This window comes from Carnimonas nigrificans ATCC BAA-78 (genome assembly GCF_000526695.1).
GTDB lineage: Bacteria > Pseudomonadota > Gammaproteobacteria > Pseudomonadales > Halomonadaceae > Carnimonas > Carnimonas nigrificans.
Genome location: NZ_JAGO01000003.1, coordinates 1 through 51,558 on the forward strand (window position 1 = coordinate 1; position 51,558 = coordinate 51,558).

48 protein-coding genes, 2 tRNA genes and 1 other RNA gene are annotated in these 51,558 nt (G+C 55.5%); 19 read left to right on the forward strand and 32 right to left on the reverse strand.

Annotated elements, in window-relative coordinates:
* Positions 1–446 precede the first annotated feature (446 nt).
* Positions 447–1,655: a tyrosine--tRNA ligase gene (tyrS, locus tag L881_RS0100580; RefSeq protein WP_025731789.1), complete on the reverse strand. Its 1,209-nt coding sequence runs from the start codon at positions 1,653–1,655 to the stop codon at positions 447–449.
* Between the two features lie 207 nt (positions 1,656–1,862).
* On the opposite strand from tyrS, the gene L881_RS0100585 reads away from it, so the two are divergent.
* From L881_RS0100585 to L881_RS0100610, 6 genes are all read left to right on the forward strand, one after another.
* Positions 1,863–2,582, forward strand: a complete 720-nt coding sequence (locus tag L881_RS0100585; RefSeq protein ID WP_025731790.1) for a YggS family pyridoxal phosphate-dependent enzyme — start codon at positions 1,863–1,865, stop codon at positions 2,580–2,582.
* Between the two features lie 59 nt (positions 2,583–2,641).
* A complete protein-coding gene (gene proC / locus L881_RS0100590; protein ID WP_025731791.1) occupies positions 2,642–3,466 on the forward strand; it encodes a pyrroline-5-carboxylate reductase in 825 nt (274 codons plus the stop codon).
* A gap of 127 nt (positions 3,467–3,593) precedes the next feature.
* Positions 3,594–4,163: a YggT family protein gene (locus L881_RS0100595; RefSeq protein ID WP_025731792.1), complete on the forward strand. Its 570-nt coding sequence runs from the start codon at positions 3,594–3,596 to the stop codon at positions 4,161–4,163.
* A complete protein-coding gene (gene metX, locus L881_RS0100600) occupies positions 4,160–5,332 on the forward strand; it encodes a homoserine O-succinyltransferase MetX (protein WP_025731793.1) in 1,173 nt (390 codons plus the stop codon). Before L881_RS0100595 ends, metX begins: the two co-directional genes overlap by 4 nt.
* Before the next feature lie 5 nt (positions 5,333–5,337).
* Positions 5,338–5,922, forward strand: a complete 585-nt coding sequence (gene metW / locus L881_RS0100605; protein ID WP_025731794.1) for a methionine biosynthesis protein MetW — start codon at positions 5,338–5,340, stop codon at positions 5,920–5,922.
* 54 nt (positions 5,923–5,976) lie between these two features.
* On the forward strand, positions 5,977–6,381 hold the full coding sequence (locus tag L881_RS0100610) for an acyl-CoA thioesterase (RefSeq protein ID WP_025731795.1): 405 nt from the start codon (positions 5,977–5,979) through the stop codon (positions 6,379–6,381).
* 139 nt (positions 6,382–6,520) lie between these two features.
* Here L881_RS0100610 and sfsA read toward each other — a convergent pair whose 3' ends face one another.
* Positions 6,521–7,243, reverse strand: coding sequence for a DNA/RNA nuclease SfsA (gene sfsA / locus L881_RS0100615; RefSeq protein ID WP_025731796.1), 723 nt, complete (start codon positions 7,241–7,243; stop codon positions 6,521–6,523).
* Between the two features lie 181 nt (positions 7,244–7,424).
* Here sfsA and dksA point away from each other — a divergent pair, with 181 nt between their 5' ends.
* Positions 7,425–7,874, forward strand: a complete 450-nt coding sequence (dksA, locus tag L881_RS0100620; protein ID WP_025731797.1) for an RNA polymerase-binding protein DksA — start codon at positions 7,425–7,427, stop codon at positions 7,872–7,874.
* Between the two features lie 95 nt (positions 7,875–7,969).
* Here the strand turns inward: dksA and L881_RS14015 are convergent, their stop codons facing one another.
* The gene (locus L881_RS14015) at positions 7,970–8,101 is read right to left on the reverse strand and encodes a hypothetical protein (RefSeq protein ID WP_281172162.1); all 132 of its coding nucleotides are present in this window, start codon (positions 8,099–8,101) and stop codon (positions 7,970–7,972) included.
* Here L881_RS14015 and L881_RS0100625 point away from each other — a divergent pair.
* From L881_RS0100625 to panC, 6 genes are all read left to right on the forward strand, one after another.
* Entirely contained in the window at positions 8,100–8,804 is a 705-nt protein-coding gene (locus tag L881_RS0100625; protein WP_025731798.1) for a phosphoribosyltransferase, read from the forward strand. The two genes, L881_RS14015 and L881_RS0100625, sit on opposite strands and share 2 nt — an antisense overlap.
* Complete coding sequence (gluQRS, locus tag L881_RS0100630; RefSeq protein ID WP_025731799.1) at positions 8,801–9,700, forward strand: tRNA glutamyl-Q(34) synthetase GluQRS; 900 nt, start codon at positions 8,801–8,803, stop codon at positions 9,698–9,700. The genes L881_RS0100625 and gluQRS overlap by 4 nt, the downstream gene beginning before the upstream one ends.
* A gap of 636 nt (positions 9,701–10,336) precedes the next feature.
* The gene (pcnB, locus tag L881_RS0100635; RefSeq protein WP_051464753.1) at positions 10,337–11,692 is read left to right on the forward strand and encodes a polynucleotide adenylyltransferase PcnB; all 1,356 of its coding nucleotides are present in this window, start codon (positions 10,337–10,339) and stop codon (positions 11,690–11,692) included.
* Positions 11,693–11,699: 7 nt separating this feature from the next.
* Positions 11,700–12,212, forward strand: a complete 513-nt coding sequence (gene folK / locus L881_RS0100640) for a 2-amino-4-hydroxy-6-hydroxymethyldihydropteridine diphosphokinase (RefSeq protein ID WP_025731801.1) — start codon at positions 11,700–11,702, stop codon at positions 12,210–12,212.
* Positions 12,213–12,283: 71 nt separating this feature from the next.
* Positions 12,284–13,075, forward strand: a complete 792-nt coding sequence (gene panB / locus L881_RS0100645) for a 3-methyl-2-oxobutanoate hydroxymethyltransferase (RefSeq protein ID WP_025731802.1) — start codon at positions 12,284–12,286, stop codon at positions 13,073–13,075.
* A gap of 20 nt (positions 13,076–13,095) precedes the next feature.
* The gene (gene panC / locus L881_RS0100650; RefSeq protein ID WP_025731803.1) at positions 13,096–13,953 is read left to right on the forward strand and encodes a pantoate--beta-alanine ligase; all 858 of its coding nucleotides are present in this window, start codon (positions 13,096–13,098) and stop codon (positions 13,951–13,953) included.
* 174 nt (positions 13,954–14,127) lie between these two features.
* On the opposite strand, the gene L881_RS0100655 is transcribed toward panC, so the two are convergent.
* From L881_RS0100655 to rlmE, 16 genes are all read right to left on the reverse strand, one after another.
* The gene (locus L881_RS0100655) at positions 14,128–15,462 is read right to left on the reverse strand and encodes an amino acid permease (protein WP_025731804.1); all 1,335 of its coding nucleotides are present in this window, start codon (positions 15,460–15,462) and stop codon (positions 14,128–14,130) included.
* Between the two features lie 262 nt (positions 15,463–15,724).
* Positions 15,725–17,854 (reverse strand): polyribonucleotide nucleotidyltransferase, encoded by a 2,130-nt coding sequence (gene pnp, locus L881_RS0100660; protein ID WP_025731805.1) that lies wholly within the window; start codon positions 17,852–17,854, stop codon positions 15,725–15,727.
* 299 nt (positions 17,855–18,153) lie between these two features.
* Positions 18,154–18,423, reverse strand: coding sequence for a 30S ribosomal protein S15 (gene rpsO, locus L881_RS0100665; protein WP_025731806.1), 270 nt, complete (start codon positions 18,421–18,423; stop codon positions 18,154–18,156).
* Positions 18,424–18,528: 105 nt separating this feature from the next.
* Positions 18,529–19,452, reverse strand: coding sequence for a tRNA pseudouridine(55) synthase TruB (gene truB / locus L881_RS0100670; RefSeq protein ID WP_025731807.1), 924 nt, complete (start codon positions 19,450–19,452; stop codon positions 18,529–18,531).
* Positions 19,452–19,871, reverse strand: coding sequence for a 30S ribosome-binding factor RbfA (gene rbfA / locus L881_RS0100675; RefSeq protein WP_025731809.1), 420 nt, complete (start codon positions 19,869–19,871; stop codon positions 19,452–19,454). Before rbfA ends, truB begins: the two co-directional genes overlap by 1 nt.
* Before the next feature lie 83 nt (positions 19,872–19,954).
* Positions 19,955–22,441 carry a translation initiation factor IF-2 gene (gene infB, locus L881_RS0100680; RefSeq protein WP_025731810.1) on the reverse strand — a complete coding sequence of 829 codons (2,487 nt, stop codon included), beginning with the start codon at positions 22,439–22,441 and terminating at the stop codon, positions 19,955–19,957.
* 82 nt (positions 22,442–22,523) lie between these two features.
* A complete protein-coding gene (gene nusA, locus L881_RS0100685; protein ID WP_025731811.1) occupies positions 22,524–24,020 on the reverse strand; it encodes a transcription termination factor NusA in 1,497 nt (498 codons plus the stop codon).
* Between the two features lie 86 nt (positions 24,021–24,106).
* Positions 24,107–24,592, reverse strand: coding sequence for a ribosome maturation factor RimP (rimP, locus tag L881_RS0100690; RefSeq protein WP_025731812.1), 486 nt, complete (start codon positions 24,590–24,592; stop codon positions 24,107–24,109).
* A 245-nt stretch (positions 24,593–24,837) separates the two neighbouring features.
* Positions 24,838–24,914, reverse strand: a tRNA-Met gene (locus L881_RS0100695).
* Between the two features lie 93 nt (positions 24,915–25,007).
* Positions 25,008–25,094: transfer RNA gene (locus L881_RS0100700), tRNA-Leu, on the reverse strand.
* 205 nt (positions 25,095–25,299) lie between these two features.
* Positions 25,300–25,761 carry a preprotein translocase subunit SecG gene (secG, locus tag L881_RS12565; RefSeq protein ID WP_025731813.1) on the reverse strand — a complete coding sequence of 154 codons (462 nt, stop codon included), beginning with the start codon at positions 25,759–25,761 and terminating at the stop codon, positions 25,300–25,302.
* Positions 25,762–25,765: 4 nt separating this feature from the next.
* Complete coding sequence (gene tpiA, locus L881_RS0100710) at positions 25,766–26,515, reverse strand: triose-phosphate isomerase (protein WP_025731814.1); 750 nt, start codon at positions 26,513–26,515, stop codon at positions 25,766–25,768.
* An 81-nt stretch (positions 26,516–26,596) separates the two neighbouring features.
* The gene (glmM, locus tag L881_RS12570; protein ID WP_051464755.1) at positions 26,597–27,979 is read right to left on the reverse strand and encodes a phosphoglucosamine mutase; all 1,383 of its coding nucleotides are present in this window, start codon (positions 27,977–27,979) and stop codon (positions 26,597–26,599) included.
* Entirely contained in the window at positions 27,976–28,869 is an 894-nt protein-coding gene (folP, locus tag L881_RS0100720; protein ID WP_245587906.1) for a dihydropteroate synthase, read from the reverse strand. The genes glmM and folP overlap by 4 nt, the downstream gene beginning before the upstream one ends.
* A 105-nt stretch (positions 28,870–28,974) precedes the next feature.
* Positions 28,975–30,951, reverse strand: a complete 1,977-nt coding sequence (gene ftsH, locus L881_RS0100725; RefSeq protein WP_025731816.1) for an ATP-dependent zinc metalloprotease FtsH — start codon at positions 30,949–30,951, stop codon at positions 28,975–28,977.
* A 241-nt stretch (positions 30,952–31,192) separates the two neighbouring features.
* The gene (rlmE, locus tag L881_RS0100730; RefSeq protein ID WP_025731817.1) at positions 31,193–31,885 is read right to left on the reverse strand and encodes a 23S rRNA (uridine(2552)-2'-O)-methyltransferase RlmE; all 693 of its coding nucleotides are present in this window, start codon (positions 31,883–31,885) and stop codon (positions 31,193–31,195) included.
* Between the two features lie 150 nt (positions 31,886–32,035).
* Between rlmE and yhbY the strand changes: the two genes are divergently transcribed.
* Complete coding sequence (yhbY, locus tag L881_RS0100735; protein ID WP_034578046.1) at positions 32,036–32,362, forward strand: ribosome assembly RNA-binding protein YhbY; 327 nt, start codon at positions 32,036–32,038, stop codon at positions 32,360–32,362.
* A gap of 60 nt (positions 32,363–32,422) precedes the next feature.
* On the opposite strand, the gene L881_RS0100740 is transcribed toward yhbY, so the two are convergent.
* The 10 genes from L881_RS0100740 to grpE all read right to left on the reverse strand — a co-directional run bounded on the left by L881_RS0100740 (position 32,423) and on the right by grpE (position 45,519).
* Positions 32,423–33,223, reverse strand: a complete 801-nt coding sequence (locus tag L881_RS0100740) for a sulfite exporter TauE/SafE family protein (RefSeq protein WP_025731819.1) — start codon at positions 33,221–33,223, stop codon at positions 32,423–32,425.
* 130 nt (positions 33,224–33,353) lie between these two features.
* A complete protein-coding gene (greA, locus tag L881_RS0100745) occupies positions 33,354–33,830 on the reverse strand; it encodes a transcription elongation factor GreA (protein WP_025731820.1) in 477 nt (158 codons plus the stop codon).
* Positions 33,827–37,063 carry a carbamoyl-phosphate synthase large subunit gene (gene carB, locus L881_RS0100750; RefSeq protein ID WP_025731821.1) on the reverse strand — a complete coding sequence of 1,079 codons (3,237 nt, stop codon included), beginning with the start codon at positions 37,061–37,063 and terminating at the stop codon, positions 33,827–33,829. The genes greA and carB overlap by 4 nt, the downstream gene beginning before the upstream one ends.
* Before the next feature lie 93 nt (positions 37,064–37,156).
* Complete coding sequence (carA, locus tag L881_RS0100755) at positions 37,157–38,308, reverse strand: glutamine-hydrolyzing carbamoyl-phosphate synthase small subunit (RefSeq protein ID WP_025731822.1); 1,152 nt, start codon at positions 38,306–38,308, stop codon at positions 37,157–37,159.
* 370 nt (positions 38,309–38,678) lie between these two features.
* Complete coding sequence (locus L881_RS0100760) at positions 38,679–39,314, reverse strand: LysE family transporter (RefSeq protein ID WP_025731823.1); 636 nt, start codon at positions 39,312–39,314, stop codon at positions 38,679–38,681.
* Positions 39,315–39,380: 66 nt separating this feature from the next.
* Positions 39,381–40,415 (reverse strand): MBL fold metallo-hydrolase, encoded by a 1,035-nt coding sequence (locus tag L881_RS0100765; RefSeq protein WP_025731824.1) that lies wholly within the window; start codon positions 40,413–40,415, stop codon positions 39,381–39,383.
* 59 nt (positions 40,416–40,474) lie between these two features.
* Entirely contained in the window at positions 40,475–41,290 is an 816-nt protein-coding gene (dapB, locus tag L881_RS0100770) for a 4-hydroxy-tetrahydrodipicolinate reductase (RefSeq protein WP_025731825.1), read from the reverse strand.
* 174 nt (positions 41,291–41,464) lie between these two features.
* A complete protein-coding gene (gene dnaJ, locus L881_RS0100775; protein ID WP_025731826.1) occupies positions 41,465–42,610 on the reverse strand; it encodes a molecular chaperone DnaJ in 1,146 nt (381 codons plus the stop codon).
* A gap of 205 nt (positions 42,611–42,815) precedes the next feature.
* Positions 42,816–44,750, reverse strand: coding sequence for a molecular chaperone DnaK (gene dnaK / locus L881_RS0100780; RefSeq protein WP_025731827.1), 1,935 nt, complete (start codon positions 44,748–44,750; stop codon positions 42,816–42,818).
* Positions 44,751–44,925: 175 nt separating this feature from the next.
* The gene (grpE, locus tag L881_RS0100785) at positions 44,926–45,519 is read right to left on the reverse strand and encodes a nucleotide exchange factor GrpE (RefSeq protein ID WP_156926461.1); all 594 of its coding nucleotides are present in this window, start codon (positions 45,517–45,519) and stop codon (positions 44,926–44,928) included.
* 277 nt (positions 45,520–45,796) lie between these two features.
* Here grpE and recN point away from each other — a divergent pair, with 277 nt between their 5' ends.
* Complete coding sequence (gene recN / locus L881_RS0100790; protein WP_025731830.1) at positions 45,797–47,476, forward strand: DNA repair protein RecN; 1,680 nt, start codon at positions 45,797–45,799, stop codon at positions 47,474–47,476.
* A 95-nt stretch (positions 47,477–47,571) separates the two neighbouring features.
* On the opposite strand, the gene fur is transcribed toward recN, so the two are convergent.
* Complete coding sequence (gene fur / locus L881_RS0100795) at positions 47,572–48,027, reverse strand: ferric iron uptake transcriptional regulator (RefSeq protein WP_025731831.1); 456 nt, start codon at positions 48,025–48,027, stop codon at positions 47,572–47,574.
* Between the two features lie 74 nt (positions 48,028–48,101).
* Between fur and L881_RS0100800 the strand changes: the two genes are divergently transcribed.
* Entirely contained in the window at positions 48,102–48,515 is a 414-nt protein-coding gene (locus tag L881_RS0100800; RefSeq protein ID WP_025731832.1) for an outer membrane protein assembly factor BamE, read from the forward strand.
* A 92-nt stretch (positions 48,516–48,607) separates the two neighbouring features.
* Here the strand turns inward: L881_RS0100800 and L881_RS0100805 are convergent, their stop codons facing one another.
* Complete coding sequence (locus tag L881_RS0100805) at positions 48,608–48,946, reverse strand: RnfH family protein (RefSeq protein WP_342664089.1); 339 nt, start codon at positions 48,944–48,946, stop codon at positions 48,608–48,610.
* The gene (locus L881_RS0100810; RefSeq protein ID WP_025731834.1) at positions 48,903–49,340 is read right to left on the reverse strand and encodes a type II toxin-antitoxin system RatA family toxin; all 438 of its coding nucleotides are present in this window, start codon (positions 49,338–49,340) and stop codon (positions 48,903–48,905) included. Before L881_RS0100810 ends, L881_RS0100805 begins: the two co-directional genes overlap by 44 nt.
* Before the next feature lie 188 nt (positions 49,341–49,528).
* On the opposite strand from L881_RS0100810, the gene smpB reads away from it, so the two are divergent.
* From smpB to L881_RS0100820, 3 genes are all read left to right on the forward strand, one after another.
* Positions 49,529–50,008: an SsrA-binding protein SmpB gene (smpB, locus tag L881_RS0100815; protein ID WP_025731835.1), complete on the forward strand. Its 480-nt coding sequence runs from the start codon at positions 49,529–49,531 to the stop codon at positions 50,006–50,008.
* A 102-nt stretch (positions 50,009–50,110) separates the two neighbouring features.
* Positions 50,111–50,489, forward strand: a transfer-messenger RNA (tmRNA) gene (ssrA, locus tag L881_RS13505).
* A gap of 807 nt (positions 50,490–51,296) precedes the next feature.
* Positions 51,297–51,558, forward strand: a 262-nt coding sequence (locus L881_RS0100820; protein WP_025731836.1) for an IS3 family transposase, incomplete at its 3' end; no start/stop codon positions are given.

Sequence of the window (51,558 nt, forward strand, 5' to 3'; positions counted from 1 at the left end):
CTTAATCTCACCCGCCTGATACAGAATAAAAGGCGTTGCTCGTAAGAGCAGTGGTGAGTGACGTTGCCGTCCGAATCGAAACGAGCGCCCACACAAATTGTCTGATCGATTTTTTAAAGAGCGTTGAAAGAAGCGGTGAACTGCTCCGTTCAAGTGGATGCGTATTCTACGCAATCCTGAGTGGAAGTCAACTGCTTTTTTGTTTTCGTTAACGTTTCCGTTAATTCAACAACTCAGCGATTTTCTTCCGGAAATCAACAACTTGAAAACCTTGCTGACTTCCTCGTTGAGGCCCTGCCCCAGCGATGGAGGCGTACTTTACGCACCACACCGCCTCTTGGCAAGGGCTTTTGGAAAAGAATTTAAACAAAAGTGAAACAAGCCGAAAAAAGAGAACCGCTCTCCCACGGGAAGAGCGGTTCTGCACCATCTGCATATGGCTATATTCAGGCGCCGGAAACGACTGTCACCTTAGCAAAGTTGCGTTTGCCTGCCTGAATGACATAAGCGCGATCAAAGGCCAGCAGCGCATCCTTGGCGATGACTTCTCCATCCACCTTAACGCGCTGGTTGCCCAGCAGATCCTTGGCCTGGGCACTGTTTTTCACCAATCCGGCACGGTTGAGCACATAGGCGATTGGCGCTCCGCCATTGCCGTCGAAGGAGACCTCGACTTCTGCGATATCCTCAGGTACCTCACCATCACCCAAAACATTACCGTTAGCCTTGTGAGCATTGGTCGCTGCTTCGGCACCGTGATAGCGGGTAATGATCTCGCGCGCGAACTCCATTTTGATATCACGCGGGTTAGCACCCTCTTCTACCTGTTGCTTCAACGCATCCAGCTCTTCGTTGGACTTCAGGGAGAGCAGATCAAAATACTTCCAGATCAGGGCATCCGGCATAGATACCAGCTTGTTGAACATCACCCCAGGGGAGTCTTCAAGGCCCACATAGTTATTCAGCGACTTGGACATCTTTTGCACACCATCTAGCCCTTCGAGCAGCGGCATGGTGATGACCACCTGAGGTGGTTGCCCAAAATGCTTCTGCAACTCGCGCCCCATCAGCAAGTTGAATTTTTGATCGGTACCGCCCAGCTCGACATCCGCCTCTAGCGCTACCGAGTCGTACCCCTGTACCAGCGGATACAGGAATTCATGAATGGCGATCGACTGATTAGCGTTATAGCGCTTTTCAAAATCGTCACGTTCAAGCATGCGCGCCACTGTGCTTTGTGACGCCAGCTTGATCATGTCGCCTGCCGACATCGCACCGAACCACTCCGAATTGAAGCGCAGCTCGGTCTTGTCGGCGTCGAGAATCTTGAACACCTGCTCTTTATAGGTTTCAGCGTTGGTCTTGACCTGCTCTGTAGTAAGCGGCGGCCGTGTCGCGCTCTTCCCAGTAGGATCACCGATCATGCCGGTAAAGTCGCCAATCAGGAAAATCACCGTATGCCCCAGGTCCTGGAACTGGCGCAGCTTGGTCAACAGCACGCTGTGCCCAAGGTGCAGGTCAGGAGCGGTCGGATCAAATCCAGCCTTGATGCGCAGTTTTTTGCCGGACTGAAGTTTATCCAACAGGGTTTGTTCGAGGAGAATCTCGTCAGTTCCGCGCTTGATCAACTCAAACGCTTGGGCAACATCACTCATTGCGCATCTCTCAGGCCGTCTACAGATGTAAGAAAAGAAGAATACTCGCGGAGGCCGCGCCTACTATTGCGCCTCGCCATTAAAGATACGAAGTGTACCACGCTCACCAGGGACATTTCTTCGCAGGCACCTTTGGCGTCATGCACGCCAGTTGGGTAATATCCAACTTCTGACCAAGACGTGCAACGCAGCCCTTCAGGAACCCTCATGTCTGCCCAGGATATCTCTGCTTCACTTGCGCAGCAGCGCTTCAGCGCGGTGAATACCCGTTTACATAATGCAGTGGCGCATTCCCAACGCGAGCCAGGTAGTGTCAAGCTGCTCGCGGTCAGCAAAATGCAGACGCCGCAGCAAGTTGCCGAACTATATGATCTGGGCCAGCGTGCGTTCGGTGAAAATTACCTTCAGCAAGCCCTGGAAAAGCAGCAGGCACTGCCATCACTCGATATAGAGTGGCATTTCATCGGCCCTATTCAATCGAACAAGACCCGCGATATCGCCCATCACTTTGCTTGGGTACACAGCGTTGATCGTGAGAAGGTAGCGAAACGTTTAAGCGACCAGCGGCCCAGCAATCTCCCCCCGCTTCAGGTATGTATTCAAGTGAATGTGAGCGGGGAAGAGAGCAAATCAGGCGTTACCCCGGAAACGCTGCCCGCACTGGCTGCCAGTGTCGCCGAATTACCGGGGCTGCAATTGCGTGGTCTGATGGCACTGCCTGCCCCCACATCCGACGTATCAGCGCAGCACCTCTCCTTTAAAAAGCTGCGCGAGCTGATGGCGCAGCTGAACGAGCAACTGTCCACTCTCAAACTGGATACCCTCTCGATGGGAATGAGTGGTGATATGGAAGCCGCCATTGATGAAGGCACAACTATGGTACGAGTGGGCACAGCACTGTTTGGCCCTCGCCCGCCCATCGCTTGATTCCAGACATTCACGACAGCCCTTCGACTGTCGTTCTTACTCTCTATTCAGGAGGCACGATGCCAAGTCACATTACGTTTATTGGCGCGGGACACATGGCCCAGGCCATCATCCGCGGATTGATTCACAACGGCCATCCCGCCACCGAAATTACCGCTACCGCCACGCGCGATGAAACCCTGGCACCATTGGCACAGCAGTTGGGAATTAATACCACCACTGACAATAATGCTGCGGTAGCTCGCGCCGACGTTGTTATTCTTTCGGTCAAACCGCAAGGGCTTGCCGCTGTGTGTGCCTCGATCAAGGACGATATTCAGCAGAAGCAGCCATTGGTGATGTCCGTGGCCGCCGGCATTCGCTGCGAAGCCATCGAACGCTGGCTGGGTGACGGCATCAGCGTTATTCGCACCATGCCCAATACTCCTTCCCTACTCGGACGCGGAGCCGCGGGCCTTTATGCCAACGACAAGGTGGATGAAAAACAGCGTAGTATTGCCGCCGAAATCATGCAGGCGGTGGGAATCATTGAGTGGGTAGAGGAAGAATCCCTGCTAAGTGCCATAACGGCGATCGCTGGCAGCGCTCCCGCCTACTTTTACTATATGGTGGAATCCCTTGAGAACGCAGGTGTCGATCAAGGGCTACCGCGTGAAAGTGCTCGCCGTCTGGCCATTCAAACGGCGCTGGGTGCCGCAGAGATGTGTACATTGGGCGAAGATGATCCGGCTACCCTGAAACGCAAGGTCATGTCACCGAAAGGCACCACCGAGCAAGCCATTTTTGCCCTTGAGCGCGGCGGCTTCGAAGCGCTGGTGAAAACAGCATGTGACGCGTGCGCACAGCGGGCAGAGGAGTTGGCCGAGCAGCTCGACACCCCCTGAAATATCCCTGACGAAGTTACGGCGCACTGAAACGCGCCCTATAAAGCTGATCGAATCAGCCTCAGCGGCCCGGTGTTCAACGACAGGCTTTTTACCGGGCCGACACAGCAAGTGACGGAGTAGCACCATGGGTCAGTCCCTTCTTTCAGGCCCCGGCTTGATCAATTTTATTTTCAGCTTCTTTATTTTCGTCCTGATGGCACGATTCGCCATGCACGCTTCGAGAGTAGATGGCTACAATCCGATTGCGCATGGCGTTATCAGGGCAACCAATTGGCTCATCAAACCCATTCAGAAGGTTATTCGTCCTATCGCCGGACGCTTTGATCTCGCTACGGTTATCGCCGCACTCGTCGTCAAGGTGATTGCGTTGGTACTAACAGGGAATCAGGTATATGGCGTCGGCCCGCTACTGATTGCGGCAGTCGCTGGCGTGATACTGATGCTGCTTCAGGTCTATTGGTATGCGCTCATTCTGATGGTTGTGATGAGCTGGATTGCGCCCCAGGACAATCACCCGGCCCCCATGCTTATCCGCCAGCTGACCGAGCCGGTCATGGCGCCCTTGCGCAAGGTTATTCCGCCGCTGGGAATGCTGGACCTCTCCCCTATCATTGCGTTTCTACTGATCAATTTTCTGGAATACGGCGTCAGCGCGCTGGCTAACCGGCTTGTGATGGCGGTAATTCTCTCGTGAATACGTTGCCTGCCGATTCCATCGGTATTGTCGAAACAAAAACAGCGCACTTTGATACGCCGCTGCAACTGGCCTGCGGGCGCTCTCTGGAGCGTTATGAGCTGGTGTATGAAACCTACGGCACGCTGAATGAGCAGCGTACCAATGCGGTACTGATCTGCCATGCGCTCACGGGCAACCATCATGCTGCGGGCTGGCATGAGGGCGACAAGAAGCCAGGCTGGTGGGATGCCTATATCGGCCCCGGAAAAAGTATTGATACCAACCGGTTCTTTGTCATTTCCCTTAACAACCTTGGAGGTTGTGACGGCAGTACCGGGCCAACGTCGATCAACCCTGATACAGGGCGCATCTGGGGGCCTGACTTCCCGCTAATGACCGTACACGATTGGGTCGAGAGTCAGGCGCGACTGGCCGACCATCTGGGCATCACACACTTCGCCGCAGTGGTAGGCGGCAGCCTGGGAGGCATGCAGGCGATCCAATGGTCGCTCAGCTACCCTGAACGTGTCAGCCATACGGCCGCTATCGCCACCACCCCCAAACTGACCGCACAAAATATCGCCTTCAATGAAGTGGCCCGACAGGCGATTCGCTCTGACCCCGATTTTCGTGATGGCTGGTATAGCGAGCATCAAACCCTGCCCAGACGTGGATTACGCCTGGCACGCATGGTGGGCCATATTACCTATCTGTCAGAACTGGCGATGGGCAACAAGTTTGGGCGCGATGTACGTAACGAACTGAATTTTGGCTACGGTATCGAGTTCGAAGTGGAATCGTATCTGCGTTATCAGGGCAAGAACTTTTCTGATCGCTTTGATGCCAACACCTACCTGCTCATGACCAAAGCGCTGGATTACTTCGATCCAGCAGGTGAAGCCGATGGCGATCTGGCTCAAGCACTCACCCCTGCTCAAAGTCGCTTCCTGGTCGTCAGCTTTACCACTGACTGGCGCTTCGCTCCCTCGCGCTCACGGGAGCTGGTAGATGCATTGGTATTGGCCGGCAAGCGGGTAAGCTACGCCAATATCGACTCCTCCTACGGGCATGATGCGTTCCTGCTGCCCCACCCCCGCTATGAAGCGGTGCTGGGAGGATTTCTGAGGCAGGCAGGGGATACGCTCGGCCTTGCTGCCAGCACCACGGCCGAGGAGGCTTCATCATGACCACACTGCGCCGCGACCTGGCCCTTATCTACGACTGGGTTCCCCCGCATTCACGCATTCTTGACCTGGCGTGCGGCGAAGGTGATCTGCTCGATCATTTGGCGCGCCACAAGGATGTGACCGGCTATGGGCTGGAGATTGACCATCAGGGCATTAACGCCTGCATTGCGCGAGGCGTAGATGTTATTGAGCAAAATATCGACGATGGCCTGAGCAACTTTCCCGCCGACTCATTCGATCTGGTCGTGATGACGGAAGCACTGCAAGCGCTGGAACGCCCCGATTTCGCGCTCAATGAAATGCTGCGCGTTGCCCGCGAATGCATTATTACCTTCCCCAACTTCGCGTACTGGCGGCACCGCCTGCACCTGGGGCTGAAGGGCCGAATGCCCGTATCATCGTCGCTGCCTCACGCATGGTACGACACGCCCAATATTCACCTATCGACCTTCAAGGATTTTGCGCGCTTGTGCGAGGACAACGGGTATACCATTGTGGACCAGGTCATTGGTCGCGGTGACTCATGGCGTGGCGTAGGGCGCTGGCGCAATCTGCTCGGCGAAACTGCCATATTCCGCGTCAAGCGCTAGTATCTCCATGACTGACCAACGCCCCTTTTCCATAGATACAGGGAGGCACTTCACATGAACTTTCATACCCGCAAGTGGATAAAACCGGCTGATCTTAACCCCAATGGCACGCTGTTTGGCGGCAGCCTTTTGCGCTGGATCGACGAAGAAGCCGCCATTTACAGCATTATTCAGCTGGATAATCCCAAGGTAGTTACCAAGTTCGTATCGGAAATCAACTTCCTCTCAAGCGCAACGGAAGGCGACATTATCGAGCTAGGGTTAACCGCCACGCACTTTGGTAAAACCTCGATCACCCTGAAGTGCCATGTGCGTAACAAGATTACGCGCAAGAGCATTCTCACCATCGAAAAACTGGTCTTTGTCAATATGGGGGAGGATGGTCAGCCCGCGCCTCATGGCAAGACGAAAATCACCTATATCGAAGATCGCTTCAATGACAGTGAAGAGAAGCATTAATCTCGCCACCAGCAACGGCCCTGCTCAGGGCCGTTGTTATGTGCAGAACAGCTCAATAACATCCGCCGTGCATGGGGCACAGCAGCGCTGCAAAAAGCCAGAAGCCCGCTGCGTGTGAGACGCCTTCCCTCAGAAAAAGCTACTCCACCACTACCTTGAGCGCAGAGGCGAGCGCTATCTCCGCTTGCTTTTCTCGGGCATCAATACGACAACGGTAGGCCAGCACCTCCACACCAGACTGGATAGCGTCCTTCAGGCCCTTGGCATAGGCAGGATCAATATGCGCTGCTGGGCGAACTTCGTTGATCCCCGTGTGAGCCACACAGAACAGCAGCACCGCTCGTTTGCCGTGACGTGCCAGCGTCGCTAACGTGTTGAGGTGCTTAAGCCCCCTCACGCTCACGGCATCGGGGAAATAGCCAATACCGTTCTCTTCAAGCAGCGTCACCTGTTTGACTTCCACGAAACAGTGGCAGTGATCTACTTGCAGTTCGAAATCCAGGCGAGCATCGCCCACCTTTACTTCCGGCCGGATATGGCTACCACCCGCCAACTCGCTAATCACGCCAGCCTCGAGTGCTTCACGCACCAACGCGTTTGCGCGCGCAGTGTTGATACTCGCCATTGCCACGCCACCCGTTGCGGTAGGCAGCTCAATAAGCTCCCAGCTCCACGCCAGCTTGCGTTTGGGATTGTTGTGATATGACAGCCATACGGTAGCGCCGGGCTGGTTGAGGCCACGCATTGCGCCAGTATTGGCACAGTGCGCCGTCACCGTTTCTCCGGTGGCAAAAGTGATATCGGCCAGAAAGCGCTTATAGCGCTTTACCAGCGTTCCAGTGCGAAGGAAGCTGATTTTCAAGAGAAAGAAGCCTTAAGCCAAAGGAAGGGATAATGCGCCATTTACTGAAAGAGGGCCTGCTCGGGTTGCATTGTGGCGCATTTTTCTATAAAAGACTGGCCCTTCGGTAGAACATGAGTACCCGCGAGGGTATACAACGGCGGCCCTTGAGCCAAGACACACTGCGTAATGAGGCATCCCCATGGCAGTAGCCGAAAAGCAACCGGATGCGCTGAAAGAAGCGCTCTCTAAGTTCACCCCGTACCAGGCGGAACCGGGTGAAGAGTACATGAACGACAAGCAGCTTCAGCACTTTCGCGGCATCCTGCTGGAGTGGAAAAGCGATCTGATGCAGGAAGTGGATCGCACTGTTCGTCATCTTCAGGAAGAAGCCAACAACTTCGCTGATCCTTCCGACCGCGCAACTCAGGAAGAGGGCTTTAGCCTCGAACTGCGTACCCGCGATCGCGAGCGCAAGCTGCTGAAGAAGATCAACGAAACCATGGAGCGCATCGACGAAGATGACTACGGTTTCTGTGAAGCATGCGGCGTCGAAATCGGCATTCGCCGTCTCGAAGCACGCCCCACTGCTACCCTGTGCGTCGATTGCAAAACGCTTGCGGAGCTGAAGGAAAAGCAGCTCGGCAATTAGTCGAGTTGCGCTGTCATCCGCCACAAGCAGCTCCGGCATTCGCCGGGGCCTGCTTCTCTTCTATTGTTCGCACTCGCGCAACGTGATGTGCATCGTCACGCTCCTTCCCGCATGATACCGACCATGATTTCGTTATACTGCACCTGACGATAATGACCAGCAGTTGACCGGAAACAGCCACACGCCGCTTTACGCTTCACCTCACCAGCAAGGGTAACAAGGCTCATGGGCAGTAATGCACCTCACGGAAACAATGTCTGTTTTTTTGCCAGCGCCAGCGATGCACCACCTGTAGAAGATGGCATGTTTCGAGTCACGCTGGATGACGATAGCGTTCTCGATCTGCCGATCAAACCGCTTCCCAACAAGAGAGCCGCCATCGCTCTACTGATGTCGAATCAGGTAAGTTTCAGCGTCGATGAGCAGTTGATTGGGCGCCTGCTTCCCAAAATAGTGCCACTTGCACCTGACGTTATCGTCGGGGTTCCTACCTCTGGCCTTCACTATGCGCGCGTCATCGCCGAGCATCTGGGGCATCATCACTATGTGGCATTAGGGCAGTCGCGCAAGTTCTGGTTCGATGATCGCTACAGTGAGCCAGCCTCGTCGATTACCTCGTTAGGCACCAACCGCCATCTCTATCTTGATCCTAATCTGGCCGAGCGGGTGGCAGGCAAAAGGGTGCTGCTCATCGACGATGCGATTTCTACGGCAGGTACTGCACAGGCGGCATTACGTCTGCTCAAGCGTCTGGAAGCTGATACGGTGGCGCTCGCCGTTGCGCTCACGGAAGGGGATCGCTGGGTACATACGCTCAATGAATTCGAGCCGGGCTGGGCAGACAACGTCATCAGCCTGGGACATATTCCTGCGCTAAAACGCAGTGGCAAGGGCTGGCAGGCCGTGCCTGACGCCATTCAGAAGCAATGAGTGATTCGCCCTTATACTGCGGACGCTTCGCCCCTACCCCGTCAGGGCCGCTGCATTTCGGCTCTTTAATAGCGGCACTGGCGAGCTGGCTGGATGCACGGGCGAGCGGTGGGCAGTGGCGGGTACGTATAGAAGATGTTGACGTGCCTCGCTGTCCTGCGGGTGCCAGCAGCATCATTCTTGGGCAACTGGATAACTTCGGGCTGGAATGGGATGGCGAGGTGATCTATCAGCACCAGCGCAGCGATCTCTATCAGGCAGCGCTTGATCTGCTCAAACACGATGGATGCGCCTATCCTTGCGGATGCTCGCGTAAAGAGTGGCAGGCGTTCGCTCTCTACCCCGGCTGGTGCCGCGATGGCAATCGCCACCCTGATCGAGCGCCGGCATGGCGTCTGCGCATCGCTCACTCGGCTCCAACTGCTGAAGTGAGCTGGCAGGATCGGCGCATGGGAAGGCAGAAATGGCCGCTTGCCGATCTAAGCGATGTGGTGATTAAGCGCAGAGACGGCTGGTGGGCCTATCAGCTTGCGGTCGTCGTTGACGATAACGCTCAGGGCATCACCGACGTGGTACGCGGCGCGGATCTGCTCGATAACACGCCATGGCAGCTGTTATTGCAACAGCACCTTCACTACCCCACGCCTCATTACCTTCACTTGCCATTGGCTACCGCGTCCAACGGCCAGAAGCTATCAAAACAGAACCTCGCCCCCGCCCTGCCTGACAACGGCGATAAAATACGCGCCTGCCTTTTCGATGCCATCAACACTCTAGGCCAGCAGCCCCCAGCGGAACTGCGCCATGCCCCTGTTACAGAGCAGCTTCATTGGGCACGGCACAACTGGCAGGTAGAGCAACTGCCCTCCGCCGACGTAGTTCATAAAGACAGCTAATCGTCCCAATACTTCACGCCTGTCTCAGTGTTGAAAAAATGTGCACCAAAAAAGAGTGCCCGCACCCCTTTGGATCAAAAAGCTCTGTCGAATCAATGCTTAGCGCCGCCTGCTCCAATAACCCAACAGCCCTTCTCCAGTTAACCTAATGATTATTAAATGAAAATTAAAAACTGGCACGAGTCACGCATAATACGAAGCAAGAAAAAGAACAGCAGCGACTGCCGCAACAATAACAACAGCAGGTATCGCTGGGTGTCGGAAGAGCAATAACAACAATATCTCTTCCAGAGCATGAAGAGCACCGCCAACGAAAGGGTGTTCCGCAACGAGCGGTGAAAGCAGCATCGAGACATTGCTATCGGACAAGGGTCACGAACAACAACAATAGACCCATCACCCGATGCCAAGAACAACAATAATGGCGACGGCACTGTTTCTCGATTCATACCGCCCAGTGACAATGCACATGGCACTTTGCTCAGCGTGGGTATGAAGGAGGCGCAAGCCTCCTTTTTATTATCCATGACAGACATGCCCCCTGCTGTGACTTTGCAACCCCCGACGCCTTGGTTAAACTGAGCCTATCTAATCACGTGCCAACGGCACCCCGATCACTTCAGGCATCGTAAAGGTTTGAAAAACCAAGCTGGCTCACAGCCCTCCCAACCGGCACCCCGAATACTTTCCCGCGAAGAGCACTCCCTTTCGAGGAGCATGCTCAGCGAAAACGCGATCAAGGTTCTTCAGCGTCTTAACAGTTCCGGTTATGAATCGTATCTGGTAGGCGGCTGCGTGCGCGACGGTCTTTTGGGCGCACATCCCAAGGACTTTGACGTCGCCACCAATGCAACACCTGACCAGGTGAAATCCCTGTTCCGCAACGCGGTCATCATTGGTCGTCGTTTCCGTATCGTGCACGTCCGCTTCGGTCGTGAAATCATCGAGGTCACCACCTTCCGTGGTACCCATGATGACGAAGATGATGATCATCGCTCGCAGCGCTCTGCCGCGGGCATGCTGCTGCGCGATAACGTTTGGGGCAGCATCGACCAGGATGCGTTGCGCCGCGACTTCACCATCAATGCGCTCTATTACGACGTATCGGATCGTTCCATTCACGACTGGGCCAATGGCATCAACGATCTCGAACAGCGCCGTGTTCGCCTGATTGGCGATCCTGAGCGGCGCTATCGTGAAGACCCCGTGCGTATGCTGCGCGCGATTCGCTTTGCGGCCAAACTGGGCTTCGAGATCGAGCCACGTACAGCGGAGCCGATCAGCGAACTGGCGCCCTTGCTGCTGTCGATTCCGGCTGCGCGCATGTTTGACGAGGTGCTCAAGCTGTTCCTCAATGGCGCGGCCCTGGCCACCTATCGCGCCCTGCGTGAGCGCGGCGTCTTCGCCATGCTGTTCCCGGCCACTTTCGACGCCTTCAGCGTATTATCCTGGGCCGAACGCTTTGTAGAGCAAGCGCTGATCAATACCGATGAGCGAGTTCAGCAAGGCAAGACGGTAACACCTGCATTTCTGTACGGTGCATTGCTATGGCCGGGTGTGGTCATGGACACCATTGCGGCCATGCATGAAGGAGCGCCGCACGCACAGGCACAGCAGCAAGCATCCCAGCAGGTAATTGGCCGGCAGATTCAGCATACGGCCATTCCCAAGCGGTTCAGCTTCCCGATGCGTGATATCTGGGAATTACAGCTACGCCTGCCGCGTCGCAAGGGCAAGCGGGCCGAACAGACGCTCAATCATCCGCGTTTTCGCGCAGCCTTCGATTTCCTTCTGTTGCGCGAACAGGCGGGTGAAATAGCCCCAGGGCTGGGCGATTGGTGGGAGCATTATCAGACTGCCGAGGTCAGCGAACGCGAAGCAATGATCAGGGAAGTATCCCACTCTCCGCGTGATGCGGAAGACATTCCTCCTATGCCGACGCCGCCCCCTCCGCGCAAGCGCCGTCCGCGCCGCCGCACTCCCAAGGCGTAGCCGTGCCATGACCGCTTCGTTATTGAAACATCGGGCATTTATCGGGCTGGGCAGTAATCTGGATCAGCCCTCCACCCGAGTGATCGAGGCCATCAAGGCACTCGATCAGCTGCCATTGTGCCGAGTTGCCCAACAATCGCCGCTGTATCTGAGCACTCCAGTCGGCCCTCAGGATCAGGACGATTTCGTGAATGCGGTGGTTGAGCTGCATACGGCCTATACGCCGCTCGCTCTGCTTGACCAGCTTCAGCGGTTGGAACAGACCCAGCGCCGAGTACGGCTTCGCCATTGGGGGCCGCGCACACTGGATCTTGACCTGCTGCTGTACGACACGCTCGCGTTGTTATCTCCCCGGCTGGAAGTGCCTCACCGCGAGATGCTGAACCGCGTCTTTGTCTGGGCACCTCTGCTGGATATAGCACCGGAAGCAACGCTACCCGATGGGCAAGCCATCAAAACACGGGTGCCTCTCCATGACCGCGCACAGCTGAAGAGAATTCCACTTCAGGACAACGACTGAACGTTTAAGCTATTCTCCCTCCCCCTCAAGCGTTCTACACTAGCCTTTTCTGTTGTCATGAGAGAGTGACCATGCCTGCCATTACGCTGTCGACCCTTAATGGACTTCGCGAATCGAACCGTTCGTTCAGCTGTTTGACAGCCTACGATGCTACCTTTGCCCGCCTTGCCAGTGATGCTGGCATCGAAGTGCTGCTCGTCGGCGACTCCCTGGGAATGGTGCTGCAAGGCCACTCCACCACTCTTCCGGTCACGGTAGAAGACATTGCCTACCACACACGCTGCGTGGCGCGCGCCAATGTTGACAGCCTGATTATGGCCGATCTTCCTTTTATGGCGGATGCCAGCCTGTCCGAGCTGCTTAACAACGCCGCAATGCTGGTACGAGCGGGGGCACAGGTAGTCAAAATGGAAGGCAATGGCTGGATGGCGGAAGGTGTTGAGGCGCTGTCGCAGCGTGGTGTGCCGGTGTGCGCTCATATGGGGCTGACACCGCAGCACGTTAACGCGTTTGGCGGCTATCGCGTGCAGGGGCGTGATCCCGATGATGCTCAGCGCATTATCGACGATGCGCTGGCTCTCGAAGAAGCTGGAGCAGCACTGGTGCTGCTGGAGTGTGTGCCGCGAGATTTGGCTCAGGAAGTGCGGGATGCCCTGGCGATTCCCGTGATTGGGATTGGCGCTGGCCCTGACGTCGATGGCCAGATTCTGGTGATGCACGACGTACTGGGCGCTACCCAGGGCCGCGTCCCTCGCTTCGTGAAAAACTTCCTGTTTGGTGAAGCCTCCATTGCCGATGCGTTCGCAGCCTATCGTGAAGCGGTCATCAGTCATGAGTTTCCCGCCGAAGAGCACTGTTTCTAACCTTCCATGGACACTGTCCCATGCAATTAATCACCACCATCAGCGATATTCGCGAGCAGGTCGCCAAAGCACGTCAGCAACACCAACGCATTGCGTTGGTGCCCACCATGGGCAACCTTCATGAAGGGCATTTGACGCTCGTGCGCGAAGCCCGCCGCCACGCTGATGTGGTAGTGGCATCAATCTTCGTCAATCCCACCCAGTTTGGCCCCAACGAAGATTACGACCGCTATCCGCGCACTCTGGAAAGTGATCGTCAACAGCTCGCCGACAGCGGCTGTGATCTGCTGTTTGCTCCCTCCGCGCAGGAGATCTACCCCAACGGCCTTGAGAATCTTACTCGAGTGCACGTTCCTGCTGTTTCAGAAGGCTTGTGTGCGGGGTCACGCCCGAGCCATTTTGATGGTGTAGCCTCGGTAGTCTCGATTCTGTTCCATAGCGTCTGGCCCGATGTCGCGCTTTTCGGCAAGAAGGATTATCAGCAGCTTGGCGTCATCCGCAAAATGGTGCGCGACCTGCATATGCCGATCGAGATCGTTGGCGTCGATACCGTGCGCGACAACAGCGGCCTGGCGCTCTCTTCCCGCAACGGCTATCTCTCCAGCGAGGAGCATCAGCAGGCGGCCTTGATACGCCAGCGCTTAAGCGATATTGCGCTCAACATTCGTGATTCAGGAGATATTGAGCGTGCGCTCACAGAGGGGCGCCAACAGCTCGAAAGAGACGGCTTCACGCTGGATTACCTGGAGTGCCGAGATATTCATCTGACGCCCGTTACCAGCGAGACGCAGGCGGTAGTAGTGCTGGTGGCCGTCTGGTTGGGAACAACGCGGCTGATCGACAATATTGAAGTGACTCTCAACACTGCTGTCGCTTGAAGTTCCTGAGAGCATAAAAGCGCCTGAAGCCCATACAGGGGAAAGCTCACGCCGCTCGGCGACTTCTTCCCCAACACGCAAATGCCCCTGACAACCGCTTATCACACGGTTGCCAGGGGCATTGTTTAGCCAGGTATTCCTATCAACACAGCAAGCCTGAATAGCGCTTCGGTACTATCCTCGCCGTGCCTGTCTGCGCTGTTTCCACCAGTGCACCAGATAGCACCAGCCCACAAACGGAATACCAATATAGAGCGAGATGCGCTGCTCGGGATCAAAGCCCACTCCCACCAGCGATGCGGCGCACACCAGCAGTGCCGCAATGGGAATAAGCGGATAGCATCTGACCCGATAGCCCAGATCCTCGACGCGGCCACCGTTACGCACATACTCGCGCCTGAACATCATTTGTGCCGCCGCAATGCTCATCCACACCAGCACCGCCGCCAGCCCCGAGATCGACAGCAGCGCCAGATAGACGGTATTGGGCGCATAGATACTGCTGGCCAGCGAAGCGAAGGAACCGATCATGCTGACGATCACCGCATTCAGCGGAATCCCCTTGCGCGTTAGCCGCGCATAACGACGTGCAATAAAGCCCTGATCGCCGAGTGTCCACAGCATGCGCGAAGCCGCATAAAGCCCCGAGTTGGCCGCCGATAGCATCGCGGTGATGATCACGAAATTGACGATATCCCCCGCGTAGGGAATGCCCGCCATATCAAACACCATGACGAAGGGGCTTTGATCAACGCCCGCCTGCTCCCTGGGGATCAGCATTGCCAGCACCAGTACAGTGCCGATGAAGAAGATCGAAAGCCGCACGATGGTCATGCGAATGGCTTTCTTGAGATCTTGCTGCGGATTCTTGGCTTCTCCAGCCGCCACCGCCACCAGCTCTGAGCCAGAGAAGGCAAACAGCACCAATAGCAAGGTCATGACCATTGACCAGCTACCGGTAGGAAAGAGACCTTCCCGCGTAAAGTTGGACAGGCCCGGCGCCTGATAGTGGGAGAAGCCCATCAGGATACCGGCACCGACAATCAGGAAGACAATGACGGTGGCTACCTTGATAATCGACAGCCAAAATTCGGTTTCAGCAAAGGTGCGTGCCGAGATGGAATTGATGATGAAAATGGCTGCCGCAAACACCGCGCACCACACGCCCACCGGTACATCGGGGAACCACTTCCGCATCAGTGAGCCTGCACCGATAAACTCCGACCCAATCGCCACCGCCCAGGTGAGCCAGTAAAGCCAGGCGACCGTATAGCCCGTGCCCGGCCCAAGATATCGGGCGGCATATACGCTGAATGAGCCGGTTTCAGGAACCTGTACCGCCAGTTCACCCAAGCAGCTCATCACCAGATACATCACCAGCGCGCCGATCATATAAGCGAGCAGCGCCCCCAGGGGGCCGGCCTGATTGATCGAATAACCAGAGCTAAGAAATAACCCCGTGCCAATAACACCGCCCAGCGCCAACATCACCATGTGGCGCGTTTGCATACTCTTTTGGAGGCTCTGTTGAGAACCTGTTGTCTGTTCGTTCATGCGGGTCTTACTCAAATCCAACAAGGTGTGTATCGCACAAGGACTACGCCCACACCATTCTGATTCACGCTACATGCGTTACCTTGAGCCAAAAGCGTCTCTATAGACAGAAGTCGCGATGACGAGAAACGTGCAACATATCGCTATCGAGGTTATGCAAAAGCCCCACAGGATGACCTGTGGGGCTTTCCATTGACGCTAGGCAAGCACTCGAAACCTAGTCGTTTTCGGCCAGGTCAGCTTCGAAAGCCGCTTTCTCTTCAGGAGTGATCTCCTTGATAGAGAGCTTGACGCGATTACGGTTGTCGATATCAAGCACCTTGACGGTAACCATCTGGCCTTCGCTAAGGTAATCTTTCACGTCATTAACGCGCTCAGGCACGATCTGTGAAATATGCACAAGACCATCGGTGCCCGGCATGAACGTAACGAAGGCACCGAAGTCGGCCAGACGCGCTACCTTACCGCGGTATAAGCGACCAATCTCAGGCTCGGCAACGATCCCTTCGATGGTTTCAACGGCCTTGCGCGAACCTTCCTTGCTCTCGGCGTAGATACGCACGCTGCCATCATCCTGAATATCAATGGAAGCGCCGGTATCTTCGCAAATCTGGCGAATGGTCGCGCCGCCCTTGCCGATCACATCACGGATCTTGTCGGTAGCGATCTGCATGGTCACCATGGCGGGCGCGTTATCGGACACTTCCTGACGGCCTGCGCTGATCACATCATTCATTTGGGCAAGAATGTGCTGGCGCGCTTCGTATGCCTGATCGAGCGCCTGCTCCATGATCGCTTCGTTGATACCTTCAATCTTGATGTCCATCTGCAGTGCAGTGACACCGTTGATGGAACCGGCAACCTTGAAGTCCATGTCGCCAAGGTGATCTTCGTCACCAAGAATGTCAGTCAGCACGGCAAAACGCTCGCCATCCTTGACCAGCCCCATCGCAATACCGGCTACCGGCGTTTTAAGCGGCACGCCTGCATCCATCAGCGCCAGCGAAGCACCGCATACGGATGCCATGGAGCTGGAACCGTTGGACTCGGTAATTTCGGAGACAACGCGAACCGTGTAAGGCCACTCCTGCTCATTGGGCATCATGGCAGCGACACCGCGCTTGGCGAGGCGGCCGTGGCCGATTTCGCGGCGCTTGGGCGAACCGAAGAAGCCAGCTTCGCCTACGCTGTAAGGAGGGAAGTTATAGTGGAACAGGAAGCGATCGCGGTGCTCGCCGTGTAGCCCTTCGATAAGCTGCGACTCTTTCAGCGTGCCCAGGGTGGTGGTAACAATTGCCTGCGTTTCACCACGGGTAAACATGGCAGAACCGTGGGTGCGCGGCAGTACGCCAACGCCAATATCCAGCGGACGAACAGTGCGGTGATCGCGTCCGTCGATACGCGGCTCACCGGTCAGAACACGCTCACGCACTACGCGTTTTTCCAGCGCGGCAAAGGCACCCGCCACATCGCCTTCACCATATTGGCTGTTATCACCCTGAGCGAGCAGTTGAATGGCTTCCTGCTTGAGTGCAGCAACGGCATCCTGACGCTTGAGCTTATCGGTGATGCGATACGCCTCGCCTACCTTCGCTTCGAAACCTGCCGACACAGCATCCTTGAGAGAAGTATCCACTGCTGCTGGCTGCCACTGCCAGGCAGGCTTGCTGCCTTCAGCCGCAAATTCCTTGATTGCCGAGATCGCGGTTTGCATCTCCTGGTGAGCGAAAAGAACAGCTCCCAGCATCTCATCCTCGGAGAGCTCCTTGGCTTCGGACTCTACCATCAGCACGGCTTTATCGGTGCCGGCAACTACCATGTCCAGCTCGGAACCCGCCAGCTCATCCTGAGTGGGGTTGATAAAGTAGCCGCGATCTTCGGTGAAGCCGACACGAGCAGCGCCAATTGGCCCACTGAAAGGCACGCCGCTGATAGCCAGCGCTGCGGAAGTCCCCAGCATGGCCGCAATATCAGGGTCGTTCTGCTTATCCGCTGACATCACCGTGCAGATGATCTGCACTTCGTTCATGAAGCCTTTGGGGAACAGCGGACGAATCGGACGGTCGATCAGGCGGGAAGTCAGCGTCTCTTTCTCGGTAGGACGTCCTTCGCGTTTGAAGAAACCGCCAGGAATTTTGCCTACGGCGTAGGTTTTTTCCTGATAGTGGACGGACAGCGGGAAGAAGTCCTGGTCTGCCTTGACATCCTTGCGGGCCACAACGGTACAGAGAACGGCAGTATTGTCGATAGTGATCATGACACTACCGGTCGCCTGACGGGCTACACGGCCCGTCTCCAGGGTGACGGTCTTGCCGCCATACTGGAAGGTTTTCGAAACAGGATTCACTCTGAATTCCTTAAATAATATCTACTTTTCTGTCGTGTTCGCGTTTTATGCGCTCGGCGTTATCTTAGAGGAGCGGGGCATCGGTGTCACTGGCACACCCGCTTTCTCCCGTTAGTTATCGCCCTTGTCAGAATGGCTACAGGAGCGCGCAGCATGGGCGGCATCAAAAGCGGGAAGCGCGTAGCCATGTCGGTGCAGACATCACGAGGAAAGAACACTAGCGTCTGCCCTATTAGAGGCATATAGAGGCATAAAAAAGGCAGCCACGAGGGCTGCCTTGCGATCCGTTTGGCGCGTGATTAGCGACGCAGGCCAAGACGTTTGATCAGGTTCTGATAGCGCTCGAAGTTTTTACCCTTGAGGTAGTCGAGCAGCTTACGGCGCTGGCTAACCATGCGAATCAGACCACGGCGGGAATGGAAATCCTGCTTGTGATCCTTGAAGTGTTCCTGCAGGCCGTCGATGTTGGCAGACAGCAGGGCAACCTGAACTTCGGGGGAGCCAGTGTCATTTTCGCCAGTACCGAATTCCTTGACGATTTCAGCTTTACGCTCGGCAGTAAGTGCCATGATGTTTCTCCAAATCAATATGCTTTGAAAAAAGCAGAGTGTCGAAGACCACGCATATTTGCAGTCTTCCGCGAAGGCAGCCCTCCTCCTGTATTGCTGCTGCAATCAGGTAGCAGTACTGCGCATAAGACGGCGCGGGGCCAATAACCCCTGCGCTGTCACTGTGACGAGCCCTAACAGACGCTCGTCGCAATAAATTCTTGCTGTGCTATCGACGGTCAGCGGTTCGCTGCCTTCAACAGCATCAATCTGTTGCCCAAGATTGAGCCGTGCCGCTCGCTCGGCATCAATATCAAGGCGGGGCAGATGGTCGATCAGGCAATCCAGAGGCAGTAGCCACGCATCACGAGTATCGCCAGCCGCTTCGATAGCCTCTATAGATAACAGCGCTGAAGCATCGAAACGCCCGGTCTTGATGCGCCGTAGCGCAGTCAAATGGGCACCACACCCCAGCTTTTCGCCGATATCCATGGCCAGTGTTCGAATATAAGTGCCTTTACTACAGGTCACCTCAACATCAAACCAGCCTGACTCAAGATCAAACTCACGAAGCGCAATATCATACAGGGTAACCTGCCTTGGCGCACGCTTAATCTCTTTGCCTTCGCGCGCCAGTTCATAGAGCGGACGCCCCTGATGCTTGAGCGCGGAAAACATCGGCGGCACCTGTTCTATCTCACCCTTGAACGCTTCAAGCGTGCTGCGCAGCAGCGATTCGCTTAGCGCCGGAAGGGAGTGCTCGGCCACCACCTTGCCCTCCGCGTCACCGCTGTCGGTGCTCACGCCAAGCTGAACTCTCGCGATATAGCCTTTATCGGCTTCCAGCGCGAAGGAGGAAAACTTGGTAGCCTCGCCCAGACACACCGGCAGCAGGCCGGTAGCCATCGGGTCAAGCGTACCGGTATGCCCCGCCTTGGCTGCCTGATAAAGCCAGCGTACCCGCCCAAGCGCCTGATTGGAGCTAAGCCCCTTGGGTTTGTCGAGCAGCAGTACGCCGTCGATATCACGTCCGCGACGACGACGTGCCATTACGACTGCTCCGTTGAATCACTCTGACTGGAGCCATCCTGGTCACTGTCACTCTGGCGCGACTGATCACTTTTAACGGCACGCTCAATGAGCTGCGACAGTTCGTTGCCTCGCGCAACGCTCTCATCGTAATGAAAGCGCAGTTCAGGCATATGACGCAGCTTCATGCGGCGGGCGACCTGGGTGCGCAGGAAGCCGGCAGCGTGTTTGAGAATCTTCTGATTCTCGCGCACACGTTCAGGATCATTCTCACCCAGTAGCGTGAAGTACACATCGGCATAGCCAAGATCGCGACTCACCTTGGCGTCACTGATCGTGACCATGCCAAGACGCGGGTCCTTGACTTCGCTCTGTACCAACAGCGCCAGTTCTTGCTTGAGCTGCTCGGCAACTCGGTCGGTTCGGCTGAATTCTCTCATCCAGACTCCTTCGCTCCATAAGACAGAAACACGCGAGCGGGCAGCACCTATACGCGTGCTACCCGCTCGATATGCTCGCCTCTTTAGAGGGAGCGTTCTACTTTCACCTGATCGAAGACCTCAATCTTGTCGCCGACCTGGACATCGTTGTAGTTACGAACACCGATACCGCACTCCATGCCGTTACGGACTTCGTTGACATCATCCTTGTAGCGGCGCAGTGATTCGAGCTCGCCTTCATAGATGACCACGTTGTCGCGCAGGACACGGATTTTCTTGCTGCGGTACACAGTACCCTCGACCACCATACAGCCGGCAATGGCACCGATTTTGGGAGCGCGGAATACGTCGCGCACTTCGGCGACACCCACGATCTCTTCTTTCCATTCGGGCGCCAGCATGCCGCTCATCGCCTGCTTGACCTCGTCGATCAGCTGGTAGATGACGCTGTAGTAGCGCAGGTCGAGCCCTTCGCGGTCGATAATCTCACGCGCGCTGGCATCGGCACGAACGTTAAAGCCCACGATAATGGCATCAGACGCCACCGCAAGGTTGGCATCAGTACCGGTAATACCGCCGACACCGGAAGAGACAACCGCTACCTTCACTTCACTGGTAGAAAGCTCTTCAAGCGCCTGACGAATGGCTTCAAGTGAACCCTGTACGTCAGCCTTGAGCACGATGTTGACCTGTGCAACATCTTCCTGCTCCATGCGCGAGAACATGTTCTCAAGCTTGGCTTTCTGCTGACGCGCCAGGCGCACTTCGCGGTATTTGCCGTGACGGAAGTTGGCGACTTCACGCGCTTTTTTCTCGTCATCAACAACGTTGAACTCTTCACCAGCGTCTGGCGTGCCGTCAAGACCAAGCACTTCGACCGGCATGGACGGGCCAGCAGAATCGACCTGTTGGCCAAGTTCGTTCACCAGCGCACGGACACGTCCATAGCGCAAGCCTGCCAGCACGATATCGCCTTTACGCAGCGTACCGTTTTGTACCAGCACGGTAGCGACCGGGCCGCGACCACGGTCAAGGCGAGACTCGATTACCACGCCCTTGCCTGGTGCTTCGGGCACTGCCTTCAGTTCCAGTACTTCGGAGACCAGCAGTACCGCTTCGAGCAGTTCATCAATGCCCTGCCCGGTTTTGGCAGATACTTCGACAAACTGGGTATCACCGCCCCAGTCCTCGGAAATAACACCGTGCTGGGAAAGCTCGTTACGCACGCGATCAATGTCGGCGCCGGCCTTATCAATCTTGTTGACGGCTACAACCAGCGGCACTTCTGCTGCACGCGCATGCTCAATCGCTTCGATGGTTTGCGGCATGACACCGTCATCCGCCGAAACGACCAGGATGACTACGTCAGTAGCCTGCGCACCGCGTGCACGCATCGCAGTGAAGGCAGCGTGTCCAGGCGTATCAAGAAAGGTCAGCTCGCCGTTGTTCTGCTTCACATGGTAAGCGCCGATGTGCTGGGTAATGCCCCCGGCCTCACCTGTGGCGACCTTGGCACGACGAATGTAGTCGAGCAGAGAGGTTTTACCATGGTCAACGTGGCCCATTACCGTGATAACCGGTGCACGAGTGACCTGCTCGCCGTCGTAGGAGATGCCTTCCAGCACCTCGGTTTCGAGGGCGTTATCCTTGATCAGCTTGGGCGTGTGGCCCATTTCCTCAACCACGATGGACGCAGTGTCCTGGTCGATGGTTTGGTTAATGGTGACCGCTGCGCCCATGGTGAACATGGTTTTGATCACTTCCGCTGCCTTGACAGACATACGGTCGGCCAGATCAGCAACGCTGATTGATTCGGGAATATTGACTTCGCGCACGATCGCTTGCGTAGGACGCTGGAAGCCATGCTGGTTATTCTGATCACCACCACGACGGCTGCCGCGACGCTCGGCACGCTTGGCCTTTTTACCCGGTCCGCTACGACGCTCATTACGCTCGTTGCGATCATCATCATCGCGACGCGGCCCGCCCTTGCGACCTGTTTTCTTGCCAGCATTATCGCCGCGACCACGGCGAGTGTCGTTGCGTGGCTCTTTCAACGGAGCATTGGCATTGACATCTTCCGCTGGCGCAGACTCATTGGCTTTGGCTTTATTGCCACCTTCTTCTGCGACTACCGCTGCAACGGCCGCCTGCTCAGGCGAAGTCGGCGCTGACGCCTCTTCCTTGGCAGCAGGCGCTTGCGCGGGCGCTTCCGGCGCAGCAGTGTCAGCAGCCTGGGCAGGCGCCTTTTCTACTGTCTCTTCGGGTTCAGGCTCGGACTCAGGACGCACATAGGTGCGCTTCTTGCGTACCTGCACCTCGATCGTCTTGTTGCGCTCGCCGGTACGAATACGACTTTTGGTTTTACGCGTCAGCGTAATGCGGTTACGGCCGGGGCCAGTACCGCCATGCTGAGCGGTGAGGTAATCGAGCAGCTTGCGCTTGTCTTCCTCGGAAACCACATCACTTTCCGATTTATGAGAAAGACCTGCCTCACCCATTTGTTCGAGCAAACGATCGACGGTGCGACCTACTTTGCCTGCGAAATCCTTAACTGTTGTTTCTGCCATAAGACCCTCCTGAACCCGTTTCCTTGCTTGCAACAGCGGCTGTGCCACTGGCTTTCAAGGCCGTTAACGCTTGCCCGCGTTATTAGGCCTCGCCCTCGAACCAAGGGGCACGGGCGGTCATAATCAGTGCTGCGGCGCGTTCTTCGTCCACGCCATCAATATCCTTGAGATCCTCAACCGACTGTTCGGCCAGATCTTCCATGGTGCGAATACCACGGCCCGCAAGAGCGACTGCTGTTTCACGATCCATACCTTCCATCGCGAGCAAGTCTTCTGCCGGGCCTTCGCCGTTAGCCAGCGTTTCTTCGCTCGCAATGGCCAAATTAAGCAATTCATCCTTGGCACGCGCGCGCAGCTCTTCTACCAGATCTTCGTCGAGCTCCTCGATTTCCAGCATTTCATCGAGCGGCACGTAGGCAATTTCTTCAAGCGAAGTAAAGCCTTCGTCCACCAGCAACCGTGAGAGTTCTTCATCAATCTCGAGATGGTTGATGAAATACTCGATAAAGCTATCGACTTCCTGATCGCGTTTGCCCTGAGCTTCTTCTTCGGTCATGACATTCAGCGACCAGCCGGTCAGCTCTGATGCCAGGCGAACGTTTTGTCCGGCACGACCGATGGCCTGCGCGAGGTTATCTTCACCTACCGCGACATCCATGGTGTGGGTTTCTTCATCCACCATGATCGACGCCACTTCCGCAGGTGCCATCGCGTTGATCACGAGCTGCGCGGGGTTATCATCCCACAGGATAATATCGACACGTTCGTTGCCAAGCTCGTTGGAGACTGCCTGAACACGCGAACCACGCATACCGACACAAGCCCCTACAGGATCAATGCGGCGGTCGTTGGTTTTGACGGCAATCTTGGCACGCGAACCGGGATCACGAGACGCACCCTTGAGTTCGATCAGCTGCTCGGCAATTTCCGGTACTTCAATACGGAACAGCTCGATCAGGAAAGCGGGCTTGGTACGCGACAGAATCAGCTGAGAGCCACGCGCCTCTGCATCCACCTTCCACAGCAGTGCGCGCACACGTTCGTTAAGACGATAGCGTTCACCAGGGATCATTTCGCTGCGTGGCAAAAAGCCTTCAGCATTATCACCCAAATCAATGATAAGGCCATCGCGTGTGGTTTTCTTGACGCCACCCGCTACGATCTCGCCTTCACGCTCGCTGTACTGGCGCACGATCTCGGCGCGCTCGGCTTCTCGTACCTTCTGGACGATAACCTGCTTGGCAGTCTGGGCGGCGATACGACCAAAGCTAACGGATTCGATCTGTTCTTCTACAACATGATCAAGCCCGATGGGCGGTTCACGTTCTTCACCTGCCGAGACCGGAATCTGACGCGCAGAGGTGGTGTAATCTTCGTCTGGCACCACCGTCCAACGGCGAAACGTTTCGTAGTCTCCCGATGTGCGGTCGATGGTGACACGAATGTCGACGTCTTGCCCTTCGAAGCGTTTGCGCGTTGCGCTGGCCAATGCTGACTCAACCGCTTCGAAAATGACATTACGAGGAACACCCTTTTCATTGGAAATTGCGTCAACGACCAGCAAAATCTCTTTGCTCATGTCTTTGCCTCGCCAGATAAATCGTTTAGTCCTGCAAACAACATTGCTATTTGCACTAGTTGGCTGCCGTTCGCCTGGATCACTGCTTAGTGCGTGCCGCCTTTGCCATCATTCTTTTCAAACTGCGGCACTACGTTAGCGCGATCAATCGTCTCGATGGGGAAGCCAAACTCCTCCTGGTCGACGCGTATAATGACGTCTTCCTCTTCGATACCCATCAAAAGGCCGCGGAACTTGCGCCGGTCTTCGAAGGCTTCGCGCAGTCGTACCTGCACGTAATGGCCTGCATATTTCTCGAACTGCGCCAATGTATAGAGCGGACGATCCATACCAGGAGAAGATACTTCCAGGTTGTAATGCCCAGAGATGGGATCTTCTACATCAAGAAGCGCGCTTACCTGACGACTCACCTGAGCGCAGTCATCGACATTAACGCCGTTGTCGCTATCAATATAGATGATCAGCCGAGAGTGCTTGCCCTGCGCCTGGTAGTCGATACCCCACAGTTCGAAACCGAGTGAGGTGACCGTCGGTTCGATCAGCGCATGAATAGCCTGTTCTCTGGTTGCCATAGAGCAGATCCTCAACACTGGAAATAGGGGGCATGGATAAAGGCCCTGCAAAAGACAGTTACGCACGCCGGGGCCGCGCGGAGATCGCTGGCACCCTGACGTTATGCAGGAAAGGAAGCCGACTGACAGCGTTATAGAGCAACGCTGCCACCGCGCAGAGACACCGGCGGAAAACTGGGTTCGGTGCAGAACCGCCCGCCAACAAAAAGCCCCTTCGAACAAGAAGGGGCTTTCCGAAAAAAACTTGGTAGCGGGGGCTGGATTTGAACCAACGACCTTCGGGTTATGAGCCCGACGAGCTACCAGACTGCTCCACCCCGCAACAACCATCGAATTTTAGTGAAGAACACAAGGTAGTCGAAGAAACCTTTTTACTCCGCGATCAACGTTCACCTGAAAATGAATGTTATCGCTTTGGTGCCGAAGGCGGGACTTGAACCCGCACGCCCGTTAGAGCACTACCCCCTCAAGATAGCGTGTCTACCAATTCCACCACTTCGGCTTTGGAGATGCGGCACTATACAAGGATCTTTGTTCGATAACAAGCGATTTAAAAAATACACTTGGAAATCAATTAACTTCTACCGGATACTCATGACCGTTATAGCGGCCCGATACATTACCGAAGAAGAAAACAGGACCCGACCTGCAAAGTGCTGGCGCATATTATCCACCCCGCGCCAAGGGCCGTCAAGAGAGCGTGTGCTCTATTGATCGTTACTGCCATTCTCACTGTCCGAGCCGGCTGCATCATCTGCTGCGGGCTGCTCTGATGCTGGAGCCGTCAGCTCGTTGCCATCGCTGTTGTTACTCGCAGCATTATTGCCCTGAGCAGGTGCTGCACTGTTATCAGCGTCGTCGAGCGAAGGAGCAGTGCTGCGGTGCTGCTGCTCAATCATATTGGCATCAGGAATACCGCTGGCCGCTTGCTGACCACCTGAATGTTTGGCCAACCAGCCGAGCGTTAGTGCTGTAACAAAGAACAACGCCACCAGTACGCCGGTCAACTTGGCAAGAAAGCTGCTGCTTCCGCGTGATCCGAAGACAGTTTGCGAAGCGCCACCACCAAATGCTGCTCCAGCTTCAGCACCCTTGCCTTGCTGAATCAACACCACGGCTACCAGCGCTACCGCCAGCAGTGCGTGAACCAAAAGAATCAAAAGTTGCATGTCATCAACCTGCTGCTTCACAAATAGTTAGAAAATCATTGATCTTGAGCGACGCACCACCAATCAGGCCGCCATCAATATCGGGTTGCGCCAGCAACTCTGCCGCGTTGCCCGCATTCATGCTACCGCCATACAGAAGGCGAAGTTGCTGCGCCAGGTCGGCATCGAACGAGCGCTGATAGTCACGAATAGAGGCCATGACCTCCTGCGCCTGCTCAGGTGTTGCGGTGCGCCCTGTGCCAATGGCCCATACCGGCTCATAGGCAATGACTACCTTTGAGCGTTGCTGGGCATCGAGCTGCGCCATTACATACCCCACCTGACGCAATACCACCTCGGTGGTTTTACCCGAATCACGTTCTTCAAGCGTTTCACCTACACACAGAATCGGCTTCAGGCCAGCACTGAGTGCAGCATGCACGCGCTGCAAGACATCTTCATCCGACTCGTGATAAAGCGAACGGCGCTCGGAGTGTCCGGCGAGCACGACATCAACCCCCAGATCGGACAGCATGGCTCCGCTTACTTCGCCCGTGTGTGGCCCGGAGGCAAGCGGGTTCAGTGACTGAGCGCCGACCTCGACGCCATGCGGCCCCAGCTTATCCTTCATTTCTGCAAGATAAGGGTATGGGGGCAACAGGGCCACCTCAACGCTTGCGGGCAGGCTTGCACCTTCAAGCGCGCGCTGGAATTCGTCGATTAGTGCGGAAGAGCCATTCATCTTCCAATTGCCAGCAATCAAGGGAGAACGCATCGGGCTACCTCAGTCAATGGGTGGCAAATGGTACTGAAGCCGTCGATGCAATACAAATCCAACGGCCCCAGTACGTCACTGCTACATGTTATTACGGATACTGTGTGCTATGCGTTCCGCCAGTTCCTTTACGTCGAAACGCGAATGAGCTTCTACCATGATACGGATAAGCGGCTCAGTGCCAGAAGGACGCAACAGCACACGGCCATCGTCCCCCAGCTCCCGGGTAACCGCCTCGACCGCCTGCTTGACCTCATCGGCTTCAAGAATGGCAGCACGATCGGCATTGTGATCCAGCCGCACATTGACCAGGGTTTGCGGCGCCTTGCCGAACCCGACCAATAGCTGCTCAAGGCTGCGCTGGAAACGCACCATGATAGAGAGCACCTGGAGCGCAGCAATAATACCATCGCCTGAGGTATGTACATGCTTGCAGACGATATGCCCCGAAGGTTCACCGCCCAGATGCCAGTCGGCTGCTTCCAGAAACTCATTGACGCTACGGTCGCCCACGTAAGCGCGCTTGAATGGAATGCCTTCTTTCTCAAGTGCTTGCGCCAGCCCCAGATTGCTCATGACGGTACCGACGACGCCACCATCCAGATTACCGCGACGTTTGCGGTCACGGGCAATCAAAAACAGAATATCGTCGCCATCGACTTCACGGCCGTTGGCATCAATCAGAATAACGCGATCACCGTCACCATCGAAGGCAACCCCCACATCCGCACGATTTTCGATCACTTTCGAGCGCAGCGCGATCGTATGGGTGGAGCCTACTTCACGATTGATATTGAGACCGTCAGGCGCGACACCAATGCAGCTTACTTCTGCACCAAGTTCTCTAAAGACACTTGGCGCAATGTGGTACGTGGCTCCGTTCGCGCAATCAAGCACTACCTTCAGCCCTTCCAGAGAAGAGCGTTCCGGCATCGTCGATTTACAGAATTCGATATAGCGCCCTGCTGCATCATCAATACGTGTAGCGCGACCAAGCTCGGTAGAACCCACTGTTTCCAGCGGTTTTTCAAGCTCCTGCTCGATCTCGCCCTCAAGCTCATCGCTCAGTTTGGTGCCTGCCGCCGAAAAGAACTTGATGCCATTGTCAGGGTGCGGGTTGTGCGAGGCGCTGATCACTACGCCAGCATGTGCCCTAAAGGTCTGAATCATATAGGCGATGCCGGGGGTTGGCATCGGCCCCAGCAGTAATACATCGACACCAGCGGCAGAAAAGCCAGCCTCCAGCGCCGCTTCAAACATATAGCCCGAGATACGCGTATCCTTGCCGATGATAACGCGCGCCTTTTTATGCCGACGCGCCAGCACTCGCCCGCACGCCCAACCCAGCTTGAGTACGAAATCAGCGGTAATCGGGGCAATACCCACTGTGCCACGAATACCATCGGTGCCGAAATAACGCCGCTCGTGGGGGGCTGCGCTAGAAGGGGAAGATACTGAACTCATGCCTGACTATTCCTGTTTATAACGGCCCAGGTCATATCCACCGCATCGCGGGTGGGGGCAACATCATGGGTACGGATAATGCGAGCGCCGCGCTCGACGGCCAGCGCGGTGAGCGCCAGCCCACCGGCAAGACGTCCGGCACCGTTTACGCCCAATGCACGGGGAGTGCCATCGGCCTTGGCGAGCACTGCGCCAATCATACTCTTGCGCGAGACACCGACCAACAGCGGCAGGCCAATCTGCTGACACTCAGCCAGCCGCTCAGCCAGTTCAAGATTGTGCTCGACCGTTTTTCCAAAACCAAAACCGGCATCAACCAATAGACGTTCGCGCTGAATGCCTGCATCAACGCAAGCGGCCACACGCTCTTCAAGCATGGTGATAACCGCCTGCGCAATCGGCTTATCGTAATGCGGCGCCTGCTGCATCACTTGTGGCTCGCCATTCATGTGCATAACGCACACCGCCATATCGGTTTCGCAGACGGCTTGCAGCGCCCCTGGGCGTACCAATGAGCGCACATCGTTGATGATTCCCGCGCCCAGCCTGCCCCCTTCACGCATGACCCTGGCAGAACTGGTATCGAGAGAGACCAGCGCCCCCAGTTCACTGACCAGCTTTTCCACTACCGGCGCGACTCTGTCCAGCTCTTCGCTCTCACTGACCTCACTTGCGCCGGGGCGGGTCGATTCACCGCCGACATCAATAATATCGGCACCTTCGGCAAGCATTTTTTCAGCCTGCTCAAGCGCAGTATCAAGAAAGGTATAGCGACCACCATCGGAGAAGGAGTCAGGCGTCACGTTGAGAATACCCATCACCCGCGGCCGGGTAAGGTCGAGGGGGCGGCCGGCACAATCAATAATCGAGGGGGAGAAATAGCAACTCATGGGCGATGGCATTCACACTGTAAAAAGAAGAATCTGCGTCAGACAAGAAAAATCGCGACCGTTACTATAACGGTCGCGACGGATGTTGCGGGCGCTAAACGATCGTCAGCGAGTCGAATCCCCTAGCGTGTTATCGCCGGACTGATCAGACGAGCCGCCATCCTGTTCAGGCTTCTTGCTGTCATCACTCGGTGCGCTACCGGCACCATTCTGCTCGATAATTGCCCCACCGCTGGATGAGCCATTGTCGCTGCTATCCTTGGGCGGCGAAGGAAACTTGCCTTCCATGATCTCTTTGATCTGGTCGGTATCAATTGTTTCGTACTTCATCAGCGCCTGAGCCATGAGATCAAGCTTATCGCGGTTCTCTTCCAGAATACGCTTGGCAGTGGAGTAGCACTCATCAATGATCTTGCGCACTTCGCGGTCGATCTTCGCTGAGGTTTCACCCGATCCCATCATCGAACTGCCGCCGGCACCGCCCAGGAACTGATGCGAATCATCTTCATCGTACATCAGCGGCCCCATCTCTTCAGAGAGGCCCCATTTGGCGACCATGCTGTGCGCAATTTCGGTCGCGCGCTTGATATCGTTCGAGGCGCCAGTAGTGACACCATTGGGGCCAAGCGTCATCTCTTCAGCAATTCGGCCACCAAACAGTGAGCACAACTGGCTGATCAACTGCTGACGCGAATAGCTGTAACGATCTTCGTTAGGCAGGAACATGGTGACACCCAGCGCTCTACCACGCGGAATAATCGTCACCTTGTACACGGGATCGTGATCGGGAACGATCAGGCCGATAATCGCATGCCCTGCCTCATGATATGCCGTGTTGCTCTTCTCTTTTTCGGACATCACCATTGATTTGCGCTCGGCGCCCATCATGATCTTGTCCTTGGCTTCCTCAAGCTCACGCATTCCTACCAGACGCAGGTTACGGCGCGCAGCAAAGAGAGCCGCTTCGTTCACCACGTTCGCCAGCTCGGCACCGGAAAATCCGGGAGTACCACGGGCAATCAACTGCGGCTTCACATCATCAGCCAGCGGCACTTTGCGCAAGTGCACGTTGAGAATGTGCTCACGTCCGCGAATATCAGGCAGCCCTACCGTGACCTGACGGTCAAAGCGACCTGGACGCAGCAGGGCGGGGTCCAGTACATCAGGACGGTTGGTCGCAGCAATCACGATAGTACCGTCATTCGCCTCGAAGCCATCCATTTCGACCAGCAGCTGGTTCAGCGTCTGTTCACGCTCATCATGACCGCCACCTCCCATATTGCCGCCGCGCGAGCGACCTACCGCATCAATCTCGTCGATAAAGATAATGCAGGGCGACTGCTTTTTGGCCTGCTCGAACATGTCGCGTACACGAGAGGCACCGACACCGACAAACATCTCGACAAAATCGGAACCGGAGATACTGAAGAACGGCACTTTGGCTTCACCCGCAATCGCCTTGGCGAGCAGCGTTTTACCGGTGCCGGGAGGCCCCACCATCAAAAGCCCGCGCGGAATCTTACCGCCAAGCTGCTGGAACTTGCTGGGGTCCTTGAGGAAGTCGACGACCTCTTCCACTTCTTCCTTGGCTTCATCACAGCCAGCAACGTCTTTAAACGTCGTCTTGATCTGATCCTGCGACAGCAGCTTGGCCTTGGACTTGCCGAAGCTCATCGGGCCGCCCTTGCCACCGCCGCCACCCTGCATTTGGCGCATGAAGAAGAAGAAAATGGCAAGAATAATCAGAATCGGGAAGCTGGCGATCAGCAATCGCGACCAGATACTCTGCTGTTGAGGCTCTTTGCCTTCGATCACTACCTTGTGCTCAAGCAGATCGCCGATCAGCTGCGGGTCCTGGGCGGCGGGCCGAGTCGTCTGAAAGTCAGAACCATCGTCGCGCTGTCCACGAATGGTGTAACCGTCAATCGTCACCTTGCTGATCTGATTATTCTGAATCTGCTGCACAAATTGCGAATACGGCACAGACTGCGGCGCCGAATCAACACTGAAGTTGTTGAACACCGTAAGCAATACTGCGGCGATGATCAGCCAGAGAATCAGGTTTTTTGCCATGTCGTTCAAGAGACACCCTCACTTCGCTACGGCTGCTCGGTCGAATGCCGGAAGCAGCCCTATTCTTTACTGCACATTCGGGAGCGACGGACGCCTCAGACGTCGCGGCCTATAAATATCTTAGTTAAGCCTTAAACCAATAAAGCCAAACATGGCATATGTTGCCTTGGCCCCACATACCTTTATACATGGTACATCAAATGGGGCTTAAACCGAGAACTTGCAACCAGCAAAAATACTGCGAGCGCAACTATTCCCCCTTGAAACCCTTGCCCAGCAGATATACCTCACGAGAACGAGCACGAGAAGCCGCTGGTTTACGAGTCACTACCTTGGTAAAGGAAGAGCGCAAATCCTTCAGATAGGATTCAAATCCTTCGCCCTGAAAAACCTTCGCCAAAAAATCGCCATTTGGCTTCAATACCTGCCGCGCCAGATCAAGCGCCAGCTCAACAAGGTACATGGCGCCGGGCTGGTCGATCGCATTCTGACCGCTCATGTTCGGGGCCATATCGGATATCACCAGATCCACCCGAGTATTACCCACCAGCTCCAGGATCGCCTCCAGCACAGCGTCCTCGGTGAAGTCACCTTGCACGAACTGCACACCCGCCAGCGCTTCCATCTCAAGAATATCGGAGGCCACAACGCGGCCGGTATCACCGATACGCTGCGCCACCACCTGACTCCAGCCACCGGGCGCTGCCCCCAGATCAATCACCGTCATGCCTGGTGAAAGCAGCTTGTCCTTGTCGTCGATCTCAAGCAGCTTGTAGCTTGCTCGCGAGCGATAGCCGTCCACCCAGGACTGTTTGACGTAAGGGTCGTCAAAGTGCTCCCGGAGCCAGCCCGCACTGGTGCGACTGGCCGAGTGTTTACGCTTGGGGGAAGAGTCGCCGCTTTCCTTGCTGCGACCGCCTTTACCGTCAGATGTCCGAGACACAAAAATCACCTAAAATTAACAACCACTGCACCCTGTTTCGTGCAGCCCTCGGTTCAATCAGGGCTGGCGGCGCTTTCACTATCCACGCAATGGCTGGGTGCGTTACACTTAAAGACCGAACAGCCACCGTTACAGGCGTCACAAACTACCATGCCGCAACATTCAACTCAAAAGCTGACCAGCGCACAAAAGAAAAGCTTCCGAGCCATTGGTCACCACCTCGACCCCGTTGTTCAGATATCTGAAAACGGTATTAGTGAGGGGGCTTTGGCGGAGCTTGATCGTGCGCTGAGCGACCACGAACTTATCAAGATCAAACTGATGAGTCGTGAACGTGAAGAGCGAGAAGAGCAACTTAATGCGCTATGCGATCACTCCAGGGCTGAATTGGTGCAGAAGATCGGCAAGATGGCGCTGCTTTATCGGCCCAATCCCGATACCCCTGCACGCCTTTCCAACGTTCGCCGCTTCGGCTGATTGATCGCTGTCAGCGCTGCCCCGCCTGTGAAAGCCTTGCGGAGCAGCGCGTTGTCCCGCCTAGAGAATAAAGCTCATCCCTACGCAAAACAGTAGTGCGGCAAACAGTCCGCGCAGCATCTTTTGCGACAGCCGATGCGCCAGCGCAACGCCCACTCGGGCAAACAGCATACTCATGATCGCCATGCCCACCAGCGCAGGCAAATAAACATAGCCCAGGCTCCAGTTAGGCAGGCTCGGATTGCCCCAGCCGAAGAACATGAAAGAGAGCGAGCTGAATAGCGCGATTGGCATACCGCCCGCCGCGGAAGTTGCCACCGCCTGACGCATGGGAATTCCCTTCCACGACAGTGCCGGCACGGTGAGCGAACCACCACCCACTCCAAAGATGGCTGACGCCCAGCCGATAATCAGCCCAGCAATCTGCAACCACAGCGGTTTGATAGTGACATGCTCCTGATCCTGTGAAGGATCACCTTTCGGCCTGAGATTCAGGGCCATCTGAATCGACATGCAAACGGCGAAGATACCGATAATCAGCTGTAGCTTATCGCCGGGAATCCAGGTAGCGGTTAAGGAACCGAGTACTGCACCAACCAGAATGCCCATCGCCATCCACTTGAACAGGTCCCAGCGCACCGCTCCTTTCTTCTGATGCCCCAGCACCGAATTAACAGAAGTGAATAGAATGACAGCGAGCGAGGTTCCTACCGCCAACTGAGTAAGCACGGTAGGGTCAATTCCCTGAGCCTTAAAAGCGAAGACCAGCGCGGGCACGATGATAATACCGCCCCCCACGCCAAACAGTCCTGCCAGTACGCCGGAACACGCCCCAACCACCATGTACAGCACAAACTCCATAACCTCTCTCCAAAACACCTGATGGCGTCGTTATTGTTGCGTTTATTGTCATGTCACAAAAAAAGCGCCCAGCGGAAATACCGTGAGCGCTCTTCATCACGACAGGAGCATCAAGGCTCCCGTTCGCGTATTACAGATGCTCGACGTCGCTGATCTCGTACTCGACGTCGCCACCGGGCGTACGCACCAGCACCACATCGCCCTCTTCCTTGCCGATCAAAGCACGGGCAATAGGAGACGTGACCGACAGCAGGCCATTCTTAATATTAGCTTCATCTTCACCGACAATGCGATAGCGCACCGTCTCATCGGTATCAAGATTTTCAAGCGTGACCGTGACCCCGAAGATAACCTTGCCGGTTTTCGGCATTGATTTAACGTCGATAACCTGCGAGGCCGACAGCTTGCCTTCGATCTCCTTGATACGCGCTTCGACAAAGCCCTGCTGCTCACGCGCCGAGTGATACTCTGCGTTTTCCTTCAAATCACCGTGTTCACGCGCTTCAGCGATAGCCGCAATGATGCTGGGGCGTTCAACGGTTTTTAACTCTTTCAGTTCTTCGCGAAGGCGGCGTTCGCCTTCCACGGTCATAGGCACTTTGATCATGCCAAATCTCCTGCATGAAGATCCTTAAGCCGCCGTACCGTGATCTGATCGCCGTATTCGAGCGCCAAACAAACAGCGCGAGCGCCCGCTAGCGTGGTCGCATAGGGCACTTTATTGGCAAGAGCAGTACGGCGAATCTCGGAAGAATCGTTGATGGCCTGCCGACCTTCAGTGGTGTTAACGATGTAGTCCACCTCGCCGTTTTTGAGTGCATCGACGATGTGAGGACGACCTTCGGATACCTTGTTGACAGGCTGTACGGGGAGCCCGGCAGACGAGAGTGCCTGGGCGGTCCCGCGAGTGGCGATCAGATCGAAGCCCAATGTTATCAGAGAGTGTGCCACTCCGGTAATACCCGATTTGTCGGGGTCACGTACAGAAAGGAAGGCAACCTTCTTGCCATCACCTGCCAGCGACGGAATCGGTTCGCTGGCGCCCAACTGGGCCTTGAAGAAGGCTTCCGCAAAGGTACGGCCGCTGCCCATGACTTCACCAGTGGATTTCATTTCCGGCGACAAAATGGGATCGACACCAATAAATTTGGCGAACGGGAAGACCGCTTCCTTGACGCTATAGAAAGAAGGGATCACCTCTTCAGTGAAGCCCTGAGCTTCGAGGCTGGTACCTTCCATGCAGCGAGCAGCAATCTGGGCCAGCGATGTACCGATACATTTCGAGACAAAAGGCACCGTACGTGAGGCGCGCGGATTCACTTCAATGATGTAAATCTCGTTATCCTGCCACGCCAGCTGCACGTTCATCAGACCTACCACGCCCAGCTCTCTGGCCATGGCCTTGACCTGCTCGCGCATTTCATTCTGCACATCTTCCGGCAGAGAATAAGGCGGCAGCGAGCAGGCGGAATCTCCCGAATGCACTCCAGCCTGTTCGACGTGCTGCATAACGCCACCGATGACCACCTGCTTACCATCGCTTACGGCATCAATATCAATTTCGACCGCTGCCGACAGGAAGTGATCAAGCAGCACCGGACTATCGTTGGAGACCTTGACCGCGGAAGTCATGTAGCGCTCAAGCTCTTGCGGCGTGTAGACGATCTCCATCGCCCGTCCGCCCAGCACATAGGAAGGGCGCACCACCAGCGGATAGCCGATCTTCTCGGCCTTGGCAAAGGCTTCGTCGAAGCTGCGCGCTGTCGCATTGGGCGGCTGCCGTAGCCCCAGCTTGTCGATCATTTTCTGGAAACGTTCACGGTCCTCGGCACGATCAATGGCATCGGGGGTAGTACCAATAATCGGCACCCCGGCAGCTTCAAGATCGCGAGCGAGCTTCAGCGGCGTCTGGCCGCCAAACTGTACGATGACGCCCTTCGGCTTCTCTTTATCGACAATTTCCAGCACGTCTTCCAGCGTGACCGGTTCAAAATAGAGGCGGTCAGAGGTGTCGTAATCGGTAGAAACCGTTTCGGGGTTGCAGTTCACCATGATGGTTTCATAACCATCTTCGCGCATGGCAAGCGCTGCATGGACGCAGCAATAGTCGAACTCGATCCCCTGACCAATACGGTTTGGCCCGCCACCCAGCACCATGATTTTCGGCTTATCGCTGGGGTTGGCCTCACACTCTTCCTCATAGGTCGAGTACATATAGGCCGTCGAGGTCGCGAATTCGGCAGCACAGGTATCGACACGCTTATAGACCGGGCGAATATTCAACGCATGACGATGGGCGCGCACCTCCTTCTCAGAGATACCCAACAGGGTTGCCAAACGAGCATCGGAGAAGCCCATCCGCTTCACGCGATAGAGCAGGTTGGCATCAAGCTGTTCGAGCGAGCCGGCACTGATGTTCTGTTCCGTTTGCACCAGTTCTTCCAACTGGCTCAGGAACCAGGGGTCAATCCAGGTAAGATCGAAGATCTGCTCAAGGGTGAAGCCCGCACGGAACGCATCGGCTACATAGAAGATACGGTCACTGCCAGCGCGCTGTAGCTCGCCCTTGAGAAGGCTGATGCTTTCTGCATCGAAATTTTCGAGCTTGGCGTCCAGACCATCGACACCAGTTTCCAGACCGCGCAACGCTTTCTGAAGGGATTCCTGGAAGGAACGCCCGATCGCCATGACCTCACCTACCGACTTCATCTGCGTCGTCAGGCGATCATTGGCCTGCGGGAACTTCTCGAAGGTAAAGCGCGGAATCTTGGTGACTACATAGTCGATGGATGGCTCAAACGACGCCGGCGTAGCGCCGCCAGTAATATCATTTTGCAGCTCATCGAGGGTATACCCGATGGCGAGCTTGGCCGCGATCTTGGCAATCGGGAAGCCAGTAGCCTTCGAAGCCAATGCAGAAGAGCGGCTGACGCGAGGATTCATCTCGATGACGACCATGCGCCCGGTCTGCGGGTCAACGCCGAACTGCACGTTGGAGCCACCGGTTTCCACGCCGATTTCACGCAGCACAGCGAGAGAAGCATCACGCATCACCTGATACTCTTTATCGGTGAGCGTCTGTGCGGGCGCTACGGTAATCGAGTCGCCCGTGTGAACGCCCATCGGGTCAAAGTTTTCGATGGCGCAGATGATGATGCAGTTGTCGTTCTTGTCGCGAACGACCTCCATTTCATACTCTTTCCAGCCGAGCAGCGATTCATCAATCAACAGCTCATGGGTCGGCGACAGATCAAATCCGCGACGGCAAATCTCTTCGAATTCTTCGCGGTTGTAAGCCACACCACCGCCAGAGCCGCCCATCGTGAAGGAAGGACGAATAATGCAGGGAAAACCTACCTCAGCCTGAATTTCCCAGGCTTCTTCCATGTTGTGCCCAACACGAGCGCGCGGCGTTTCAAGCCCAATCTTGCGCATCGCTTTATCAAAGCGGTCACGATCCTCGGCTTTATCTATCGTGTCGGCATTGGCGCCGATCATTTCAACGTTGTATTTCTTCAGTACGCCGTGGCGCTCAAGATCGAGCGCACAATTGAGTGCCGTTTGCCCGCCCATGGTCGGGAGCACCGCATCGGGCCGCTCCTTGTCGATGATCCGTTCTACCGTCTGCCAGGTGATCGGCTCGATATAGGTGGCGTCAGCCATGACCGGGTCGGTCATGATGGTAGCCGGGTTGGAGTTGACCAGAATGACGCGAATGCCCTCCTCGCGCAGCGCCTTGCAGGCCTGTGCGCCGGAGTAGTCGAATTCACAGGCCTGACCGATAACAATAGGGCCAGCGCCGATAATCAGGATGCTTTTTATGTCAGTACGTTTAGGCATGACGTTTCCCGCGTTCTGCGATGAAGAGCTGGGCGAACGACCCAGCACTTGGAATGTGATAGCTGCGCAATCGCGCCTGCGCAGTCAGCTAAATCAGGCGTTGGCGCGCTCTGCCAACATGGCGACAAAACGATCAAACAGTGGCGCCATATCCTGAGGGCCGGGGCTTGCTTCTGGGTGCCCCTGGAAGCTGAAGGCCGGGCAGTCGGTGCGCTCTACCCCTTGCAGGGTGCCATCAAACAGCGAGCGATGCGTGGCACGCAGCGTGTCGGGCAGCGTTTTTTCATCGGTCGCGAAGCCATGGTTCTGACTGGTAATGAGCACCTTGCCGCTGGCGATATCGAGTACCGGGTGGTTGGCGCCGTGGTGACCATTGACCATCTTGACCGTCTGCGCACCGCTCGCCAGCGACAGTAGCTGATGCCCCAGGCAAATACCGAAGACGGGCAGCTTGCGTTCGCAAAATACCTTGATCGCATTGATAGCGTAGTCGCAAGGCTCGGGATCGCCCGGCCCATTGGAGAGAAATACGCCATCAGGGTTGAGCGCCAGCACCTCTTCGGCACTGGTTTCGGCAGGCACGATGGTCAACCGGCAGCCGCGCTCGGTCAGCATGCGCAGAATGTTGTACTTGGTGCCGAAGTCATAGGCGACAACATGATAGGGAAATTCAAGCGCTTCTGAGGTGCTATATCCCTTGCCCAGCGTCCACTGCCCCTGATGCCATTCAAGACGCTCCTTGGTCGATACTTCACGGGCGAGGTCCATGCCCTTGAGGCCGGGAAACTCGCGTGCCAGCGCAATGGCGCGTTCGGCTGCGTCATCACCTTCAGCCGCACTTCCAGCCAGAATCGCGCCATTTTGCGCGCCTTTGTCACGCAGCAGTCGTGTCAGGCGACGGGTATCAATATCGGCAATACCAACCTTGCCTTGAGCGCGCAGGTATTCATCCAGTGCCTGCTGACTGCGAAAGTTGCTAGCGAGACGGGGAAGATCACGAATAACCAACCCGGCAGCACACACCTGTGCTGATTCGACATCCTCGGCATTAATGCCGGTATTGCCGATATGGGGGTAGGTAAGGGTAACGATTTGTCGCAGATAGGAGGGGTCGGTGAGAATTTCCTGATAGCCAGTCATTGCTGTGTTGAACACAACTTCACCACTGGTCTGGCCCTCTGCACCGATAGAGATTCCACGGAACACACTGCCATCCGCCAAGGCCAGTATCGCGGGGTTATTCAAGGCGTCATCCTCCGATGCATGCGTTGTTCAGCGCCCCTGGGACACCGCGCTCGCGGCGCTGGAAACGCTGAACATATAAATGTGAAAGGTGCTATGCCTCTGGCCCGGGCGTAAAAAAACGGGACGAATCCCGAAGGTTTCATCCCGCTTCCAAGCGCATATTTCAAGGCATCAACAGTAACATTAGTGGCCACTCCTGAATGGCGTTCACTCGGACTGCCGAGCCTTGCGCGGGGGCAAACCTTGCCCGAAGCCAAATTGTAGAGATTCTACTTGATTTCTCACTTAATAACCAGAGGCGAAATAAACGCAGCCTCCACATTTTACACAGCCTTTCAACCTTACACCGGCAGGAGCAATACGAGATTCATCAGAACAGTGTAGCCGCAATCACCACCGCGAATACCACGAATACGATGCCGGTAATCAGATCAATGGTCGCGCTCTTGCGCTCATAAAACCGTCTTACGGAGGCGAACGAAAAGGTGCGGGACACCAGCAGGAAAAACAGCAGCGACTCGAAGGCCACGATCATAACGATCAAATAGCGCGAAAACGCATCCATTTCGGGCTGAATAAACAGCGAAAAGATACTGCCAAAATAGACCACGGCCTTGGGGTTGGAGAGATTGGTAAGCAGCCCTTTAAACAGGCTTTTTCCATAGCCTGCCTCAATGCGCACTTTCTTGTCTTCAACCGCGAGTTCATCATTGCCCGTACTGGTTTTATTGCGCCCCGCAGCAATCAGCTGCACGCCCAGCCATAGAATATATGCAGCGCCCAGCACTGAAATGGCGATATGAACCGGCCTGATGGCTACGATAATCGAAAGCCCAGTTACCGCGAGCGTGGCCCACACCAGTATGCCCACCACTACGCCCAGGGAGGCAACAAAGGCTTGTTTTAATCCACGCTGAACAGAAGTTTGAGCAACAAATAAAAAATCAGGCCCAGGTGAGGCCAGCACCCCCAGATGAATCAACATCAAGGGCAATAAGTTAATCATGCACTACGATCCTTGAAACAAGTACCGGCACTTCTCGAATGAATGCCTTGTATCTCTCTGTTATTACTACGATTTTTTGCTGTACGTCGCAGTACGACCCGCCTGGGGTACGCAAAACGCATCTGCGCTTAGCCCTGCATCAGCCACCAGCTGCTCAAGCCGTTCCTGCGGCTCGAACTGTGCATCGTCGGCCAGCGCAAAGCAACCGAAATGGCACGCCACGCTGTGCTGCGATTTTACCATCCGGTGCGCCTGAAGTGCCTCATCTGGCCCCATGTGTACCGGGCTCATGAACCATTCAGGGCGGAAGGCACCTATCGGCAGAAGCGACAGGGTCATCGGCCCATAACGCTCGCCAACTTCAGTAAAGAACTCACCGAACCCCGTATCTCCTGCGAAGTAAACCGGGCCTGCGCTGCTTTCAAAAACAAATCCGCCCCATAGCGTGGTGCGTTTGTCCCACAACGAACGGGCTCCCCAATGACGCGCAGGCACAAAGTGCAGCCTATGCCCGCCGAGGTCGGCGCTCTGCCACCAATCCAGTTCGGTCACACGGGAGATGCCCGCATCCTTGCACAGACGCGCGTTGCCAAGCCCTACATACAGATGAACATCAGGAAAGCGCTGTGCAATCTCTCTCAGCGCCCAGACATCGCAGTGATCATAGTGGTTGTGGCTCAGCCAGATGGCATCAATACGGGGCAACTCATCCAATGCGATACCCGGCGCATGAAATCGCTGCGGCCCCGCAAAGCTGAAAGGGCTGACACGAGTTGACCACACCGGATCAGTCAGCACATTAAGACCATCGAACTGGAGCAGAAAGGTCGAATGGTTAACCAGGGTGACCTGAATTTCATTCGTCGAAGGTGCAGGCAGTGGCTGCCACGACGAATGAGGTAACGACTGCCAGCTCCATTGGGGCGTGTTGCCCTTACGCTCTCTGCACCACTTTTTGAAATCACTGCGCGAAAGGTTATGTGAGGCCGGAACGTTATAAAACTGCTTGCCATCGAAGTGATCGCTGACCGGGCCGCGATAACGATAGGCGCAGGCAAGCCCTTTGATGGTCAACCAAAAGAGAGGCGCTGATCCAGCCATGCTGTGTATTCCCTTGTCATGAAACAGTCGTTACAGGGCAACGTTGCTACGTTCTGACGTTATTTCGCCGCCGTTTTCAGCCCCAGCATGTCCTGCATATCGTAGTAACCCGGCGACTGCGCCGCCGCCCACAGCGCTGCGCGCACTGCGCCATTGGCGAAGGTCATGCGGCTCGAAGCCTTATGAGTGATTTCGATCCGCTCTCCTTCCGCCGCGAAGGTAACGGTATGCTCGCCGACGATATCGCCCCCACGAATTACGGAGAAGCCGATTTCGTCGTCGCTACGTGGACCGCACTGTCCTACCCGAGAAAATACACCACAGTGCTCAAGATCGCGCCCAAGCGCATCCGCCACCGCACGCCCCATCATTAGCGCCGTGCCTGATGGCGCATCCACCTTATGACGATGGTGCGCTTCGGTAATTTCGATATTGAAGCCGGCATCACCCAGAGCGCGGGCAGCGGTTGCCAGCAGATTGAGCGACAGGTTGACGCCGGTACTGTAGTTTTCTGCGTAAACCAGAGGAATAGCACTGGCGTGATGTTTGATTTCCGCTAGCTGCGACTTGTCAAAACCGGTCGTACCGATAACTGCCGCCTTGTTGTGTTCAGCGCAGAAGGCGAGCGCGTCCATGGTGGAAGCGGGGGTAGTGAAATCAATAATGACATCGAAATCAGCGCTTTCGCCAAGCGTGCCGGTTGCCGCTACGCCGATTTTTCCCAGACCGCAGATTTCACCAATATCAGCCCCCAATAACGAGCTGCCCGGCCTTACCACTGCCGCGACGAGCTGAGCTCCTTCCATTGCGTGCACCGCCTGTACCAACATGCGCCCCATTCTTCCTGCGGCACCTAACACTACCACTCGCGTCATTGTGCTACCTCAACTGTTCGCAACCCTACAATTCGTTACTGAAGCATAACCGCTTGGACTTCCGCACGCACGGCAGCTTTCCCAAAGGCGGGTAGCTGCCGCCCGCTTCTCCATCATAAAAAAACCGGAACGCCAGCTACCTGACGTTCCGGTTTGACGAGGAGCGCGACGCACTTACGAGCGCATGTCCTCAAAGAACTTCTTCACGCCGTCAAACCAGCTGCTCTTGCGCGGAGAGTGCTTGGTATCAGTGCCATCCAGCGTTTCCTGGAATGAACGCAGAATGTCCTTCTGCTTTTCATTGAGGCTCACCGGCGTTTCTACCACCACCTTGCACATCAGGTCGCCCTGAGCACCACCTCGTACTGATTTGACGCCCTTGCCACGCAAGCGGAACTGACGGCCGCTCTGGGTTTCGGGAGGAATCTTCAAGTTCACACGCCCATCGAGGGTGGGCACTTCAAGCTCGCCCCCCAGCGTGGCATCAACAAAGCTGATCGGCACTTCGCAATAGAGATCGCGGCCATCACGCTTGAAAATAGAGTGTTCCTTCACGTTCACCTGAACGTAAAGATCCCCTGCCGGGCCGCCGTTTACGCCGCCTTCACCTTCGCCATTGAGACGAATGCGATCACCGGTATCAACACCTGCCGGAATCTTGACCGATAGCGTGCGGGTTTCGCGAACACGACCTTCACCATGACACTTGCCGCACACCTGATCGGGGATTTCCCCTTTACCACCACAGGTGGGGCACGCTTGCTGTACAGCGAAGAATCCCTGCTGCATGCGTACCTGCCCCATTCCGTTACAGGTAGAGCATGAGTGTTTCTTGGTGCCAGGTTCAGCGCCGTCACCGTGGCAGTGTGCACACTCCGCCATGCGCGGTACGCGAATATCAACTTCTGTGCCAGCGACAGCAGACTCCAGGTCGATATCCAGGTTGTAGCGAAGATCAGCACCGCGAGCCGCGCCGTTGGCACCACGGCCGCCGCGTCCACCGCCGCCGAAGATATCGCCGAAGACGTCACCGAAAATATCGCTGAAGCCGCCACCACCGAAACCACCGCCGCCGAAGCCGCCACCGGCCTGGCCATCTACGCCTGCATGACCGAATTGGTCATAAGCTGCGCGCTTGTCGCCATCAGAGAGCACTTCGTAGGCTTCAGAGACCTCGACGAAACTTGCCTCGGCAGCCTCATCGCCCGGGTTGCGGTCAGGATGATATTTCTGCGCAAGGCGACGATACGCCTTTTTGATCTCTTTCTGGTCGGCGCTTTTTGCGACACCCAGTACTTCGTAGTAGTCACGTTTTGCCATAAGTCCAACGGCCTCCAAATAGCCGTTCAGGCTTTTGCCCAGGCAGGAAAATCCCTGCGGAGCCAATCTTTAACTGAAAATAAGAACAGAACTCGCCTCGATACCAAGGGGTATTGGAAGCGAAGCGGCGCGGGAGCCTTCGCCCCCGCGCCTGAGAGACTGATACCTCCAGCCTTATGGCCGGGAAGGCATCAGGTATCGCCTGTTACTGTTTTTTGTCGTCGTCTTTGACTTCTTCGTACTCGGCATCAACGACATCATCATCAGCCTTGCCTTCGCTACCAGCGGCAGCTTCTGCGGCACCTGCTTCAGCACCACCCTGCTGTTCAGCGTAGAGCTTCTGAGCCAGACCACTGGAGGCTTCAGTCAGCGCGTCAAGCTTGGACTGGATAGTATCCTTGTCATCGCCCTTGAGCGCTTCTTCCAGCTCGCTGATGGCTGCTTCGATTTTCTCTTTCTCGCCTGCTTCAGCCTTGTCACCGGCTTCTTCAAGCGTTTTACGGGTCGCGTGAATCATGCCATCGGCCTGGTTACGCAGCTGTACCAGCTCTTCAAACTTCTGGTCTTCAGCTTCGTGCGCCTCGGCATCCTTGACCATTTTATCAATCTCGTCGTCGGTCAGACCACCAGACGCCTTGATTTCGATCGACTGTTCCTTGCCGGTCGCCTTGTCTTTGGCCGACACGTTCAGGATACCGTTGGCATCAAGATCGAAGGCAACTTCGATTTGCGGAGTTCCGCGTGGTGCTGACGGAATATCAGCCAGATCGAAACGGCCCAGCGACTTGTTCTGCCCCGCCTGTTTACGCTCACCCTGCAGCACGTGAATGGTCACGGCTGTCTGGTTATCTTCTGCGGTAGAGAAGGTCTGCGTTTTCTTGGTCGGGATAGTGGTATTTTTCTCGATCAGAGGCGTCATGACACCGCCCATGGTTTCGATACCAAGCGTCAGCGGGGTAACGTCGAGCAGCAGCACGTCTTTAACGTCACCGCCAAGTACACCACCCTGGATGGAAGCACCAATGGCGACCGCTTCATCAGGGTTCACGTCCTTGCGTGCCTCCTTACCGAAGAACTCGGCCACTTTGCTCTGTACCAGCGGCATACGAGTCTGACCACCCACCAGGATGACATCGTCAATGGCAGAAGCAGAGAGATCAGCATCAGCCAGTGCAGTTTTACATGGTGCCAGCGAGCGCTGAACCAAGTCTTCTACCAGCGACTCAAGCTTGGCGCGAGTAACCTTGACGTTCAGGTGCTTCGGTCCAGTGTTGTCTGCTGTGATATACGGCAGGTTGACATCGGTTTGCGGCGCAGAAGATAGCTCGATCTTGGCTTTTTCAGCTGCTTCTTTCAGACGCTGCATGGCGAGCGAATCACCCGACAGATCAATGCCGCTGTCGTTTTTGAATTCGCTGACCAGATAGTCGATCAGTTTGGTGTCGAAATCTTCACCACCCAGGAAGGTATCACCGTTGGTAGACAGCACTTCGAACTGAGTCTCACCGTCAACGTCAGCCACTTCGATAATGGAGATATCGAAGGTACCGCCACCGAGGTCATAAACAGCGATGGTTTTGTCACCGCGCGCCTTGTCCATGCCGTAGGCAAGCGCAGCAGCGGTCGGTTCGTTGATGATACGTTTGACATCAAGACCTGCAATGCGGCCTGCGTCCTTGGTGGCCTGACGCTGATTGTCATTGAAGTAAGCCGGTACGGTGATAACCGCTTCGGTTACTTTCTCGCCGAGGTAATCTTCGGCGGTTTTCTTCATTTTCTTCAGTACTTCAGCACTGACCTGCGGCGGAGCCATTTTCTGGCCTTTCGCTTCTACCCAGGCATCACCGTTGTCGGCTTCAGTAATGGTATAAGGAACGAGTTTGAGATCCTTTTGAACTTCATCATCGCTGAATTTACGACCGATCAAACGTTTAACCGCATAAAGCGTGTTGTTGGGGTTGGTGACTGCCTGACGTTTGGCAGCCTGACCCACCAGCACCTGGTCATCGTCTGTGTACGCAACGATAGAGGGCGTTGTGCGAGTGCCTTCTGCGTTTTCGATAACACGTGCCGAGTCACCATCAAGTACTGCCACACAGGAGTTGGTAGTACCAAGGTCAATTCCGATAATGCGTCCCATAGGTTTCACCTCGATTCCGATTCACTTGGCGGTATGTACCACCAATCAATATTCATGTTTGTAAGTTCGGCGCTGAAAGCTTTGGTAATAGCTCTATGCCGTTCGACTGCTTGGGTATATAAGGGCGCTTGATAGCGTTTCAAGGGGCATTGTGATAACAACGCCTCAAAGCCACTCAGGGCGCCTTGCTGACCACCACCATCGCTGGACGCACTACACGGCCATTGAGGGAATACCCTTTCTGCATCACGTCAATTACGGTATTAGGCTCGACTTCAGGATTGGGCACCATCGTCATTGCTTCATGGTATTGCGGATCGAAAGGCTCGCCTTGCGGATCAAATACCTCAACGCCCTGTTTCTGCAGGGTGCTTTGCAGCATGTCGCGGGTCATTTTCACCCCTTCAAGGTGAACATCTTCGGTTCCCTGGCTCTGCATGGTATCGAGCGCTTTTTCAAGGCTGTCAGCGACCGGCAGCAGATCCTTGACGAACTTCTCAAGCGCAAACTTGCGCGCCTTTTCGACATCCTGCGCAGCACGTCGACGTGAATTCTGCGCTTCAGCCGCCGCGCGCAGCGCCTGATCCTTCGCATCGGAAAGCTCTGCTTCCAGTGCTTCTACACGCTGTTCAAATGCAGCGCTGTTATCCGGCAGCTCTTCCTCTACTACGCCTTCAACAACACTTTCTTCGCGCTGCTCTTCACCCTGCCGAGACTCATCAGTAACGTCATCTTGAGGATGGCGATTCTCTTCTGGCTTCTGAGACATTGGTTTCTCCTGAATAGTCTGTTACCGCTCGTTTTACTGCACACGGTAATGCTGAGCTGCTGCGCGCAGCGGCTATCCTGCCACGCTGCGGCGCTTGAATAAGTTGACACACATAGAATGGGGTTGGCGGCGCTAATCTCAAGACGGAATCCAGCCTAAAGCTGCACAAAAAATGCTGTATATTTTTCCAGGAGGCGTGTTATAAACAGTCAACCTGTATGCATACACATGCTCTCTACTCCCCACGCTAGCCTTTCAGGCCATCAGGAGAAGATCAATGCTCACTCAGCTCTCCATCCGCGATTACGCAATTGTCGATCGCCTGGAACTCGACTTCAGTCACGGCATGACGGCCATTACCGGTGAAACCGGAGCAGGCAAATCTATTTTGCTGGGGGCGCTCTCATTGTGTCTGGGCGAACGGGCCGAGAGTGGCTGTGTGCGTCACGGGTGTGAGCGCGCCGAATTGACGGCCCGATTCGATCTGTCGCAATTGGACACCGCTCGCGCATGGCTTGATGCCCGCGAACTGGGCAGCAGTGAGTGCCTGTTGCGCCGTACCGTCTCCGCAAACGGTCGCACCCGCGCCTGGATCAACGGCACCCCTTGTACCCTGGCTGACCTCAAGACACTCAGTGAGTTACTGATTGACGTGCATTCTCAGCATGCGCACCAATCATTACTGCGCGAACAGCAGCATCAATTGCTGCTCGATGAATACGCGGGCGTTACCGGGCAGGTGGCTGAGCTTCGCGTTCTCTATAAAGAGTGGTCACAGGCACGCAAGCGTCTGAAACAGGCACAGGAGAGTGGCAGCGAAGCGCAGGCAAGACGCCAGCTATTGCGCTATCAGGTGGAGGAATTGAACCATCTGGCGCTGGCAGAGGATGAGCTTCATCACCTGGAAGAGGAACAAACACGCCTTGCCCATGCCGAGCAGTCGCGCCATCAGGCGCAGGTAGCACTGCACTGCTGTAGCGATGACGAACAAGGGGCAACGGCCAGACTCATTCAGGCAAAAGGCGCACTCCTGGAACTGCCAGGCGCTCACGAGGGTGCCGTTGCCAACGCTATTGCCCTGCTCGAAGAGGCCAGTATTCAACTGGATGAAGCCGGCGATGAGCTAGCGCGCTTCATTGATGGCGAAGAACTTGACCCTGAACGACTCGCCTTTGTCGATGAACGTCTCGCCGATGTGCACCGCATTGCACGCAAGCACCACGTTATGCCCGATGAAGTGGTCGCTTTGCATACCCGGCTTGCGCAAGAGCTTGAGCAGCTGGACATGAGCGATGACGACCTGGAAGCGTTAAGCGTGAAGGTACGCGAACTGCGTGATCAATGGCGCACACTGGCACAGCAGGTCTCGGAGGCTCGCACCGCCCACGCAGAAGAGCTGGCGCAGCAGATACAGCAGCAGCTCAGCTTCCTCGGCATGGATAAAGCCGTATTTGAAGTTTCCATCAACCGACGTGACAACGCCCAGCCAGAAGGCATGGATCACATTCAGTTCCTGATAAGTGCCAACCCGGGCCAGCCACCGCGGCCATTGCATAAAGTGGCCTCTGGCGGTGAGCTATCGCGCATCAGCCTCGCTATCCAGGTAGTGGCTGCCGCGCACAGCACTATTCCTACGCTGGTGTTCGATGAAGTAGACGTAGGTATCTCCGGTGCCACCGCTGAGATCGTGGGACGCCTGCTACAGGAACTTGGCAACCAGGGCGCCCAGTTGCTGTGCGTTACTCACCTGCCTCAGGTGGCGGCCCAGGCACATCGACATGTGCATATCGAAAAACAGCAGCATGATGAAGCCATGCTGACTCATATGTCGGTACTGGATGAAGGCGGCCGCGTCAAAGAGCTGGCGCGTATGCTGGGCGGCGTCAATCTTTCAGAACGTACCCTGGCCCATGCCCAGGAGATGCTTACCGGCGGCCAGCGCCCTGCACGGCATTAACCTCAAACTCCATTGCTCAGATACAACAAAGCCTCATTGCCATGACTGGCAATGAGGCTTTTTGCTTTTGCGTTTGGCTCTACTACTGAGCCGGATCAGCTACCGCGGCGGCTGGAACCGTCCTGACGGGTAGCTTTCGATCCTTTCGGGCGCACATAAAGCACCAGCGCGTGATCGACCAGTTCATAGCCGCGCTCTTCGGCCAGCTCACGCTGGCGACGTTCGATTTCGCGATCGAAAAACTCGACCACTTCACCGGTTTCAAGGCACAGCATATGATCGTGATGATCTTCCTGGGCAAGCTCGAATACCGCGTGACCGCCATCAAAATTGTGGCGCACTACAAGCCCTGCCGCTTCGAACTGCGTCAAAACGCGGTACACGGTGGCGAGACCGACATCTTCACCTGCTTCAAGAAGCGAGCGATAAACGTCTTCGGCGCTCATGTGAAGGTCTTCTTCCCGAGTTGCTTCGAGAATTTGAAGAATCTTCACCCTCGGCAAGGTGACCTTTAAGCCTGCCTTGCGTAACTCTTGATTCCTGTCGGCCATTGGAAGCTCTTCGCAGTCACTGGGTGTATCGGTTATGATCGACCAACGCAAACGATATGGAAACTCTGGGGCAAATGCAAAACTCGATCAGAATCATCACTCTATTCTGCACGATCAGCCTGATATCAGGCTGCAGCCTTTTCAGCGTCTACAAGCGCGATGAGCCACAGGGCAACCTGATTACTGCTGAAATGGTGCAAACAATCAAGCCGGGCATGACGCGCGAGCAGATCCTGTACGTAATGGGAGCACCGGTGCTGAACAATGCATTCGATGCAGACCAATGGGATTACGTTTACCGTTTGAATGCGTCTGACGACAAAGTATACATCAAACGCGTCAGCATTACGTTCGAGAACGACAGGGCGGTCAATATCGAGAAAGACGGCGATATCGACAACACGCCACTGGTCAAGGCTCAGGGCGGCCCGGCAACGGAAACCACCGTATCGCAAAATCCAGGTGGCCCCGCAGTCAACACCAACTGATGCAGCCTCAGCTCCAAAAGGGGCTGAGGTGAGGCGTTGTCACGTAAGGCGCAGCCTGCATCACTAGCCGCATTGCTATGCGGCTGGTGCTGCTATGGGTTGCGCTTATTGCTGGCGCGCGCTCTTCTGGCCTGCTTTGGGTCTATTTTGAGCGGCGCATAAGCCTCTATTCGGTCACCTTGCTGAAGCTCTGTCGCAGCAGGGTCATGTACCTTCTGCCCAAATATGCCCAATGGCGCCTCTCGCCAATGTTGTTCCTGCGCAGGAAGAAACATTGCTTCCAGCCCCTGCCGGTAGCCCTCTGCTACCGACGTACCCTCATCGACTCTAAGAGCTACAAGGCGTTGCTCACCCCCGGCAGCAAGCGCTACTTCTATGTCGATCTTCCTAGCCACGTCCATAAACCTGATCGGCTCGACGGGTAAAGGCATCGACCAATTGACCGGCTACTTGTCCGAACAGTTGACCAAATGCCATGCTCAGCAGACGGTTGGAAAAATCGAATTCCATCTCAAGCTTCACCTGGCAGCTATTTTCGCTGAGCGGTTCAAAATGCCAGTGGCCCACCAGGCTTTTGAATGGCCCTTTCACTAGCGAAATATTGATGCGTTCAGGCCCATGCAGCTCGTTGCGCGTGATCATTGCCTGCTTGATTCCCCCTTTAGAGAGGGTCATCTCACCGATAATGTAGTCGTCCGTTTTCTCGATCAGACGCGAAGCCCGACATCCCGGCAAAAACTCCGGGTAACTCTCGAAATCATTCACCAAATCAAACATCTGCTGACTGGAGTGACGTACCAGTGCCGATTTATTGACCGAAGGCATACCTCATCCCCTTGGATACAGCTATCGGGCCTTGCAAGCCCGAGTTTCAGAATCAAAGTATTGAATGATAACATGTTGCCCCCATTTCAACGGATACTCGCGATGTAACCGACCCAATAGCGCTATTCGATTGGGTGCTTCGCGACTCTATTTTCCATTCACACCTGGTTATCGAATCGGGAGATTCCATGGGCAAGAAGAAAGGCCAGAAACAGGGCAGTAACCTGATTGCCCAGAATCGCAAGGCGCGCCACGAATACCACATCGAAGAGACCTTCGAGGCGGGAGTGGCTCTGGCGGGCTGGGAAGTCAAAAGTCTACGCGCAGGTAAAGGGCAGCTAACCGATACCTATGTGCTGATTCGCAATGGTGAAGCGTGGCTGCTTAACGCACAGATTGTGCCTCTGGAAACTACCAGCACACACCATGTAGTGGAGCCAGGCCGTACCCGCAAACTGCTGATTCACAAGAAAGAGATTGCGCAAATTTTCTCTCGCACTCAGGACAAGGGCCACAGTTGTGTGCCGCTGCGCCTGTACTGGAAGAAGCATATCGTGAAATGCGAGATCGCGCTGGTTGTCGGCAAGAAGATGCACGATAAGCGCGACACTGAGAAAAAACGTGACTGGGAGCGGCAAAAAGCGCGGGTTATGCGCGAAAATCGCTAACACTGGAGCGCCTGCACTTGAATTAATACGTGCAGGCCGCATATAAAAAGTCGAGACAGCATTGGCGCAGCAACCGCCTTCTGCTATTCTCGCTACTCTTTCGGGGGCGTTATGGATTCGACGCCGGTGGCAAATCCCGAGGTGCATGCCGAGAGCGTGACGTATCTCGTAAATAAAACGTTACTTTTAAAATAGTCGCAAACGACGAAACCTATGCTCAGGAAGGTGCTCTCGCTGCATAAACCAGCGTGACATGTTCCACCCTGAAGTGATGCGTCCATCCATCACGGATGGGAAAGAGCCCAGTTGATGGAATCGCCCTTCTGTCTGTCTTCGCCTTAAGGGTTAAACTTTAGAAGAATCGCTGCTGCGTATCCTGCCCGTTGGAGGCGTAGTGGCTAAATGAAAAAACGGAACTAAGCATGTAGAGCCGACGGAGGAGTACCGGCGGACGCGGGTTCAACTCCCGCCGCCTCCACCAATTCAAAGGCCCTGAACGGCAACGTTCAGGGCCTTTTTCTTTATTAAATTCAATGGATTACGTGATTTACGGGCATTTTTCAGGATTGATCATTTATTGATCAGAAAGACATGATTTGGTCAGCTTTGGGCATGGTTTGGTCAACATTTTGGTCAGCATTCTGAGAGGGGACGTTCGGAAAGGCTTCAGTCTTCCAAGGCTGTACCAGCCCCTTGTCAGGTGCCTTATTGAAACGTCCATGAATTCATGGGCACGCTGCCGCCCTCTTCTCTGTAAACCGCAACATACCGCAACGTTTTGCCACGTTTTCATGGCCACTAAAAACCGCTGTATCCCTGACTGCCTCTGGGCGCATTGAGTTTTTGACACTGCAACGTTTTTAACGATGCGTGCAAAACGCAGGCGCGGGGGGCATTGCGCGAAACGATGTCTGAAAGGCGTCACGAGAGCGCCTCAAACAGGTTCATGAAGGCGTTCATTGCACATCTAATGGTATGGCATAGAGTGGATGGAAAGCAGATCAGAAGGCAGACAGGAAAATGCCACAAAACCAGCAAATACAGGCATCTCTCGATCTGAACACTTTCTCGGCAGGAGAGCTCTACTGGCGAGGGATGTACAATATCCGAATCACAGAGAAATACTTAGCGGTTAGTGCGAATACCCTGAAACTAGGTTCTGTCTGAAAAGTCCTACATGTTAGCCTTTCGCTGTTGACGAAAGGAGATGGCCTGTGTAGTGGCACAGTGAATCTGGCCACCTGACTTTGAGTGTATGATGGCTCACAGAGACAATCAGGTGCAGATGATGACGAAGAAGAGAACGTTTAGCCCGGAATTTCGCTTGGAAGCGGCCCAGCTCGTGGTCGACCAGGGCTACACGCTGAAGGCGGCGTGTGAGGCCATGGGGGTTGGCAAATCCACCATGGAGTATTGGGTTCGCAGGCTTCGCGCTGAGCGGGCAGGCAAGGCGCCGCTGAAAGGTGAGGCTCTGACGCCGGAACAGCGTGAGATCCAGGAACTGAAGCGCAAGCTGCGGCGAGTGGAAGAAGAGAAGGCAATATTAAAAA

Coding starts and splice junctions, on each gene's coding strand:
- tyrS (WP_025731789.1), bottom strand. CDS start 1,655: ATGAGTGATGTTGCCCAAGCGTTTGAGTTGATCAAGCGCGGAACTGAC.
- L881_RS0100585 (WP_025731790.1), top strand. CDS start 1,863: ATGTCTGCCCAGGATATCTCTGCTTCACTTGCGCAGCAGCGCTTCAGC.
- proC (WP_025731791.1), top strand. CDS start 2,642: ATGCCAAGTCACATTACGTTTATTGGCGCGGGACACATGGCCCAGGCC.
- L881_RS0100595 (WP_025731792.1), top strand. CDS start 3,594: ATGGGTCAGTCCCTTCTTTCAGGCCCCGGCTTGATCAATTTTATTTTC.
- L881_RS0100610 (WP_025731795.1), top strand. CDS start 5,977: ATGAACTTTCATACCCGCAAGTGGATAAAACCGGCTGATCTTAACCCC.
- dksA (WP_025731797.1), top strand. CDS start 7,425: ATGGCAGTAGCCGAAAAGCAACCGGATGCGCTGAAAGAAGCGCTCTCT.
- L881_RS0100625 (WP_025731798.1), top strand. CDS start 8,100: ATGGGCAGTAATGCACCTCACGGAAACAATGTCTGTTTTTTTGCCAGC.
- L881_RS14015 (WP_281172162.1), bottom strand. CDS start 8,101: ATGAGCCTTGTTACCCTTGCTGGTGAGGTGAAGCGTAAAGCGGCGTGT.
- gluQRS (WP_025731799.1), top strand. CDS start 8,801: ATGAGTGATTCGCCCTTATACTGCGGACGCTTCGCCCCTACCCCGTCA.
- folK (WP_025731801.1), top strand. CDS start 11,700: ATGACCGCTTCGTTATTGAAACATCGGGCATTTATCGGGCTGGGCAGT.
- panB (WP_025731802.1), top strand. CDS start 12,284: ATGCCTGCCATTACGCTGTCGACCCTTAATGGACTTCGCGAATCGAAC.
- panC (WP_025731803.1), top strand. CDS start 13,096: ATGCAATTAATCACCACCATCAGCGATATTCGCGAGCAGGTCGCCAAA.
- L881_RS0100655 (WP_025731804.1), bottom strand. CDS start 15,462: ATGCAAACGCGCCACATGGTGATGTTGGCGCTGGGCGGTGTTATTGGC.
- rpsO (WP_025731806.1), bottom strand. CDS start 18,423: ATGGCACTTACTGCCGAGCGTAAAGCTGAAATCGTCAAGGAATTCGGT.
- truB (WP_025731807.1), bottom strand. CDS start 19,452: ATGGCACGTCGTCGTCGCGGACGTGATATCGACGGCGTACTGCTGCTC.
- rbfA (WP_025731809.1), bottom strand. CDS start 19,871: ATGAGAGAATTCAGCCGAACCGACCGAGTTGCCGAGCAGCTCAAGCAA.
- infB (WP_025731810.1), bottom strand. CDS start 22,441: ATGGCAGAAACAACAGTTAAGGATTTCGCAGGCAAAGTAGGTCGCACC.
- nusA (WP_025731811.1), bottom strand. CDS start 24,020: ATGAGCAAAGAGATTTTGCTGGTCGTTGACGCAATTTCCAATGAAAAG.
- rimP (WP_025731812.1), bottom strand. CDS start 24,592: ATGGCAACCAGAGAACAGGCTATTCATGCGCTGATCGAACCGACGGTC.
- secG (WP_025731813.1), bottom strand. CDS start 25,761: ATGCAACTTTTGATTCTTTTGGTTCACGCACTGCTGGCGGTAGCGCTG.
- tpiA (WP_025731814.1), bottom strand. CDS start 26,515: ATGCGTTCTCCCTTGATTGCTGGCAATTGGAAGATGAATGGCTCTTCC.
- glmM (WP_051464755.1), bottom strand. CDS start 27,979: ATGAGTTCAGTATCTTCCCCTTCTAGCGCAGCCCCCCACGAGCGGCGT.
- folP (WP_245587906.1), bottom strand. CDS start 28,869: ATGAGTTGCTATTTCTCCCCCTCGATTATTGATTGTGCCGGCCGCCCC.
- yhbY (WP_034578046.1), top strand. CDS start 32,036: ATGCCGCAACATTCAACTCAAAAGCTGACCAGCGCACAAAAGAAAAGC.
- L881_RS0100740 (WP_025731819.1), bottom strand. CDS start 33,223: ATGGAGTTTGTGCTGTACATGGTGGTTGGGGCGTGTTCCGGCGTACTG.
- greA (WP_025731820.1), bottom strand. CDS start 33,830: ATGATCAAAGTGCCTATGACCGTGGAAGGCGAACGCCGCCTTCGCGAA.
- carB (WP_025731821.1), bottom strand. CDS start 37,063: ATGCCTAAACGTACTGACATAAAAAGCATCCTGATTATCGGCGCTGGC.
- L881_RS0100760 (WP_025731823.1), bottom strand. CDS start 39,314: ATGATTAACTTATTGCCCTTGATGTTGATTCATCTGGGGGTGCTGGCC.
- L881_RS0100765 (WP_025731824.1), bottom strand. CDS start 40,415: ATGGCTGGATCAGCGCCTCTCTTTTGGTTGACCATCAAAGGGCTTGCC.
- dapB (WP_025731825.1), bottom strand. CDS start 41,290: ATGACGCGAGTGGTAGTGTTAGGTGCCGCAGGAAGAATGGGGCGCATG.
- dnaJ (WP_025731826.1), bottom strand. CDS start 42,610: ATGGCAAAACGTGACTACTACGAAGTACTGGGTGTCGCAAAAAGCGCC.
- dnaK (WP_025731827.1), bottom strand. CDS start 44,750: ATGGGACGCATTATCGGAATTGACCTTGGTACTACCAACTCCTGTGTG.
- grpE (WP_156926461.1), bottom strand. CDS start 45,519: ATGTCTCAGAAGCCAGAAGAGAATCGCCATCCTCAAGATGACGTTACT.
- recN (WP_025731830.1), top strand. CDS start 45,797: ATGCTCACTCAGCTCTCCATCCGCGATTACGCAATTGTCGATCGCCTG.
- fur (WP_025731831.1), bottom strand. CDS start 48,027: ATGGCCGACAGGAATCAAGAGTTACGCAAGGCAGGCTTAAAGGTCACC.
- L881_RS0100800 (WP_025731832.1), top strand. CDS start 48,102: ATGCAAAACTCGATCAGAATCATCACTCTATTCTGCACGATCAGCCTG.
- L881_RS0100805 (WP_342664089.1), bottom strand. CDS start 48,946: ATGCCTTTACCCGTCGAGCCGATCAGGTTTATGGACGTGGCTAGGAAG.
- L881_RS0100810 (WP_025731834.1), bottom strand. CDS start 49,340: ATGCCTTCGGTCAATAAATCGGCACTGGTACGTCACTCCAGTCAGCAG.
- smpB (WP_025731835.1), top strand. CDS start 49,529: ATGGGCAAGAAGAAAGGCCAGAAACAGGGCAGTAACCTGATTGCCCAG.